The 57,671-nt window shown below is 56.3% G+C and carries 46 protein-coding genes, 2 pseudogenes and 1 riboswitch (2 of these 49 cut by a window edge); of the genes and pseudogenes, 21 read left to right on the top strand and 27 right to left on the bottom strand.

Translation table 11 applies throughout. The features are described from left to right. On the top strand, nucleotides 1-872 hold the 3' end of the coding sequence (locus tag G494_RS0105175; RefSeq protein ID WP_035245515.1) for a flagellinolysin. It extends 901 nt beyond the left edge of the window; 872 of the gene's 1,773 nt are visible here — the last part of the coding sequence; its start codon lies off the left edge, out of view; its stop codon occupies nucleotides 870-872. Between the two features lie 232 nt (nucleotides 873-1,104). Here G494_RS0105175 and G494_RS0105170 read toward each other — a convergent pair whose 3' ends face one another. The 8 genes from G494_RS0105170 to G494_RS22000 all read right to left on the bottom strand — a co-directional run bounded on the left by G494_RS0105170 (nucleotide 1,105) and on the right by G494_RS22000 (nucleotide 14,035). Further along, nucleotides 1,105-1,821, bottom strand: coding sequence for a CPBP family glutamic-type intramembrane protease (locus tag G494_RS0105170; protein ID WP_028583677.1), 717 nt, complete (start codon nucleotides 1,819-1,821; stop codon nucleotides 1,105-1,107). Between the two features lie 11 nt (nucleotides 1,822-1,832). Further along, a complete protein-coding gene (locus G494_RS0105165; protein WP_028583676.1) occupies nucleotides 1,833-3,875 on the bottom strand; it encodes a cysteine peptidase family C39 domain-containing protein in 2,043 nt (680 codons plus the stop codon). Continuing rightward, a complete protein-coding gene (locus tag G494_RS0105160; protein WP_084456432.1) occupies nucleotides 3,868-5,880 on the bottom strand; it encodes an ATP-binding cassette domain-containing protein in 2,013 nt (670 codons plus the stop codon). Before G494_RS0105160 ends, G494_RS0105165 begins: the two co-directional genes overlap by 8 nt. A gap of 12 nt (nucleotides 5,881-5,892) precedes the next feature. Then, nucleotides 5,893-6,738, bottom strand: coding sequence for a hypothetical protein (locus G494_RS0105155; protein WP_153305766.1), 846 nt, complete (start codon nucleotides 6,736-6,738; stop codon nucleotides 5,893-5,895). Next, nucleotides 6,735-8,507 (bottom strand): putative HlyD family type I secretion protein, encoded by a 1,773-nt coding sequence (locus G494_RS0105150; RefSeq protein ID WP_028583673.1) that lies wholly within the window; start codon nucleotides 8,505-8,507, stop codon nucleotides 6,735-6,737. Before G494_RS0105150 ends, G494_RS0105155 begins: the two co-directional genes overlap by 4 nt. Before the next feature lie 8 nt (nucleotides 8,508-8,515). Further along, nucleotides 8,516-10,066: a radical SAM/SPASM domain-containing protein gene (locus G494_RS0105145; RefSeq protein ID WP_084456430.1), complete on the bottom strand. Its 1,551-nt coding sequence runs from the start codon at nucleotides 10,064-10,066 to the stop codon at nucleotides 8,516-8,518. 8 nt (nucleotides 10,067-10,074) lie between these two features. Continuing rightward, nucleotides 10,075-11,196, bottom strand: a complete 1,122-nt coding sequence (locus G494_RS0105140; RefSeq protein ID WP_028583671.1) for a hypothetical protein — start codon at nucleotides 11,194-11,196, stop codon at nucleotides 10,075-10,077. A 1,120-nt stretch (nucleotides 11,197-12,316) separates the two neighbouring features. Then, nucleotides 12,317-14,035: a SulP family inorganic anion transporter gene (locus G494_RS22000; protein WP_051305403.1), complete on the bottom strand. Its 1,719-nt coding sequence runs from the start codon at nucleotides 14,033-14,035 to the stop codon at nucleotides 12,317-12,319. Nucleotides 14,036-14,383: 348 nt separating this feature from the next. Continuing rightward, nucleotides 14,384-14,485, top strand: a riboswitch (TPP riboswitch). Nucleotides 14,486-14,584: 99 nt separating this feature from the next. Here G494_RS22000 and G494_RS21995 point away from each other — a divergent pair. Both G494_RS21995 and G494_RS0105110 read left to right on the top strand, forming a co-directional pair. Beyond that, a complete protein-coding gene (locus G494_RS21995; RefSeq protein WP_051305402.1) occupies nucleotides 14,585-15,847 on the top strand; it encodes an NRAMP family divalent metal transporter in 1,263 nt (420 codons plus the stop codon). Between the two features lie 406 nt (nucleotides 15,848-16,253). Continuing rightward, complete coding sequence (locus tag G494_RS0105110; RefSeq protein ID WP_028583667.1) at nucleotides 16,254-16,520, top strand: hypothetical protein; 267 nt, start codon at nucleotides 16,254-16,256, stop codon at nucleotides 16,518-16,520. A gap of 177 nt (nucleotides 16,521-16,697) precedes the next feature. Here G494_RS0105110 and trpS read toward each other — a convergent pair whose 3' ends face one another. Next, on the bottom strand, nucleotides 16,698-17,744 hold the full coding sequence (gene trpS / locus G494_RS0105105) for a tryptophan--tRNA ligase (RefSeq protein WP_028583666.1): 1,047 nt from the start codon (nucleotides 17,742-17,744) through the stop codon (nucleotides 16,698-16,700). Nucleotides 17,745-18,347: 603 nt separating this feature from the next. Between trpS and G494_RS0105100 the strand changes: the two genes are divergently transcribed. Next, nucleotides 18,348-19,661, top strand: coding sequence for a hypothetical protein (locus G494_RS0105100; RefSeq protein ID WP_035245513.1), 1,314 nt, complete (start codon nucleotides 18,348-18,350; stop codon nucleotides 19,659-19,661). Between the two features lie 151 nt (nucleotides 19,662-19,812). On the opposite strand, the gene G494_RS21990 is transcribed toward G494_RS0105100, so the two are convergent. Further along, complete coding sequence (locus G494_RS21990) at nucleotides 19,813-20,349, bottom strand: LysR family transcriptional regulator substrate-binding protein (protein ID WP_051305401.1); 537 nt, start codon at nucleotides 20,347-20,349, stop codon at nucleotides 19,813-19,815. Between G494_RS21990 and G494_RS27880 the strand changes: the two are divergent. Further along, nucleotides 20,317-20,834, top strand: a pseudogene (locus tag G494_RS27880) (multiheme c-type cytochrome (seleno)protein ExtKL); the annotation flags it as partial. The gene G494_RS21990 and the pseudogene G494_RS27880 sit on opposite strands and share 33 nt — an antisense overlap. A gap of 160 nt (nucleotides 20,835-20,994) precedes the next feature. Here the strand turns inward: G494_RS27880 and G494_RS25155 are convergent. Then, the gene (locus tag G494_RS25155; protein WP_051305399.1) at nucleotides 20,995-23,838 is read right to left on the bottom strand and encodes a methyl-accepting chemotaxis protein; all 2,844 of its coding nucleotides are present in this window, start codon (nucleotides 23,836-23,838) and stop codon (nucleotides 20,995-20,997) included. An 813-nt stretch (nucleotides 23,839-24,651) separates the two neighbouring features. On the opposite strand from G494_RS25155, the pseudogene G494_RS27555 reads away from it, so the two are divergent. Beyond that, a pseudogene (locus G494_RS27555) lies at nucleotides 24,652-25,046 on the top strand (YfbK domain-containing protein); the annotation flags it as partial. Between the two features lie 101 nt (nucleotides 25,047-25,147). On the opposite strand, the gene G494_RS27550 reads toward G494_RS27555, so the two are convergent. The 10 genes from G494_RS27550 to G494_RS0105025 all read right to left on the bottom strand — a co-directional run bounded on the left by G494_RS27550 (nucleotide 25,148) and on the right by G494_RS0105025 (nucleotide 35,447). Beyond that, entirely contained in the window at nucleotides 25,148-25,846 is a 699-nt protein-coding gene (locus G494_RS27550; RefSeq protein ID WP_232362488.1) for a sensor histidine kinase, read from the bottom strand. 6 nt (nucleotides 25,847-25,852) lie between these two features. Continuing rightward, nucleotides 25,853-26,224, bottom strand: coding sequence for a response regulator (locus tag G494_RS0105065; RefSeq protein WP_028583661.1), 372 nt, complete (start codon nucleotides 26,222-26,224; stop codon nucleotides 25,853-25,855). Between the two features lies 1 nt (nucleotide 26,225). Beyond that, nucleotides 26,226-28,022 (bottom strand): sensor histidine kinase, encoded by a 1,797-nt coding sequence (locus G494_RS25145; RefSeq protein WP_084456422.1) that lies wholly within the window; start codon nucleotides 28,020-28,022, stop codon nucleotides 26,226-26,228. Further along, on the bottom strand, nucleotides 28,004-28,357 hold the full coding sequence (locus G494_RS0105055; protein ID WP_028583659.1) for a NifB/NifX family molybdenum-iron cluster-binding protein: 354 nt from the start codon (nucleotides 28,355-28,357) through the stop codon (nucleotides 28,004-28,006). The genes G494_RS25145 and G494_RS0105055 overlap by 19 nt, the downstream gene beginning before the upstream one ends. Before the next feature lie 4 nt (nucleotides 28,358-28,361). Next, entirely contained in the window at nucleotides 28,362-29,759 is a 1,398-nt protein-coding gene (locus G494_RS0105050) for a sigma-54 interaction domain-containing protein (RefSeq protein ID WP_028583658.1), read from the bottom strand. A 170-nt stretch (nucleotides 29,760-29,929) separates the two neighbouring features. Further along, a complete protein-coding gene (nhaD, locus tag G494_RS0105045) occupies nucleotides 29,930-31,384 on the bottom strand; it encodes a sodium:proton antiporter NhaD (RefSeq protein ID WP_232362487.1) in 1,455 nt (484 codons plus the stop codon). A 141-nt stretch (nucleotides 31,385-31,525) separates the two neighbouring features. Further along, complete coding sequence (locus G494_RS0105040) at nucleotides 31,526-33,052, bottom strand: SLC13 family permease (protein WP_051305398.1); 1,527 nt, start codon at nucleotides 33,050-33,052, stop codon at nucleotides 31,526-31,528. Continuing rightward, on the bottom strand, nucleotides 33,049-33,594 hold the full coding sequence (locus G494_RS0105035; protein ID WP_028583655.1) for a CBS domain-containing protein: 546 nt from the start codon (nucleotides 33,592-33,594) through the stop codon (nucleotides 33,049-33,051). The genes G494_RS0105040 and G494_RS0105035 overlap by 4 nt, the downstream gene beginning before the upstream one ends. Nucleotides 33,595-33,755: 161 nt before the next feature. Further along, nucleotides 33,756-34,196, bottom strand: a complete 441-nt coding sequence (locus G494_RS0105030) for a response regulator (RefSeq protein ID WP_028583654.1) — start codon at nucleotides 34,194-34,196, stop codon at nucleotides 33,756-33,758. A 33-nt stretch (nucleotides 34,197-34,229) separates the two neighbouring features. Then, complete coding sequence (locus G494_RS0105025) at nucleotides 34,230-35,447, bottom strand: response regulator (RefSeq protein WP_028583653.1); 1,218 nt, start codon at nucleotides 35,445-35,447, stop codon at nucleotides 34,230-34,232. Between the two features lie 809 nt (nucleotides 35,448-36,256). On the opposite strand from G494_RS0105025, the gene G494_RS26025 reads away from it, so the two are divergent. Then, entirely contained in the window at nucleotides 36,257-36,604 is a 348-nt protein-coding gene (locus G494_RS26025) for a GlpM family protein (protein WP_084456418.1), read from the top strand. 146 nt (nucleotides 36,605-36,750) lie between these two features. Continuing rightward, entirely contained in the window at nucleotides 36,751-37,071 is a 321-nt protein-coding gene (gene ppnP / locus G494_RS0105010; RefSeq protein WP_028583650.1) for a pyrimidine/purine nucleoside phosphorylase, read from the top strand. 188 nt (nucleotides 37,072-37,259) lie between these two features. Here ppnP and G494_RS21970 read toward each other — a convergent pair whose 3' ends face one another. After that, nucleotides 37,260-39,677 (bottom strand): sulfatase-like hydrolase/transferase, encoded by a 2,418-nt coding sequence (locus G494_RS21970; protein ID WP_035245509.1) that lies wholly within the window; start codon nucleotides 39,675-39,677, stop codon nucleotides 37,260-37,262. Between G494_RS21970 and G494_RS27130 the strand changes: the two genes are divergently transcribed. Next, the gene (locus G494_RS27130; RefSeq protein ID WP_161629937.1) at nucleotides 39,670-39,822 is read left to right on the top strand and encodes a hypothetical protein; all 153 of its coding nucleotides are present in this window, start codon (nucleotides 39,670-39,672) and stop codon (nucleotides 39,820-39,822) included. The genes G494_RS21970 and G494_RS27130 overlap by 8 nt on opposite strands. A gap of 308 nt (nucleotides 39,823-40,130) precedes the next feature. On the opposite strand, the gene G494_RS0105000 is transcribed toward G494_RS27130, so the two are convergent. Beyond that, nucleotides 40,131-41,075 carry a putative glycoside hydrolase gene (locus tag G494_RS0105000; RefSeq protein WP_161629936.1) on the bottom strand — a complete coding sequence of 315 codons (945 nt, stop codon included), beginning with the start codon at nucleotides 41,073-41,075 and terminating at the stop codon, nucleotides 40,131-40,133. Nucleotides 41,076-41,100: 25 nt separating this feature from the next. Between G494_RS0105000 and G494_RS27125 the strand changes: the two genes are divergently transcribed. From G494_RS27125 to G494_RS0104980, 5 genes are all read left to right on the top strand, one after another. Then, nucleotides 41,101-41,334, top strand: a complete 234-nt coding sequence (locus G494_RS27125) for a hypothetical protein (RefSeq protein ID WP_161629935.1) — start codon at nucleotides 41,101-41,103, stop codon at nucleotides 41,332-41,334. A gap of 184 nt (nucleotides 41,335-41,518) precedes the next feature. Next, nucleotides 41,519-42,214 (top strand): QcrA and Rieske domain-containing protein, encoded by a 696-nt coding sequence (locus G494_RS25140; protein WP_051305397.1) that lies wholly within the window; start codon nucleotides 41,519-41,521, stop codon nucleotides 42,212-42,214. Between the two features lie 56 nt (nucleotides 42,215-42,270). Then, a complete protein-coding gene (locus G494_RS25135; protein WP_051305396.1) occupies nucleotides 42,271-43,782 on the top strand; it encodes a cytochrome b in 1,512 nt (503 codons plus the stop codon). After that, nucleotides 43,779-44,570 (top strand): cytochrome c, encoded by a 792-nt coding sequence (locus tag G494_RS0104985; RefSeq protein WP_028583648.1) that lies wholly within the window; start codon nucleotides 43,779-43,781, stop codon nucleotides 44,568-44,570. The genes G494_RS25135 and G494_RS0104985 overlap by 4 nt, the downstream gene beginning before the upstream one ends. A 73-nt stretch (nucleotides 44,571-44,643) precedes the next feature. Next, nucleotides 44,644-45,780, top strand: a complete 1,137-nt coding sequence (locus G494_RS0104980; protein ID WP_028583647.1) for a c-type cytochrome — start codon at nucleotides 44,644-44,646, stop codon at nucleotides 45,778-45,780. A gap of 385 nt (nucleotides 45,781-46,165) precedes the next feature. Here G494_RS0104980 and G494_RS25130 read toward each other — a convergent pair whose 3' ends face one another. The 3 genes from G494_RS25130 to G494_RS21950 form a co-directional block, all read right to left on the bottom strand. Continuing rightward, nucleotides 46,166-47,677 (bottom strand): alkaline phosphatase PhoX, encoded by a 1,512-nt coding sequence (locus G494_RS25130; RefSeq protein ID WP_051305395.1) that lies wholly within the window; start codon nucleotides 47,675-47,677, stop codon nucleotides 46,166-46,168. Nucleotides 47,678-47,951: 274 nt separating this feature from the next. Then, complete coding sequence (locus G494_RS0104970; protein WP_028583646.1) at nucleotides 47,952-48,224, bottom strand: hypothetical protein; 273 nt, start codon at nucleotides 48,222-48,224, stop codon at nucleotides 47,952-47,954. Further along, a complete protein-coding gene (locus G494_RS21950; RefSeq protein ID WP_051305394.1) occupies nucleotides 48,214-48,576 on the bottom strand; it encodes a HesB/IscA family protein in 363 nt (120 codons plus the stop codon). Before G494_RS21950 ends, G494_RS0104970 begins: the two co-directional genes overlap by 11 nt. 626 nt (nucleotides 48,577-49,202) lie before the next feature. Between G494_RS21950 and trkA the strand changes: the two genes are divergently transcribed. Together trkA and G494_RS21945 are read left to right on the top strand one after the other, a co-directional pair. Beyond that, the gene (gene trkA, locus G494_RS0104960) at nucleotides 49,203-50,540 is read left to right on the top strand and encodes a Trk system potassium transporter TrkA (protein ID WP_028583645.1); all 1,338 of its coding nucleotides are present in this window, start codon (nucleotides 49,203-49,205) and stop codon (nucleotides 50,538-50,540) included. Continuing rightward, nucleotides 50,537-52,036: a TrkH family potassium uptake protein gene (locus G494_RS21945; protein WP_051305393.1), complete on the top strand. Its 1,500-nt coding sequence runs from the start codon at nucleotides 50,537-50,539 to the stop codon at nucleotides 52,034-52,036. Before trkA ends, G494_RS21945 begins: the two co-directional genes overlap by 4 nt. Nucleotides 52,037-52,336: 300 nt before the next feature. Here G494_RS21945 and G494_RS0104950 read toward each other — a convergent pair whose 3' ends face one another. Next, nucleotides 52,337-52,585, bottom strand: coding sequence for a hypothetical protein (locus G494_RS0104950; RefSeq protein ID WP_028583644.1), 249 nt, complete (start codon nucleotides 52,583-52,585; stop codon nucleotides 52,337-52,339). Nucleotides 52,586-53,071: 486 nt separating this feature from the next. Here G494_RS0104950 and G494_RS21940 point away from each other — a divergent pair, with 486 nt between their 5' ends. From G494_RS21940 to feoB, 5 genes are all read left to right on the top strand, one after another. Further along, on the top strand, nucleotides 53,072-54,001 hold the full coding sequence (locus G494_RS21940; protein WP_051305392.1) for a tetratricopeptide repeat protein: 930 nt from the start codon (nucleotides 53,072-53,074) through the stop codon (nucleotides 53,999-54,001). 74 nt (nucleotides 54,002-54,075) lie between these two features. Continuing rightward, nucleotides 54,076-54,597 carry a metal-dependent transcriptional regulator gene (locus tag G494_RS21935; RefSeq protein ID WP_084456413.1) on the top strand — a complete coding sequence of 174 codons (522 nt, stop codon included), beginning with the start codon at nucleotides 54,076-54,078 and terminating at the stop codon, nucleotides 54,595-54,597. 1,016 nt (nucleotides 54,598-55,613) lie between these two features. Beyond that, nucleotides 55,614-55,892 (top strand): FeoA family protein, encoded by a 279-nt coding sequence (locus tag G494_RS0104930; RefSeq protein ID WP_051305391.1) that lies wholly within the window; start codon nucleotides 55,614-55,616, stop codon nucleotides 55,890-55,892. Continuing rightward, nucleotides 55,889-56,128: a FeoA family protein gene (locus tag G494_RS0104925; protein WP_028583642.1), complete on the top strand. Its 240-nt coding sequence runs from the start codon at nucleotides 55,889-55,891 to the stop codon at nucleotides 56,126-56,128. The genes G494_RS0104930 and G494_RS0104925 overlap by 4 nt, the downstream gene beginning before the upstream one ends. After that, nucleotides 56,125-57,671, top strand: partial view of a Fe(2+) transporter permease subunit FeoB gene (gene feoB, locus G494_RS0104920; protein ID WP_028583641.1) — the 5' portion only. It continues 769 nt past the right edge of the window; 1,547 of the gene's 2,316 nt are visible here — the first part of the coding sequence; the start codon lies at nucleotides 56,125-56,127; its stop codon lies beyond the right edge, outside the window. Before G494_RS0104925 ends, feoB begins: the two co-directional genes overlap by 4 nt.

The following is a 57,671-nucleotide window of genomic DNA, read 5'->3' as shown; positions in this document are numbered from 1 at the left end:
TTGATACCCTCAATTCCGGCTGGAACGACGGCAGCGACCCGACCCTGTTAAACGAACAGTATGCCATGGGGTATACGGCCGTACGCTTCATGCATGATGAGATCAAGGCGGCAGGAGGCAGCGGCATCGACGAGTTGATGGGGCTGCTCAACGCCAACAAGGATGATAACAGTTATGGTCTGGATGCCGCCCTGGCAGACATTCAGACGGCCCACGGCTCATTTGGTTATGGTGATGAAACCGCATTCCTCGCCGGCTTCACTACCCAAAATGCAGGGGGGGCCGGTTTCGATTTCCTGAAGGCCATGTATACAGACGGTGACCTTGCAAACACCGATACCGGCGCCATTGGCGGACTCGATGCCGATGGCGGAGCCATCAAGACGGCAACAAGCGTGGTGCCCAACGGTGCTCCATACGATGAAGACCCTCTGGTGGGATTCAATACCATCTGGGAGGAGTTGAGCAGTTCCATCGCTGCGGCCGAAACCTATACTCTGCAGACAGGAGCCAACAGCGGTGATACCATGGAGCTTGAGATCTCCGGGATATCTTCCGCAGGCCTCGATATCAGCGACATCGATGTGCAGACCAATGCCTCCATGGCGATTACCAAGTTTGACCGCGCCATCTCCATGATCGATGAGACCCGCGGAAGCCTGGGCGCTCAAATGAACCGGCTCGAGTCTGCCATCTCCAACGCTTCAAACACGGTGGAAAACCTAAGCGCTGCCCGCTCTCGGATATTGGATGCCGATATTGCCATGGAAACAGCCTCTATGACCAAACAGAGCATCATGCAACAGGCTGCAATCTCGGTCTTGTCCCAGGCGACCGCTGCCCCTGAAATTGCCTTAAGGTTACTCTCCTGAGCAGCACTGCTCCAAAGTGCTTGCTCTCAAGCGGGCAGCAGCCATGAAAAGCGCCCTGTCTCTTAGCCCTTTTCCCAACTTTTCCTTTCTGCCCCCGGTTTTTCGGGGGTGGGCGGAATATGGCGGAATATGGCGGAATTGTACCCCTTCCTGCCTTTGTCCCTATTTCTTCTCCACCAGTTTACCTTTGAGTTAGAGCCGGGTTGCATCTCTTCAGTGCGGGGTGCCTGTTTCAGGCAGGGCGGCAGCAGGGAGTATCAGCTTTTTTCCTGGTTATCAGGCTGTAACTGAAGCCTGTCACTGAAATCAGTACAAAAATCAATATAGGGGAAATCAACCAAAATTGTAGGGAACCGAAGCGAAATATTGCCCCTGGCCAGAGCTGGCCCACTGCCAGGTCATAGAGGCCATGGATGATGATCAGTAACAGGATTGGACACCCGTAGTAGCGCATTACCCCAAACAGCAACCCAAGAGAAAAGAAGAACAGCAGCGGCAGGATGCCTTGATTGATATGGTAGATACTGAACAGTACGCTGCCGTATACAACAGCTCGCTCTGTTCTGTTTTGGTTGAGTCGAAAGGGAAGCCAGCGGAACAGTAACTCTTCCGGCAAGGCAATGAGGAGCATGAAATAGAGAAGTTTGCCCATCCACTGAAGCCAGTTGAGGGAAACCGTCAGCTGGCCGGCTGTAAGGCTGCAGTAAACAAGAACCAGAGCACAAAGTACCAGAAATGCGATAGCCGTATGAGTACAGAGCGGCAGCTTTGGGGAAACCGGCGGCTGAACCGGTTTTAAACGGGCGAGACAGCGATAGACTATTCCCAGGCCAACAAGTTGAACGAGAGATATTGCGTACAGTAACTGTGCCTGTAAGAGAGGCGCTTGCATCCGGGCCCAGTAAATTGAGGCAATCAAGATACAGATTGTAAAAAAAAGTTTACCCATTGAGGTGCCTGTTAACAAGAGAGTGGAATAGTTCTGTCGCAGAGTTCCTGGATTTCCGAGCGGTGACTGACCAGTATCAGGGTGCAGGCAGCTGCTCGCAGGCGCTCGATGATTCGCCTGGCCTGGGAGGATGATACGTGACTGAATGCTTCATCAATGAGGAGTATTTCGGGATTGAACCAAAAAGCCCTGGCAATACAGAGGCGTTCCAGTTCGCCCCTGCTGAGCGTTTCTTTTTCAAAATAGGGATTTTCCGGTTCGCGTAGATAATGCTGTAATCTTTGGTCCAACTCCACAATGGTCAGACATCCCTGCAAACGGGCTCTCTCTTTTTTGCTCTGTCCCTTCATTCCGAAGTGTTGAGCCATTGTCTCCTGTAGATAGTGGTCGTCGGCAAATACGTAACCAGGCCTGATAACCTCTTCGACAGGTCTTCCGAAGAGAAGAATTTCACCGGCAACAACCTTTTTTTGCCCGCTGATAATCTCAAGTAATGTTGTCTTGCCGACTCCGCTGTTACCGACAATACACACGCTTTCCTGTTTGCTTATCTCAAGGTTGACATCGCTAAACAGGGTTGGGGTCAGGTTGTCATGTCCGTACCCCATCCTGATTGCTTGGACGGCGAAATCGGAATCATGTTTATAGGGTGTTCTTTTTCTTGTATCTGCTGGTTCTTCAAGAAGGTCAGATAACTCTTCCATGGTTGTAACCATGTTGCTGGACGCAAAGAATAGCTGCGCGCTGCGGTAACACTCTTTTATCCGGGTTGTTACCGAGATGCTCATCAGCGAAAGAAAAATAAGCTCACCAAAGCTCAGGTGGTCGATGAGCAACAGGTACAATCCTGTGAAGGTGATCAGGCCGGGGTGAATCTTTTCCAGCGTTAAAAGGATCGGTTGCCAGCGAAAGAGGAGCTGTTGGTGTTCGAAATCCTGTTTAAGGTTTGCCATAAGAAGTGGGATTGCCGATTCAACAAGCCCTTGCTGCATGCCCATGGCGTACAGGCCAATAAACTGTCTGAGGCGTACGGTCATGAACTGGTCCATTTCTCCCTGTAGTCTGGATAGTTGAACGGCCTGTTCCTTCACTGATGAGGCGCTGTGCCATTGGCTCAAGGCAGCAAAGAGTCCCGGAAGGATTGTCAGGATGAAGAGAGGGGTGCTTTTCCAGAACAGCAGGCCCAGAGCGGGCAGGGCAATGAGAATATTGGTGACGACACCTACTGAGAGTGCTGTGAGGTTTTGCATGTAGAGGGTGAAGGCATTGATGCGATCGAATAATTCTTCCGGATAGAGCGATTGCAGGGACCTGCTCAGATGTGGCAGCAGGCGGGTCGTAACTGCAGCCCGAGTTGAGCTTTCGATTCCTAAAATGAGTCTGTAGCGCCTGTCCGACAGGCGAAGGCGGAGAACAAAAGCGGTTGTTGATGAGAGGAGGCAAAGTAATGGGAGCAGGAATCCGGCAGTCTTTATTTCGAATTCTACGGCAGAGTCAAAAAAACCGTAAATGCTCCCCCAAAAGATGCACTCAGCACTGAACAGCGAGCAGCTGGTGAGGAGTATCTCTTTGAAGTCTTTCCTCAGTTTTTGGCTCCTGAGCAGTTCCCAAAAGGAAACGGTGACCGGCGGCTTGTGTTGATCTGGCTGAGCCGCATTGTCTGTCTCCACCTCGATACTTATGCCTGTGTACGATCTGTCGAGGGTTTCGAGCGAAATCTTTCTCCTGCCAACAGCCGGGTCGTGAATAATGGCCCGCTGTCCTGAAAGTGACTCCAGCACCACGTAGTGATGCATGTCCCAGTGAATGATGACGGGCATGTTCAGGTTCGCCAGGGCGGAGATTCCCCTCTTGCTGACCTTGCAGTTGTAGCCCAGTTGCTGTGCGCCGCGCTGGATTTGAGCAATAGTTGCACCGTCACGGCTTACACTACAGAGCTGACGGAGTTCAAGGTTGGAGTGAAACGCGCCATGGTACTCAAGCAACATCCCAAGGCATACCGTGCCGCATTCGCTTGCGTGGAGCTGTAATCGTACCGGCAGGCGCTTAGTCATATGAATCCTCGCGGGCAGCCAGGGTGATGGTGTGATCAGCAAGGGCTTCCAGTGAGTTGCGATGACTGACGACAAAAATCAGAGGTGGAAACTCTCTGAGGGCAGTCAATATGGTTATCTCAAGCTGTTCCTGAACACCTGACATCGCTTCGTCCAGGATCAGGATTTCACATGGTTTCATGAGCACCTGTGCCAGTAAAATGCGCTGGAGTTCACCGGTGGAAAAAGTTTCTCTGATGTTGGCAACAGGGGTGTCCAGTCCAAGAGGTAGCCTGTCGACAAAGTCGGTTAACCTGACCAAGCTTAAAATATTTCTGAGCTCTCTGAGCTGATCTTGAGCTGGGCAAAGCAACATGAGGTTATCTTTGAGTGTTCCCGGAACCAGGCTTGCCTCCTGCCCGATATAGGAAAAAAGTCGAGCCCTTTCTCCTGGGTAGAGTTGAGCTGTGTTCCGGCCCATGATCATGATTTTCCCTGACTCGAGTTTCTCCAGGCCGAGCATGCAGCGGACAAGCATGCTCTTGCCTGAGCCGGATTCACCTCTGATTTGCACTATCCCCCGGTTAAGGCAAAGAAAGGAGGGTTCTGCCGGATCGGTCTCGGTAAGCCTGCATCCATATGGCAGCGAGATCTTGTCCAATACCACTTTGGGTGCAAGGTGGTTAAGGATGGTGTGCTCCCGGCCCTTATCAAAAGCCTGATCCGCAAACAAGGGGGTTGCTTCCTTCATTGCCTGATGCAGGTTTTTTCTCAGTACCACCAGATCATAGAATTGAGGAATGGTGCTGTGGAGGTTGGAGGCAAAAAATAAGATAAGGTAGACCGTTGTTACGGTGAGCGGCATCTGGGTGCGTGAAGGCGAAATCATAAAGGCAAGAAGGAGCAGGGTGACCGTGTAGACCGTATCCTTGCCAAAATGGTCAAGTGCATCATGAAACGCTTCCCTGGTGAGAACTTTGCAGGCGTCTGATGCCTTTTTGCTTAAGGTGGAATGCCATAGGGATAAGGCCTTGGCTGTCTGGTTGTAGTAGTTGAGTGTTTTGATATTTGTAACAATTTCAGAGAGAATCTGTTCTTCGTTTTTTGCCGTCACCTCATGTTTTTTTTCGTCTTTTCTGCGCAGGGTCATCTTTGCGGAGCTGCCGAGGACGCTGATGGCTATTATTGCGATGAACAGGCTTAGCGGAAGGCGGAAAAACATGATCACCATAATCGGGACCAGGGCCACGGAGGTTGCCAGTCTTGACACTATCTCTATTTCCATCTGTCCGATTTCACCTACGAGTTGTACCAGTTGGTTGACCTTGTTCTCTCCGAGTTCGATAAAGGCGGTGGGAGAGAGAGACCAGAGCAGGCCATGCTGGATAAGGCCCCGGCGTTCGAGGTAATACGAATGTACCCATTGGTTGAGCCGTTGGCTGAATACCTCAAAAACAGATAAGTAAAAGAGCAGTATCAGTACCAGCACAGACAGGGCTGCATAACTATGCAGGGAATGTTGCGGGATAACGGTCGACAGTACATAAAAAGTGGTGATGAAAAGGAGGCTTTGGATGGAGTTGGCGGCAACGCTGGCAACCAGAGCCTGGCGCGCTAGAATGGTGCATGGCTTAGAGAGGTAGTCCCTCACCTCGGCCGAAGACCACTCCCTGGTCCAGATAAATTTTTCAAAAAGGAGGTGACAGTCAAGGCACTTTTCCAGGTCATCTGGGGCAAGCTCAAGCAGAGTCGTGTCTGCCAGCCGCAAGGCATGGAACTTTTTTGAAGAAAACAGTGAAGGCTGGTTACGCAGCAGCAGTAAGCCGAAGCCTGGGTGCTCAGCCAACATCAGGGTGGCCTGACAGAGCATGTTTCCGTTCTTACATGGTTTTGCAGCCAGGAACAGGTGACTTCCGAAATATGTGAGCCATTCCCTTGAACTTTGGCAGTTGCCTTCGGGGATGTTCTCCAGCATTGACAGTTGAGAAAAAACCGGAGTGAGAAAGCGGATTAATTGGATTGTCATTGTTAGGGTGACTCAGAGATACATAGCATTAATTGCGGGCCAGAAGATCCAGTCCGTTAATGGGCACTTCAGATGGGCGTCTGCAGGGCGGAAGGTGGCTTTTCCGTCTCTTGAGTAATCCAGAAAGTGGTGTGCAGCTCCAAGGTGTTTGGCCAGCTGAGATGCAATGGTCACCGTGCGAATGGTAAACGGCGGGTGAGGTGCTTCTCTGGTGAGTTGCAATGTCTGGGTGGGTTCGGTGTTGAAGAGTGATGCCGGCATATCACCCATGTAGATGATGAGGCTCTGTGCTGTTACTTCTGATTTTAAGCTTCGAATCCAGTGCCGATTAAAAGGAACTCCCACGAATTCAACTTCGGATGTATATGCAAAGGACCTGCTTATTTGTTGGAGCCGGGGGTCCAGATCCGGCTGTAGGTGCAAGAGGATGACCTTGCTGACCGTGACCCCGTTTTTTGCCAGCATGGGGACCGTTAAGGCGAGATAGGAAAAAACCATATGATGATGAACAGACTCCAGGAGCAGCGGTTTATTCTGCTCCACGTCGCTGCTCTGATAGTGCAGCGTCTTTTCAGCGTCGCAAACGTAGCGATAGACCTGGCTGGGAGGCATTGAAGGCAGGAAAAAACGCTCAAAGGTGTAATCGATCAGGTTGACAATCGCCCTTTCATCTTCTTCCCGGCAGCTAGGGTCAAGAAAGCCCTGATTGGCCAAAGAGAATGGGGATACAGCAATTTCCGCTGTTGTGTTCATCAGTTGTTGGCGGAGCTGAACAGGGTGTTGCTCCCTGCTGAACAGCTTGAGGAGGTGTAGGTCCAGTCTGCTCGCTATGTCCTCTGTTTCCGCCGGCTTCATCATCTCGCTCCGGAGGTGGTGGTTGTCTTTTGGTTGAGACGGGCAAACAGTTTGCCTGTGAAGATGTCATGGATAAAGGGAACAATCAGGTTGAAAGGGCGTTCTTTTCCGACGATAAATTGGCTGCTGGTCTTGGTGGCAGCTTTGAGTTCGCGGCTTGGCTGTCCGCCGATCCATAGGTGATTTCCCGCATTATCTTGAAGCAGTCGGCTCAGAACCAGGTAGCCGTATTGACCTGATGAGACCGTCTCTGCCAGTTCGGAGCTGCCGATCAACGCTTCAATTTCCAGCCGTGTCACAGAGTATTCACCCACCTCCATGACTTCGCCGCTTACCTGGGCGCCGAGTAAACTCCGTTCGTAATCGGGTTTGATGAGAACCTTGGAGCCAACTTCAATTCTTCTTATCTGCCGGCTCTGCACTATTGCCATGTTGAGTAACTGACTCTGCTGCCAGTTGTCTCCCACGGTGATCAGGTCGGCAAAGACAGGGAAGTGGTCTTCATCGTACAGTGATCTCTCGGTCAACCTGAGCGGGGCAATATCGCCTTCAAAAACCAGGCTTCCCGGGCTTGCCCCTATGGTTACAGCGATCTCCGGTAGCCAGCTGTCGATAGCCTTAGCCAGTGTCTTCAGCTGACTTGCAGGGTGTTGGCCAGGGGCGAGTGCGAATGGTCGACTTTTCTCTTTATATCGTAAGCAAAGGGTGCCTTGGTGGATACGCGGAGACAGGAACAGCGTTTTTTTAGATGATTGCGTCTTCATTTCAAACAAGGCGATGGTTTCGCCGGTTTTTACGATATGTCCGATAGCGGGGCGGAAGCTGATCAACTTGCCGTCATAAGGGCTCAGGATATTTTGGTTGCGCCATAGCTTTTTTTCTGATTCTAAAAGCTTTTGACAGATTTCCAGCTTCTTGATCTCGAGCTTTACTTCTCGAGATCTGAAATCGTCTTTTGCCTCTTTTAAGGTGTTGTCGTTATCCAACCTTTTCAGGGTGTATTTCTCAATTTTTTCCTCTATCTCTCCAAGCTCTATATGCTTAGAGTTGTGATCGATATTCAGTTGGTTGAAATCTTTTGAGACCCTTGAGGTCTTGCCGAGTATCTCGTCGAATCGAGAGGTATGCTTTATGAGCGTGCTCTTGTCTATGACCCTTTTCTTCTGGAGTCCTTCCATGTTGCGCAGGTGTTCTGCATAGGTCTGTCTGATTTTTTCTATGGAGGACTTTTGTAGTTTTAAGGATCGTTCCTGTTGATTAAAGAAGGTTTCCAGGTTTAGTTTGAACTGACCCCGGATGGACACCAGAAACTCTATTGCCCTGCTTAGAGCTTCATCCTGTGCCTGATGGTACGCCACCGCACGCTGCAGGCGCTCGTTGCTCGCCTTTCTCTTGAGACTGATTTCCCTGTATTTCAGGGAATAGTGTTCCCGGGCTCTTGCGTAGGCATCCTCAAGCCCGGGTTCATGGATATGCGCGAGGACTTGTCCGGCTTTAACGGTGTTGCCGCCTGTGACCAGACGTGCTGTCACGATGCCGGAGCTTAGAGATTGTATATCTCGGACTCCTCCAAGCGGCAGCATTATGCCTGAAGCCACGATGGCTATATTGACCGTGCTGACAATGCTCCAGATTATCAGGCTCCCCATAAGCCCGCTGAGTGCGAGGCAAAATGGCCAAAATAAGGGCGCTGAACGTTCGGGCATGCTGATCAGAACCTGTTTTGGCTGAAGCAACTGACTGAGAAAGGACTTTCTGAACAATCGAGCCATCTGCTGGCCTATCGCCCTGAATCAGCAGTGACTTTTAAATGGAGTCTCCTGTGGCTTTCTGCCAAGGCCTGAGGGCTTAGCGCTGTCCCTGTCAACGATACCTGGGCTGTGTTTTCATCGGCTGCCCAGTCCTGGTCGGTAACATAACCCTTTTCCCGGGCACGCAGGAATATCAGCTCTGCCGCATTCCACTTCCATTCCGGGCAGGGAACGCTGCCTTGGCCGCCTTTTCCATAACAGACAAAACGTTGTGGGCACATTCCGCCGCATAGGGGCAGAACTGTGCACTCCCTGCATTCCGGAATGTCAAAAGGGGTCCAGTGTTTCCAGAGAGCGTGATTATCTGTCTTGCTCTCTCTTTCAGGAAGACTGCCAATGCGCATGACCGTGTCATGCATCGTCTCCCAGCATTTGTGGAGTTCACCGTTTGCTGCAACCACATAGCCGTTATCCTTGGCGGCAACACACATGCCCATGAAAGAGCCCGGAGCTTCAACAGGGCTGACCACTCCCAATGTACGGCCTCTCTTGTTAAAGGCGTTTATCCGGCGATAGAAATCCTGCTTATCCAGACGAACCCCAAAGGCACTGCCGCTTTCCGGGGTAGAGGCGTCAATCGGAGCAAAGTAGAGAGTAAAGTTGTTGAACTGGTGGAATTTCTTGGTTTCAATCTCCGTCAGCAGATGACCGCATTCATCCAGGTTTTCTTTGCCGACATTAACCCGCATGATGATGTTCATCTCGGTTTGCGTCAACACCTCGGCAATATTGCTCATTATCTGAGAGTATGTTCCCCTGCCGTTTTTTTTCGGGCGCATTGCATCGTGGACCGCTTGGGTCCCGTCAATGGTAATCTGAGCAGTGTTGCAGTAACGTTCCAGAAGCTGCCTTGCCGTTGCAGCGTCCAGGAAGTAGCCATTTGTCACTATCGTGGACGAGTAGTCAATGTGATGGTCCTGGCAGATATTGATCAGCTCATCGGCAAGTTCTTTGAGAAGCGGGGTTTTGAGCAGTGGCTCTCCCCCGTACCAGGTAATGCTGAGGTGCTTCAGGTCGTCAGCCTGGGCCTGAATGAGACCCTTGATGCCGTCAATCGTCTTGGAGGTCAGACTGATATGTTTTTTGTCCAAGCCCTGGAAGCAGTAACTGCAGGCAAAGTTACACTCCATGGTCGGTGCGATGGTCAGGGTGAGGCTTGTCTTGTCGTAGCGTAATGCATTGTAAATGCTCTGGACCATCTTTAACTCATCGACATCCGCAGATATGATGAAGCCTTCCGCTGCCATGATCTTTATCAGCGTAGGGTTGAATTCACGATATTGGAGGCTGCCTTTCTCCACACTTGAGATGAGCAGAGAACACTCCTTGCTGTCCAACAGAGCCGTGGCTCGTGTGAGGGCGTTAAACAGGAGGCCTCTTTTTTGGGTGATGGGAACAAAAAGATTATATTGCGAGAGGCGTAACCGTTCCTGGGGAACATCGATTTGGGCCCGCCGCAGACGTTGTTGGTGGGCAAGTGCCGCATTACGCAGCACCTGCCTTAATGTTTTATTTTCCATGGGGTAGGTTAGCAGGATGGCAGCAGCGGTATAATATTTATAGCGCAGGCACTTACAATGTCGCCAGGCAGGTTAACGCCGCAGGCACTGGCATTTGCAGGACAAAGGTCGCCGACATCAACGCCGCAACTGCCTGCTTTGGCGCCACAGACGCTGGCGGGCTTCACCTTGACGCCACAGGCGTTTGCCTTTGCGCCACAGGCGGAGCCGGCACTGATGCCTGCACCGGTAGCATCTGCATTGGCTCCACAGGCGGTTCCGGCTGAGAGCTTAGCGCCACAGGCATCTGCCTTGGCAGCGCAGGCCGTCGCAGCTGACAATTTTGCCCCGCAGGCTGCAGCCTTTGCCGCACAGGCGCTGCCTACGCTTGTGTTCACCCCGCAGGCGCCTGCGTTCGCTGCACAGGCACTTCCGACCGAACCTTTTGCCCCGCAGGCACCGGCGTTTGCCGCGCACGCACTGACTCCCCCCTCATTTTTGCTGCAGGCCCCGGCATTGGCTGCGCAGGCCGAGGGAAGGGAGATGTTTTCTCCGCAGGTGCCTGTGTTAGCGGCACAGGGACTGGTGCCGACGGAAGTCTTTGTGCCGCATGAGCTGGTTATGCCGGTATCCGAGCCACCGGCAGGCATGCCGTAGAAGATCAGTTCGCCGTCACTGATCGGGCGATCTTCAAATTCGTCGTCTGCCTCTAAAACCGTATCAGAAACTTCCAGCAGCAAGCCTCGGCAGAAGGCCAGAAAGATATCTGGGCTAATCTCAAAGTCAGCGACAGGGTCGCCGTTTGCCAGGTCTATCGGCAGCCCCTGCATGACAAGGACCCGCTCATTGACAGCAGCAACGGTGTATCCGCCGATTCCGCTAATAGCGATTCCGATATCACCAGAGACCTTAAGTGCGTTGAGGTTGTAGAAATGAGGGAGCATCTCCTCCATGATGAAGTCGAACATTGACTTGTCGTCACGGCCTATTTCCGCGTTTTGCCATCGCTCGGAGGCCAGCATTTCAGAGCTTAAGGTGAGGCCTTCGGCAAAAGAGAGAAAAGCTTTCGGATCAGAAATTTTCTCCGCTTCCAGATAGGCGATTTCGTCAGCTCGAAGCGTTAAAAGGTTTGTTGAATCGATCAGTTGCATTTTTGTCCTCAGTCGAAAAGGTTAACGGGATGCAGGCATGGCTGATTCTTGCCCTGCCAATGGGATGCGTTCTTTGTAATGATTTCCTGTCAGGTCATCCTGTTGGTTTGTAGGGCGGTCGAGATTCATTACATGTCAGCTGATCAGGGCGGGAAGGTGTAATACGATGTACTTGACAGTGACCCCTGGTCTTAACTGTATAAAATTATAAAGTTTTTTAATTGTCCTTAAGGTGAGGCAAGTATAGATGCTGTAGATTGCGTTGAGGTTAGTTTTTCGTTAACTTGTTGTTATGATAGGGTTCGTCCTTGCGGGGAAGGCTGGTCGCTTCGGATCATGCAGAGTGGTCCAGCCGTGCAAAAGCGCTCACTGGGTAACGCGCTGTGAGCAGAAAGAGCAGGGAGAAAGAGGAGTGTCCAATAATCCAGGGAATCTGATTCAGATTTCAAACTTAAGGGAGGGCTCAGAAGGTGCTGACAACCGGAATGTCCAGAACAGCCGGAATATCCAGAGCACGCGGGAGGTTCTTAACGCGCGGCCCGCATGGTCGGACAGTATCGGAAGGGCATGTCTCAGGATGTTATCCTGTTTGGCAGGAACGTTGCCGGAGGTGATAATCGGGGGGTGGCGCACATCCCCTGGCCCGACAAGGGGTGCTCAGTCGGGCAGGAATGGTGCCTTGTGATCGATTTTAGCCGCCCGAAGCTGATCCCGTCCGGCTAAAGGGTACTGTGAACAAGGAGATTTCTCGATCAAGATCAGCTAAGCGCAGCCTCTGGGGCATGAAGGGTATTTTGTCGCAGCCATCCAACGGATATCCCAATGGTAAAATTTCCAACTATAACCAAGGGATCGGTAGAAAAAGCAACTTTCATGGTAGCCTGAATCATATGGTCAGGAACCTGGTTTGGGCGGCGAAAGGGAGCGAGCTCTCTTACCCTGTCGATAAAGAACGGCTGATGAAATACCAGGGCTGGCCGTTCGATTTTGGCCCCAGCCCTGTCCCGCAGATGCATGAGGAGGGGCAGATTTTTGCAGAGCTCTTCCCTCTGGTCCGTAGGCTCCAGAGTTTCCCGGGCCCTTTCCCCCCCCTATGCCAGGATAGATGTCGCCTGCCGCTTCAATGTGCAGGGAGTTTGCTCAAGGTGTGAGCCTCATGACAGCTGCTGCTGTTCTCCGGAGGGTGTTGCCGGAGCACTGCCATGGCCTGCTCAAAATGGTCGAAGATGTTTTCTGCGCCGATCAGCTCTTCGGTTCCCATCTTTTTTAGAGAGGCGCGTACCGAAGCGTTGACTCCGGTGAACAGTACCTGCATGCCCTTGTCGCGAACATTCTTGATCACGCTCTCCAGCGACTCGATGGCGGTGGCGTCAATGCTGGGGACCCGGCGCATCCGCAGTACCAGCACGTCCGGGGTATCCCGGGTGAAGTGCATCACCTCCACAAAGCGGCGGGCCATGCCAAAGAAAAAGGGCCCGTCAATCTCGTAGCAGACCACCCTGGCGTCGCCGATCCGGGGGCGGGCAGCACTCTTGTCTTCATCGCCGGGGGAGACGAGTTGAACGCTGCTCAACTCACTCATCCGGCGCATGAACAGCATGGCCGCCAGCACGACCCCAACCTGTACGGCCACGGTTAAATCCACACAGACGGTGAGCAGAAAGGTGATCACCAGGACCAGTGAGTCGGACTTGGGGGCATGGAAGAGGCGGCAGAATCGCTGGAATTCGCTCATGTCCCAGGCCACTACCACCATCACGGCGGCCAGACTCGGCAAGGGGATGTGGGAGGCCAGGGGCGCACAGCAGACGATGAAGAGGGTCAGGGTGAGGGCATGGACCATGCCGGCCACAGGGGTGCGGCCACCGGCGCGGATGTTGGTCGCGGTCCGGGCGATGGCCCCGGTGGCTGGAATGCCGCCAAAGAGCACCGACCCTATGTTGGCGATGCCCTGGGCAATCAGCTCTGTGGAGGAGTCATGGCGCTCTCCGGTCATACCGTCGGCGACCACGGCGCTGAGCAGGGATTCGACCCCGGCCAGGACGGCGATGGTCAGGGCCTCGGGAAGGACATCGCCGACAATGGTCATGAAGTCTGCAGGCGGGTTGAAATGGGGAAGGTCTGCAGGGATGCCGCCGAACCTGGAGCCAACGGTTTCCACCTCCATTCCCAGGATCCAGGCCAGCAGGGAACCGCAGACAATGCCCACAATATGGGCCGGGACCCGGGGGACGTATTTGCGGACCATGATCATGGCAAGCAGGGTTACCAGGGCCGTGGTCAGTGCCGGGGAAGAGAAGGTCGGCAGGGCAAGGCCGCAGGCGACAACCCGGTCAAGGAAGGCGCTGGGCACCTGGTCCATGGAGAGGCCGAAGAAATCCTTGAGCTGGGAAGAGCAGATGAAGACCGCAATCCCGGCGGTGAAGCCGGTGGTGACCGGATAGGGGATGAACTGCAGCAGCTTGCCGAAGCGAAAGATGCCCATCAGGATCAGAAAAAAACCGGCCAGTAAGGTGGCCACCACCAGGCCTTCATAGCCGTGGCGGGCAATCACACTGGAGACGATCACCACAAAGGCCCCGGTGGGGCCGCCGATCTGAAAGCGGGAGCCACCCAGGGCCGAGATCAGGAATCCGGCCACAATGGCGGTGAAAATGCCACGATCAGGGGTGGTGCCCGAGGCGATGGCAAAGGCCATGGCCAGGGGAAGGGCGACGATCCCCACCGTGATGCCGGAACCGATATCGCGGAGTAGGCCCTGGCGGGTGTAGCCTTCACGCAGGGTGGTCAGCAGGGCAGGGGAAAAGGAGACGGCAGGGGGAAGAGGAAATCGTGACATTGGGGATAACTCCAAATTGAAAGATGATCTTTTCAACCGAGGAGCACAGGCTGCGGTCCGGCAAGGCAATATCCGGTCGGGCCAGGGTCTGGAGGCATGGTCGGTCAGGCGAGAAAAACGGAAGAGAGGGTACCACTCTTATTTTTTATTTCAATCGCTTTTTAGAGGTCGGCCAGGATTCTCTGAAAAAGGGCGAGATGGTCCTCTGGTTGGGGAGAGCAACCAACCGGGGCTGGTGGGCCGGCTGCTCCCAAGGTCGGGTCGGCCGAGAGTGGATGGCACACAGCGTGTTTGTGGCTAAGAGGAAAAAACAATTTGCTTTTTTTCTCATAACTCACTAGGAGTCGCTCATTCCGATTGGGGTGTTCTGCACGAGCTGCAGGGCTGAGATCATACCCATCGAACCTGATACAGTTCATACTGTCGCAGGGAATTCGGAGATCGCTTTTCCCGCCGGAATCTCTTCTCCTCCAGCTCACAAAGCCTTCCCCGCTCCCTTCGACCGTGCCGCCGGCGTGAACATCGCTGTGCATACAAAAGGAGATTGTCATGAAGACCGGAAAAGCCGTTACCCTTTCCCTCAAAGCTGAGCAAGAGGAGAGGGCGACGTTGGGGAAATACTGCCACCAGCTAAGAGAGATGGGGCCTGCCTGGATCATCAGCGCCGTGGCCTGCGGGCCGGCGACCCTGGCCAGTGTAGCCATAGCCGGTTCGACCTATGGCTACAAGATGCTCTGGGTTGTGCTCCTCAGCGCGGTATTCGGCAGCACTGCCCAGTATCTGGCTGCCCGGGTGGGTATCCTGGAGGGCAGGGGCATTATTCGGGCCACCGAAGAGCGGTTGGGAAAGTGCTGGGCATGGGTCCTGACCATGGACGCCCTCCTGGCCACCTGGCTGGCCGCCATGGTCCTGATGAACGCGCTCTCCGGGATCACCTCCCTGATCACCGGCCTGGATAGCCCCTACTGGGGCGTCGTCTACGGGATTGTGATCTCTCTCTTTCTGGTGCGTAAGGGGTACCGGAAATTTGAAACCCTCTGCAAGCTGCTGGTGACCTTTGTGGTGGCCTGTTTTGTGGGTACCCTCTTCATGGCAGACCTCTCTGCAGCGGCCATTGTCGGCGGGCTGATTCCCAATCTTCCCGGGGGCATGGACGCAGCCCTGATGATGGCCGCTATCATGGGCGGCGCCGTTCATATCACCATCATCGGCATGCATACCTATAACACCAACGCCCGGGGATGGGGGGCGGCAGACCTGCCGCTGGCCCGTTTCGACACCTTCTCCTCCATGGGGCTGGCCTTTGGGCTCTACAGCGTGGCCATCTTCCTGGTGGCGGCAGCCGTGCTCCATCCCAATGGGATCGCCGTCAAGCGGGCAACCGACGCGGCCCTGGCCCTTAAACCGCTGCTGGGAGACAGCGCCATGAAGATCTTCATGATCGGGCTGTGGAGCGCAACCCTCTCCACCCTCTCTCCCACCTTCATGGCCGGGGCTTATTTTCTCTCAGACAAGATGGGCTGGCAGCTGGATGTCCGGGACCGGCGCTTTGCAGGAGCGGTCTTTGCCGGCTGTCTGTTGAGCATGCTCGGGCCCTTTGTAAAGGGCAGCTTTTTTCTGCTCCTTCCCCTGATGCTGGCTCTGGGCCTGACCGGCACCCCCCTGATCCTCGGCATCATTCTCTACCTGCTCAACCGGTCGGGCGGCAGGTCGCGGAATTCAGCCCTGCTCAATCTGATGGGGGTGCTCACCCTGCTGGTGACCTCCTTTCTGGCGGTGCGCTTCCTGCTGAGCACATTCGGGATCAGCTGATGATGGACTCCGGGATTGAAGAGTAGCTCAACCGGCAGACCCTGCTTTCCGGTGAGCTCAACTCCGGCAAAACCACCCGGACCAGCTCGATCCTTGAGCTTTTTCTGCAGGCCGGCTACGCTGAGCAGATGGCGGTGCTCGATCTTTTTCCGGACCCGGCGCACAGCTTGGAGTCGGCCCGCGACAATGCCCGGAAGATCGAAGGTGTGTTTACCACGATCTGGCATTGAGTTACCCCCGGATCATCAAGGCCTTATCAAGGCCTACTACCCACCACCTTCGCAGATTCAGCGCTGAGCCAGCGGGGAAGACGGCTGACAGCGTCCTTGACTGAGTCCAGCCGGCAGCTGATTCTTTGCCCGAGGCGGGCAAAGAATCCTCATCCGTGCAATACGAGGAGAATACTATGTCTGATTACTTTGAGGCGATCTTGATCGGTGTGCTGATCGCTACGGTCTCGTTGATCTTCCCCTGGCTTCATAAAAAGTACACCTTCAAGCGGGACTCGGCCAGAATCATCACCTTTATCCGAGATTCCAAGTACGCCTTCCGCAGCACCCGGGCCATCATGGACGGTACCACGCTGAGCCAGGAGAGAGTTGAAGAACTCTGCCAAAAAAACGAGCAGATCATCCAGAACAAAAAGAATCCCCATACCTGGCGCGTTCTCTAGCGAAACGACTCCCTGCTCGTCTGGAGGGAGGATGCAACTCCCTTTATGGTTTATGATCTGCTCAACTCTAAGCAGGTTGGCTCTTGAACGCTTATCGTAAAGGTTCAAGGGGGCTGTGCCCCTTTTTCTGTTGCCCCGGTCCTGTTCCTCAAGCCGGGGCTGCTTTCCTGGTTTCCCTTAGGCAGGTTGAAAGAGATCAAGGCCAAAGGCCTGCTTCACCCTGTCGAGTACCTGATTTGCCTCCTGTCGGGATTTATCACTCCCGTTTTTTAATATTTCGATCAGCTGTGACTTGTCGCTAATAAAGCGTTCCCTCCGCTCCCTGACGGGTTTCAGGATCTCCTGGAGGCATTCTTCAAGTATCTTCTTGGTGGTGCCATCTGCCAAACCCCCCTCCTGATACTGTTGTTTGAGTTCCCTGACATGGCCTACGTCAGGGTGAAAGGCGTCCAGGTAGGTAAAGACCACGTTGCCCTCTACCCGGCCGGGGTCTTCAACTCTGAGATGATGGGGGTCCGTAAACATCGATTTTACGGCCCGGGAAATCTCCTTTTCACTTGAGCTCAGCAAGATACAGTTGCCCATGCTCTTCGACATCTTGCCTTTGCCGTCAGTGCTTGGCAGGCGCGGCGTCTTGCTGAGCAGCGGCTTGCATTCGAGTAAGATTTCATCCTGGGCAATGGTGTTTACTTTTCTGACAATCTCGTTGGTCTGTTCAATCATCGGTAACTGATCGTCGCCCACCGGGATCAAGGTGGCCCGGAAGGCGGTAATATCTGCAGCCTGGCTGATGGGGTAGGTTAAGAAGCCCGCTGGTATTGCCCTGCCGAATGATTTGCTGAGAATTTCATTCTTCACCGTGGGGTTTCTTTCCAACCTGGAAACAGAGACCAGGTTGGCGTAGTACATGGTCAGTTCCGCCAGGGCAGGGATCGCAGATTGGAGACAGATGGTCGTCTTGGAGGGATCTATGCCCACCGCCAGATAATCTGCGACCACATTCAAGATGTTCGACGATACCTTATGGGGCTGATGTCCGTTGTCGGTAAGGCCTTGCAGGTCCGCAACCAGGATGGTCTGGCGGTGTTGATGCTGTAATGCCACCCTCTGTTGTAATGAACCGATAAAATGGCCCAGGTGCAACTGTCCTGTTGCTCTATCGCCGGTTAAGATTTTTTCTTGCTGAAGATCAGGCTTGGTTTTGAGGGCTGAGTGCTGGTGCATGGTATGACTCCGTGGTTGGCCATCGGAGGCATATGTACGATATTCATAAGCAGTCTTCCGACGGCTTTTGAATAGATGTGCATCAACGCCGCTCTATGAGATAGAGCGCCGCCATGAAAGGAGAAGTGTCTGTAAGATGAAATGATTTTTCATGGCTCGAGGGTATCAACCCGGATCAGATAAATCAAGGAAATTTTCCATACGCACCGAGCCGGCTACTGCCCACCATTGGCTTCGTCCGGAGCAGAAGAGGGTGGAACTCAAGGAGAGGCCCCACCTGCCAGGATCAGGCACCCCTTTATTTGGAGGATAGGCTCGGCAGGATAACGGCCCGTGTCGATCGGGGCTCATTTGACACCCCTTGATTTTCCGTATAAAATTAAGGCTCACCTTTGCTGCATCCCCATGGTAAACTGGCGTGCAGAATCTATTGAGAGCTGGAGAGGAGAGCGGCGGAGATGAAATAACTGGCCCCGTGGACCCTGGCCTGGACCCTGCACAGAGATGATCAAGAAAGCCCGATATACAATACGGTTAGTGTTCTATCCGGAGAACAGCTGAGAACCTTTCATCAACCATGAGTACAACAAGGATCTGTCATCTATGGAACAAGTCACGAAAAAAGATAATATCTTCAGGGTGTTGGATCAGTGCGGGCCATTCGCGACAGAAGAGGTGTCGCCCCGGTTGAGTCATTTTTCCCCCTATAGTCGTCTCCTCACCCGCAGGCTCAGGGGCTCCCGGATGACCACTCGATACCGGATCGTTCGTGATCAAATATTTGAATTTCTCAATGTGAATTCCTTTGGCGACATCCAGCATCTTATCCAGGATAAAGAAAGCCGGTCGGCGACCAGCCAACGGGCCTATGAACTGCTTGGCAAGATGTTCGCCCTTGAAGGCACACCGCAGGAGTTCGCGGCCATTATTGCCAACTACTCCAGGACTGCTGACAGCGTGATCCGCTATATGCAACAATCCGTGCTTGCCCCATATGCATCATATTTCGAGATGAACAGCAAGGTTGACACGATCAACAATCCGGTGGAGCTTCTGCTTATTCCCTTTGATGACAGGTACCATAAGAAGGCACGCTTCGAAGCTAAACGCAAGCTGGTGCTGATGAGCCTGACCGCTGCCATTGAACAGCGGGAAAGGGAAACCGAAATAGAACAAAAATTTGGCCGCTTCCTCGACTTTCTCAACGCCTATGTGTGGAGCCAGGAGGCCAAGATAGGAGAAAGAGAACCCTCCTTTTTGTTAAGCCGCCATTCAGCCGAGGATTTTTCCTGCAGCGAGGTTGCCGTCTTCCCCTGGGAGCAGGCAGCTGCTCTGCCTGCGGAGCCCCGTACCAAAAGAACCCTGGTCAACCGCCTCTGGTTTTATTGGGATAAGAACAAAATCCCCATCTACGTCATGGTGCGTAAGAAAGAGCCTGTTGCCAAGATATTAAAGCTCCTGAGAAAGGGCGAGGAGAATCCAGACATCGCGGTTGCCGACGAGCTAGGCTTGATGGGCGTCCTGGACAGCATCAGAGAGGTACGAGTTTTTCAGAGATATCTGGTTGAAAGCGCAACCCGGGCAGGCTCTTTCCTGACCCTGGAAGATGTCTCCGATACCCTGGAAAATGGTACCCTTGTCGAGGGGAACACCGGGAGCTGCACTAAAACGCCGATGCTGAAATTTTTCGCCCGGATGGGAGGCATGCGGGTTGAATTTATCATCCATACCAACAAGAGCTTCCTCAATTACACCTATCAACGCGATGTTGCCCACAACGAGTATGAAGTCCGGCGGCTCTTTGATAGCGGGGTCATTAATCTGCTCTTTCCACAGGACATCTATCTCATCGATGCCGCAACCATAAGAGACGATCTGCTGCGCAGGTTCCGGAGGCAGATCGAAGAGGTCGAATAATCGATGCCATCCAGCGGAGTGGCCCCTTGGAGATGATGTAAGATGGGTAGCCTGTTCCTGGAGGTGAAGGGCTAGAGGAAGCGGCGCAGCACGCGTCGCTGTCTGGCTGAAGCCGGTTGAACTGGTCTGCCCTGCGCCTCCTCCTGCCGGTTCAGGCGAAGCAGGCCTTGACCTCCCGGATAAAGGCCTCCATGGAGGGCGACAGCCACTTGTTCTTGTGCAGGATCATCAGGATGGCGGTTTCCATCTGTTTGTCATCGATCTCGAAGCTGGCAAGGCGCCCCTGCCGCAGCGCTTCCTCTACAGCCATCTCCGGGAGGAAGCTTATCCCGACACCCTGTTCCACGCAGGCCTTGATGGTTTCAATGCTGTTGAGCTCCAGGATGGCGGCAGGGGCCACCTTCAACTCTGCCAGATCCCGTACAAAGGTGGACTGATAGCGGCAGTCATACTTGGGCAGGAGCAGGGTCTGCTGCTCCATATCCTTCAGCCGGACCATCTTCCCTGTGCTCAGCTTCGAATCAGGCGAACAGATAAAGAGCAGCTTGACAAAACCAAGGACCTCGCTCTTCAGGTCAGCCTCGTGGATGGCATCGAGGAGCAGAAAGGCCACATCCGTGATCCCGGATCGCAACTCCTGCTTGAGCGAGTTGACGGCAGTGAGACCTGCCAGGAGTGCCACATGCATAGGTCCGGCCTGGGGCATGACATCCAGTCCTACCGCGATGAGACCATGGTTGCGATGGCGCTGGACGTCAAGGTAGAGGGCCGCTCCCTGTTCTGGCGGAAAAACAGGGAACAGGGGGTGCTGCCCATCGGGATCATCGATGTCGAGATCTACAACAAGAGTGGTCATGGCATCCCCGACGGCTGACCTACCCCGGACGTCTCGGCCTAGGCAAGGAGATGGGCAGGGGGCCCTATGAAAAGAGCGGCCTGCTCAGGGAGACGAGCATCCCTCCCCTGGCACGTGTCCATAAGACCCTTGAGATTACCTACCCCTTTGAAGAGCTGAAGAAGGGGACCGGGCTGCGGAGGGAACTGGTGGAGGATGAACTCACCGTCTCCGTGGTCCTCTGGTACCTCCCCTTTGGAGAGTTTGACGGCAATGAGACCGTATTCTTTGAACAGGAAAAGGTGCTGGATCTGAAGACCGAGTGGATCTGGCGCTAGGCCGAGCCCGAGCGAAGGGTGGGCTGGCCAGCCCGGCCTGCAGCCTGAGGCAGGATCCTGCGTTTTTACTGCCGTTCCAGGGGCTGAAAAAAAGGAAGCCTGCAATCCTCAAGCATGAGGGTTGCAGGCTTGTTCGGCTCGTTCTCAGCTAATGTGTTGTTCAGACCTTAAATCTTTTCACCATTTCATTGAGACTCTCCGCAAGCTGTGATAGTTCTGTCGCGCTTTCACGTACCTGGGAGCTGCTGATGCTCATCTCCTGTGAAGAGTTATTCACCATGGAGATTTCCTTGGTCACATCATCCGCAACCGTAGAGCTTTGCGCAACATTCTCATTCACCTCGGCAATCCCCTGGGAGGCCTGGGAGATATTGTCTGATATCTCTCTGGTCGCTGCTGTCTGTTCTTCAACGGCTGAGGCAATGGTGGCTATGACTTCATTGACCTCGATGATGACAGCGCTTATCTCCTCAATCTCCTTAACCGTTGTGCCGGTGGACGCCTGAATGTCTTCAATCTGGGTGCGGATGGAGAGGGTGGACTCAGAGGTCTGTTGTGCCAGGTCCTTTATCTCGTTGGCTACCACGGCAAAGCCTTTACCCGCCTCTCCGGCTCGAGCGGCCTCGATGGTGGCGTTGAGTGCAAGGAGGTTGGTCTGTTCGGAAATCTCGGTAATAGCCTCTGTCACCTTGCTGATCTCCTGGGCCGCGGCCCCGAGGTGTGCCATTTTTTGAGAGGCCTTCTCAGACTGGCTTACCGCTTTGGTTGATACTGAATGGGCTGTTTCGGCATTCCTGGCAATCTCTTCGATGGTTGCCGACATTTCCTCTGAGGCAGCGCTGACCATGTTGGTGTTGGTCGAGGACTCTTCCATTGCGGCAGAGACACTGCTCAGGTTGGCGGACATCTCCTCCACGGCCGTGGCAACCATGCTGGCGTTGCCGGAGGTGGTATCTGCCGACGAAGAAAGCTGTTCAGAGATGGCAGACAGCTCTGTGGAAGACGAGGACAAGGTACCGACCCCACCTGTTATGTCTGTTATCATTCCCTGCAACTTTTCGATGAACTGATTGAACCTGAGCGAAAGCTGGCCGATCTCATCACCGCTGTTGACCGAAAGTCGAACCGTGAGGTCACCTTCGCCCTGGGCAAGTTCGGTGAGGTTGTCGACGACGTGTTGTACCGGCCTTACGATCATCTTGGATAAGAAGAGGGCAACCAGGATAATGATCCCAACACCTGTAGCGCCGATAATGTTGGACGCCTTTTTCAGGGTCGTGATGGCTGAAAAGACCTCTGACTCATCAATTTCAGCAATGATGGCCCAGTTGATGTCGTCAACGCTTAAGGGGGCATAGGCGCTTAATACCGGGTTGCCGTTATAATCCTCTATGATCTGGGTGTCAGTGGCTCCTGTCAATGCCGCCTGTGATGCAAGGGTGTTGACTGCGCCCAGGCCGGGATTGGCAAAAGAGGCTGTGACTGTGTGGTTTTTCGGGTCAAGGTAGCTGTCTGATCGCATGAGTTTATCCGCACCGACCAGGTAGGTTTCCCCACTCTTGCCCATGCCGGTGCGTTGTTTCATGATGGCATTGATGGATTCCAGGGAAAGCTGCATGGCAACGATCATCTTGACTTCACCCTGAGCCAAGATCGGTTGGGCGATAAAGGCTGCAGGCTGATCGTTGCTGGGTGCATAGGGGGCGAAATCAGCGATGCCGTAAGCCTTTGTTGCAAGAACTTTTCGGGTGAGTTTGCCCAGGCCGGAATCTGCGTAGGCACCGTTGATCATGTTGGTTCCGTAATCAGGCTCTCTGGCCACCGAGTAGAAGACCTCGCCGTCAGGGTCGATCAGGAAGAGGTCGTCGTAGCCATATTTTTTGATATACTTGCTGAAATAATCGTCCTCTGCGCTGTTTATCTTGTTTTTTATCGCCTCTTCGAGCTGTATCTTTGAAATGCAGGCCCAGGTCACGTCGTCGATCCGAAGTGGATTGTAGGCAACTATATTCAACTGGCCGGTGCTGTCGCTGAAGAAATTTATGCCCCTCTTTCCCGATAAGGCCGCCTCTATATACGGGGTAGACATCTCGTAGCCGACAACATAGGCGCCGTTTCCCATGGTTTGCATGTCGCTTCTAAAGGAGGTTTTACCCTCATGCTTTCCAACGAGATAGGTTTCTCCTGTTTCACCCATGCCTTTGCGTTGCTGGACAATTTGATTGCTCTTGTCAATCGGTACCTGGAAGGCGAGTACCCCTAGTAAGCTGCCCTGATCATCATGGATCTGGGTCATCATGAAGGCTGCCTGTTTGCCGTTGGAAATGGCATAGGGTTCAAAGTCGGCCATGATAACCTCAGCAGGCGCCGCCTTAAGGGTCTTGAAAAAAGCCTTGCCCAGACCAGCGTCTTTCAGCGCACTGTTTGGGATACTCATGCCTAAATCAGCTTCCCGGGCCACGCTGTAGACCACTGTGCCGTCGGCCGGGATCAGGAAGATATCATACCAGCCATACTCCTTCATGATGAGCTGCATGCGCGGGTCGTATTCCCGGGCAAGTCGCATATACTCGGGAGTCAGGGCCTTGCCGGACATTTGGTATGATTTATCAAAGGCCTGAAGGGCGCCCCTGATAAAGGGCTCATCCTTGAGCACCCTCAACTGCCTCTTGAGTAAAGAGAAGTATTCCTCCACCTGATTTGTTTTCAGTTCTTGAATGCTTGCCAGTTTTTCTTCTGCAGCCGCTGTCAAGGCCTGGACGGTTTCCAGTAACACCGCCATATCACCTTGGCGTTCATCAAAAAAACGTTCCAGCTGGGATTTTTTTATCTCCCGAACCATCTCCATTTGATTGAAGGATAAGGTCGAGAGCGCTTCACTTGATTTCTGGAGAGTGATGATGCTTATGGTCACAAAGGGAATGACGCCGACCGCCAGGAAGGCAAATAGTAATTTCTTTCCCAGAGAGATATTTTTAAGAAAACCACTACTCTTTTGTTTCATCTGAGCCCTCCTGTTTGGTTAGATATTAAGTCTTACTGATGTATAGTGAAGGTTACGTTTATATGCGCTTAAAAAGCAAGCTTATTTTTAGCTGGTCGGCAGGGTCTGATCAGGTTCAAATCTCCAACGGGCATGACCAGCATGCCGGTTTAGCTCCTTGCATCGTGTATCTCCGTCTACTGATGTTTTCTTAAGGAAGAGCTGTAGCGAAGATCGATCTTCTGGGCGGCACCCCTGTAATGGAAAATCATATCAAGGAGCAGCAGTTTTATTTGTCCGCAGATCGTACCTGTTGGCATAAATGGTGGCCGAATCCTATGCCGGCTCAGAGCGGGTGGTACTGCCGCCCACCAGTGGGGATCAGCAGGAAAAGATCTTAGAGGCCATCGACCAGCGTTCCTCCGGGAGGCTCCAGCCATGCCACCCAGGGAATCCGCACCGCCTGTCAGCTGGCCAGCCAGGTATACCTGTCCCAGGGCAACAACCGGGTCATCCTGGCCTCGGACGGTGACTTTAATGTGGGGGGCCCCAGCAGGGGTGAGCTGAAACGGCTGACTGGAGAGCAGCATCAGGGCGGCATCTAACTGACACTGCTTGGCTTTGGCATGGGCAACTACCACGACGATACCATGGAGATTCTGGCAGACAGTGTGAGCGGTCAGGATAAATGATGGAAAAGGAGTGAATAATGTGCGAGATATTTGAGAGAACGGCAACTACGTCTATATTGACTCCCCATTGGAGCTCCAGAAGGTCCTGGTCAAGGAGATCCGCGGCACCCTCTTTACCCTGGCCTCTGATGTCAAGATCCAGGTGGAATTCACCCCCACCCTGGTCGACGCCTACCGATGATCGGTTCCGAGAACCGGGCCTTGGCCACCGAGGATTTCACCGATGACAGCAAGGCTGCCGGTGAGCTCGGGATCAGTTACAGGGTGACCGCCCTCTACGAACTGATCCCGGCTGGGCACGGGGCTGTGCCCCAGCTGGACAGACTCAAGTATCAGCAGCCCCAGTCCTCGGCTGCGGGCAAGGGTCAGGAGCTGTTCACCGTGCGGCTTCGCTATAAGGAGCCGGGCAGCAGCTGTTTGTTGGAGCTCAGCCAGAGCCTCGCGCTTCAGGAGCGGGAGCTGGCAGAGACCTCGGACGCCTTCGGCTTTGCCGCGGCAGTGGCTGGTTGGGGGATGATCCTCAAGGAATCGGAGTGCCTGGGTGAGTTTGACTGGCAGCAGTGCCTTGAGCTGGTGCGCGTCGCCAGGGGGGCTGAGGACGGCTCTACAGCTGAGGGAACCGGCCAGGCTGAGCGGACTCAGCCGGCCGCCTCTTTCGGGGTCAGGGAGGGAAGGCTAAGGGTCAGGCTGACTCCTGCCCCAGCTCCCTGCTTCGGTCTGAGCGAGGCGCCTAAGAGATCAAGGGCCGCAGAGAGCGCCCCTGATGACGGCTTCCCCTCTCCAGTGGCCAGAGAGACACCCGGGACCAGAAAGGAGAGGACAGCCAGTTTGTTCTGCTGGCTGGTTTTCAGCTCGATCCTGCCCCCTGCCTGGGCATGCTCAAGGCAGAACATGTACAGCCTGTAGACCAGGTGCTGGAGGAGTGCCGGGTTGTTGTACAGCGGCAGCAGCCCCTGGTCGGGGACCAGGGTGAACTCGACCCGTTTCAACCTGCTGAAGCGTTCAAGAAAGACACACTCCTCGGCCAGCAGTTCGTTGAGGTTGAAGGAGGCGTAGACGGTATCTGTGCGATGGGCAAAGCCGCTGAGGTGATGGAGCATCTCAGCGGCGATGGCAACCCGGCGCTCAACAGAGTTCACAGCCTTGGTCAGGCGGGCCACGGTGACCTCCTCTCCGTGGATACCCTGGAACTCGAGGATATCGGCGATCAGGCCGTTGGATTCCCGGATGATGCTGAGATGGTTCTTCATCTCGTGGGAAAAGCCGGCCATGATCCGGCCAAAGGATTCCAGCTGCATGGTGCGGAGTGTCTCTTCTCTCTCTGGTTCATTGGTCATGGCCAATTATCCCCTCTGCTCTGCTGCCTGGGTGATCTTTTTCATCAGCTCGCCCAGGTCCACCGGCTTGATGATATAGTCAAAGGCGCCCTGTTCCATCGCCTTGATCCCTGAGGCTGACGAGCCGTGGCCGGTGAGCATGATAACCTCCACCCTGGGCGCCTGGGTCTTGATCTCTGTCAGGATATCCAGGCCGTTCACGTCCGGCATCTTCAGATCCAGGATGACTACCTCCGGCTGCTCCGCCACCGCCTGGACCAGCCCTTCACTGCCGCTGTGGACATCAGAGGCATCCAGGCCGCGCAACCGCAGCCGCTGGCAGAGGGTTGAGGCAAACTCCACTTCATCGTCGATGATCAGTATCTTGGTCTTACTCATGCTATTGCTCTTGGTCATGTTGTACCGGGAGGATGATTTCAAAGCTGGTCCCCTGACCAACCTCGGACTGGACGTTGATTCTGCCGCCAAGCTTTTCAACTATGCCGTAGGTGATGGAAAGCCCCAGTCCGGTACCCTTGCCGGTTTCTTTGGTGGTGAAAAAGGGGTCGAAAATGTGTCGTATGGTCTCTTCGCTCATCCCCTCGCCCGTATCCCTGATGGTTACTCTGATATGCTGTTCATCCTGCTCCAAACTCCCCAGGGTAATGGTGCCGTTACTGCCTATGGCATCAACGGCATTGTTGATAATGTTTAAGAATACCTGCTGCAACTGGCCACGGTCACTGAAAATTTTTTTGATGTCAGGGTCTAGGTCGAAAACCATCCTGATCTGGTTGTAGGTGGCCTCCCTGGCCAGGAAGGCGACCACCTCTTCCAGGACATTGTTGATGTCGATCTGTTCGACGCTGACATCGGTATGGCGGGCAAAGCCGAGCAGCCGATGGGTGATGGTCTTGCAGCGGACCACACTGTCCTGGATGCCATCCAGTGCCTGCAGCATCGGTTCCTTGTACTCAAAGGGCCCGCTCATTTCAAAGTAATCATGCACCAGGCCTGTCTTTTGGTTGATGATCGAGAGCGGATTGTTGATTTCGTGGGCAACCCCGGCAGCCAGCCGGCCGATCGAGGCGAGCTTGTTGGCATTTTCCGCCTCGGCCAGGAAATGCTCCCGCTTGACGTCGCACTCTCGGATGTAGGCGGTGATGCCCTTGGAAAGCCGCAGGGTTACCAACACGGCGCCGACCATGCAGGAAGAGATAATAGAGAACAGCCGCAGCTGGAAGAAGAACCAGGCCTCCCTGTGCATATAGGACTCCTTGATCATCACCAGGTTCCAGGGGGTGTTGTCCAGGGGCATGGTCGCCAGCAGGACCCTGGCGCCGGATTCGGTGCTGCCCACAGTGATCCTGGTCTTGCCCTGGAGCAGTTGGTCGTCCTCTGCCATCATCTTGGCAAGATCATAACCGCTGGAAAGGGGCTCTCCCAGCGGGCTGCGCTTGCCCTGCTGACCATACTTTCTGGGCAGGGTCTGGGCTATGCCGCTGGCATCCTCCAGGTAGACGTCATCGACCAGGGGGGTGGAGATGGTATCGATGTAGCGCTGCAGGGTCCTGCCGTCGATGGTCACTCGCAGGACCCAGGTGCCTGGCCGATCGTTATGCTGGCGGCTGATGGCGATTACGAAGTGGGGAACCTGCCGGTTGCCGGAGAAGACCGTGGAGATATAGAGCCCCCGCTGCAGCACCTCCCGGTACCAGGTTTGGTCGGTGTAGTCTCGGCGTTCCAGGGTGTAGGGGCCGATGTAGGCCTGCTGTTTTCCCTGTGAATTGATCACCTCGATATCGGCAAAATCAGGGTATTCGTTCCGGAGGCGGACAAAGAGCGCTTCCAGTTTTTCTGGCTCGATCAGCTCCCGGTAGCGGTCGGCATGGCCGACAAACTTGATGATGGACTGCAGCTTGGAACTGAATCGCTCCATGGTGCTTTTTGCCTGTTCGATGTTGAGCACCAGCTGGGTCAACTCATTGGTCTGGAGCAGCCGTTTGTACTGGTAGTGGGAGAGAATGGAGATGCTGAACAGGGGGATCAGCACCAGGACCAGCAGGAGCACAAAGAGGCTCCTGGCAAACTCCTGGTAGTTCTTTTCGATCACCACGCCCCCCTCGATGTTGTCTCGAAAGAGCGGCAATATTTTGACTAACCAGCTGAACTGTCTTTTCATTCTGTTATGCCGCATGAAGTTGTTCCTGGTAAGATCGTTCCTGCTTGCAAGGCGCCCTCTGCCACCAGCTGGATCACGGTTGGGTAGGGACCGATCACGGAATCTATGACCTTGATTTTTTTCCAGGTGAGAAACCGGTAATGCTGCTCCTCAATGCCGCCGCAGACCACGATGCCGACATTTTCCTTGAGGGCCAGGTCGCAGAGTTGTTCTGCGGAAAACTCCGAGAGAATGATTGACCTGGGCTCTTCAAGCAGTTTTCGGTTATAGCAGCTGACGACCATCACCTCCCCGGTAAGGTCGAACCTGGGCGAGACAAAGTTGCCTCTGATCGTAACTAAAATCTTCATTTCACTATGTTTTATTTAAACCGTATTTCTTGATCTTCCGCCAAAGAGTGGTTCTGCCCCAGCCCAGGAGCCGGGCTGCCTCTTTTTTGCTGCCGCCGCTTCGTCGAAGGGCATTGAGGATCTCGCTTCGCTCCATCTCCTCCCAGGCTGACAGGGGCGGCATGGGGGCGGATTCCCGCAAGCTGCTCCCTGGCTGGGCAAACCCCTCTGCGCCCGGCTCCTGCCGAAGCGGCTCAACGGGCTTGAACATGTAGCGGGGCAGGTCGTCGAGCTGAATCTGTTCGCCGTGGCAGAGGTTGACCCCATATTCGACAATGTTGCGTAGCTCCCGCACGTTGCCGGGGTAGGGATAGTCGAGCAGCACCCGGAGCGCCTCAGGGGAGATCTCCTTGATATTTCTGCCCAGGGCCCTGCTGAATTGACGGATAAAGTGCTCAAGCAAGAGGCGCACATCTCCCTCCCGCTCCCTCAGCGGCGGGATGTGCAGGTGGAGCACATTGAGCCGATAGTAGAGGTCTTCCCGGAAGCGGCCCCTCTGCACCTCCTGGCGCAGCGAGCGGTGGGTGGCGGCAATGACCCGGACATCGACCTTGACCTTCTGACTGCTGCCAATCGGAAAAAACTCCCGGTCATCGAGCACTGAGAGCAGTTTCACCTGGAGCGGCAGGGAGAGGTCGCCTATCTCGGTGAGAAAGAGGGTGCCCTTGTCTGCCAGGCGGAACTTGCCGGCACTGTCGCGCAGCGCCCCGGTGAAGGCGCCCTTGACATGGCCGAACAACTCGGACTCCAGCAGGGCCTCAGGCAGGGCGCCGCAGTTGACCTTGATAAAGGGCCTGCGCACACGCTGGGAGGAGTGGTGGAGCTGTTCTGCGATCTTGTCCTTGCCGGTCCCGGTCTCGCCGGTTATCAGCACCGAAGCATCGGTGCGCGCCAGGACGGCCATCATCTCGAAGATCGCCTCCATCTGGCGGCTGTGGCCGATGATCTCGGCCCGGCCCTCACTGCTCAGGCCCTCCTGCTTGGCTGCCTGGAGTACGGACATGTCTTCGAGCACCACCATTACCCCGGTGGGCTGCTCATCCTTCTCGATGCGGGTGATGGTGCAGTGGACCGGGATCCTGAGACGGGCCCGGTTGATGATATTTCCCTCCCGTGAATTCGAACCACCCTCGGCCAGAACCTGGCGGCAGATCAGGTCATTGGAGCTGAGGCTGGTGCGCAGGATATAGTCTGCATAGATCCCCACAGCCTCAGCAGCCGTGAACCCGGTCATGGCCTCAAGGATCCTGTTCATCGCCACAATGCAGAGCTGATTGTCCAGCAAGGCTATCCCGTGGGGGATGGCGTTGAGCAGGTCGACCACATCCGGGAGCGACTGGGGGAGGGGCTGTTCTGATTTCATCTGGTCATTATTGATTGAAGGATTTTACCTAACCTGTAATACATCTTTGCTACTTTGCCATCGGGATCGCTCCCTTTGCCCACCAGTCTGCTGCACGGGTTTTCCCGTGCAGCAGGCTGGGGCAGGGTGTCTCCAGGGGAAGGTGGTCTGCAGACACCTCGGTTGGGGGGCTAGAGGATAACGCCGTCAAAAAATTTGCCGTTGATCAGGAAGTGAACCCAGATACTGGCTCCATAGCCCAGGGCAATGGCAGGCAGCCAGCGAAGATGGCTGAAAAAGGTGTACATCCCCTTGGACTGACCCATCAGGGCGACCCCTGCTGCCGAGCCGATGGAGAGCATGCTGCCGCCAACCCCGGCGGTCAGGGTGACCAGCAGCCAGTGGCCCAAGGACATATCCGGCTTCATGGTCAGTACCGCAAACATCACCGGAATATTATCCAGGATCGCCGAGAGGACGCCGACCATGATGTTGGCCGGGGTGGGACCCCAATCTACGTACATGACCTGGGAGACGATCCCCAGGTAACCGATGAAGCCCAGGCCGCCGACACAGAGCACCACCCCATAGAAGAACATCAGGGTATCCCACTCGGCGCGGGCGATGTTGCGAAAGACGTCAAAGGCAACCGTATCACCGATCCGCTCCTCGGCCTTCTCGGGGTCATACTCTGGTGAACCCTCCGAGTTCTTGTGGGTCTTCTTGAGATAGAAGCCAAAGAACTTCAGGTAGGCAAGCCCGGTCATCATGCCCATCATGGGAGGCAGGTGGAGAAAGTTGTGGAAGCAGACCGCAGTAACAATGGTCAGCAGAAAGAGCAGCATGACCGTCACCGCCCCCCGCTTGAGCCGGACGTCAGCCACGCAGGCCGCGGGTTGCATCTTGGGGACCGCCATACTCATCAGTACTGCTGGCACCAGCCAGTTGACCACCGAGGGGAGGAACAGGTTAAAGAAGGTGGAGAAACCGACCAGCCCCTTCTGCCAGACCATCAGGGTGGTGATGTCGCCAAAGGGCGAGAAGGCACCGCCGGCATTGGCGGCGATGACGATATTGATACAGGCCAGGCCAATGAATTTGACGTTGTCGCGGCCAATGGCCATCACCACCGCACACATCAGCATGGCTGTGGTAAGGTTGTCGGCGATGGGGGAGAGGAAGAAGGCTATGACCCCGGTGATCCAGAACAGTTTGCGCAGGGAAAAGCCGGCACAGACCAGCCGGCTGCGCAGGGTTTCAAAGACCTGGCGTTCATCCATGGCGTTGATATAGGTCATGGCCACCAGCAGGAAGAGAAACAACTCGGCATACTCGAGGATGTTATGGCGGACCGCCACCTCGGCGGCATGGGTAAAGCCGTTGGCCGCATAAATGAGGGCGATCAAGCCCCAGATGATGCCTGCTGCCAGCAAGACCGGCTTTGATTTGCGCATGTGGGTGTACTCTTCGGCAATGACCAGGCCGTAGGCGACCACAAAGAGCAGCAGACAGCTGATCCCGACCCAGCTGGTGGTCAGGTCGAGTTTGCCTGCACTGGCGGCAAAGGCCGTCTGGGCGCTGAGCAGGGTGAGCAGGCCGATCAGCCAGGGGAGTTTCTTGCCGGGGGCGGTTATACTGTTGGTCACGATGAATCCTCCATGGTCGGGATGTTCATAGGTTGTTTTCCGGTTTTGGGTATCGGATTTGGCCACTGGCAGGAGAGTACCGGCCAGTGGTTCAAGTCCTGTTGTCGGCAACCAGGGTAATGGTTGCCGGAGTCGTTGAGGTTACATTATCTTGGGCACATAGATCTCCATGCCCATCAGAGGCCAGATGACCGAGACCGCCAGCCAGGTGACCAGCATCAGCAGGATGGAGGCCGGAATACCGTAGAGGAAGAACTCGCCGGTGGTGAACTGCTTGGAGCTGTAGGCAATGGCATTGGGCGCCGCCCCCACCAGGAGTAGAAAAGGCATGCCAGCCACCACCAGGGAGGAAAAGAGTATCACCTCGCCGGCTACTCCGAGGTAGGGGGCAATCACCAGGGCCACGGGCAGGGAGATGGCGATTGCCGCCACATTCATGATGAAGTTGGTCATCATCATCACAAAGAAGGCCATGCCCAGGATAAAGACGATGGGCGGAGCGTTCTGGAACATGACCAGCCAGTTGACAGCCAGCCACTTGGCAGCCCCGGTTTCCCAGAGACAGAAGCCTATGGACATGGCCCCGGCAAAGAGGAGGATGATGTTCCAGGGGATCTCCTCCAAATCGTCAACATCAAGGATGTTGAACAGGAAGAAGGAGATGGTCGAGCAGAGTAACACCCCGGTCTTATGCAGGCCGGCCAGGGCGGGGATGAAATTTTTCAGGGCAATGACCAGAATGGTGATGGCGACGATGGCGGCAGTGACCAGCTCCTTTCTGCTCCAGCCGCCCAACTCGGCATACATTATCTTGGATTTTTCCTTGAGCCCGGGAATGGTCGCCTGTTCCGGTTTGAAGGCGACCAGGCAAAAGCCCCAGAGCAGAAAGGTCATCAGCCAGCCGATGGGGAACATGTAGGCGGTGAGCTCAAAGAAGCTGACCTCAACGTCCATGATGTCTTTGTAGAAGCCGAGCGCGACCGCCCCCCTGGCCGCGCCGAGCAGGGTGACGATGCTGCCTGCACCGGCGACAAAAGCCATGCCGATGAACAACCCCTTGCCGAACCTGGTCTTCTGCTCTCCTTCGGCGTAGAGGGCATGGATCGCCATCAGCATGGGGAACATGGTTGCGGCCACGGCGGTGTGTGCCATCAGGTGGGTCAGGGCTGCGGTCATCAGAAAACAACCCAGCATGATCATGCTGGTGCGCTCGCCGACGATGGAGAGCATCTTGTAGGCGATCCGTTTGGTCAGGCCGGTTTTGGTAAACACCATGCCGATGACGATGGAGCCGAAGATGAACAGGACCGAGGGGTCCATGAAATCCTTGAAGGCAACCTTGGGGTCACGGATCATGAACAGGGCCTGGAGGGCACCGATGGTCAGGCTGGTGATGCCGATGGGCACGACCTCGAAAACCCACCAGGTCGCGGCCAGGAGGAAGATGGCCAGGGCTCCCTTGGCCTGCTTGCTCAATTCGAAGTGTTGGCCCATGGGGTCTATTGCATCGGGCCAGGGGGGACAGTAGTAGACCAGGGTAAAGAGGCCGATGCCCAGGAGCATGAAGAGAAGTCGCTTCCAGTCTAGGCTGCTGCCGGCCTTGGGGAGGCTTGCGGTTTTACTTGCCGCCTCCGGGAGGCCGGCTGCTATGGTTTCTGAGCTGTTCATGCGTTACCTCCCCCAGGAATTTGGCAATAGCTGGTGCACAGGGTCAGGAAGATTTCCTCAAGACGCAGGATCCCTGCGATGGTGCCGTTCTCGGTCACAGGTACCTCCATCTCGCCGCGACTATGGAGCATGGCCATGGCGGTAAGCAGATGGGTCTCTGCCGGAATGGTAAAATCGATGGCCCGGGCAAAGGACTTGATCGGCTGCATCCTGCTCTTGCCGCATTCCGCAAAGATTGCCTCTTCGTGGAGCAGGGCCAGGTCGGGATACTCTCCCTTCTTGCCGTCGAACAGTCCCGCCTGCAGGGGGGTGAACAGAGGAGGAGCAAAGGCCCGCAGGATATCCATCAGGGTCAAACGGCCCACCAGCTGGTTGCTGTTGTTGACGACAAAGAGGATGGCGTAGTGCAGCCGTTCCTTCTGTCCGGCCCGAAATTCCAGGAAGGAATAGATCGCCTCGTCCAGGGTCTGATTTTCGTTAAGGTGGGGGTACTGGTCAAGCGGGATGAGCAGCTCCCTCACCGTGGGTTGTGTATGCTTCATGTTATCCTCCTCAGATCCGGTCAATTCAGGGTAGAGAACCCTCCCCCTCGGTCCTGCCAAGAGAGTGGACGCACCATTCCTGTCTGGGCCCTTTACGGGGTGTCCACATCCTGATTACAGGCTGTTAGCAGGGAAGGCTTTCTACCGGGACAGGTAGATTGCTACCAACTTTTGCTCTTGAGAATATGTTTTACTTCGTCTGCAGACTGCTTGGCCATGGCCTGCATGCGTCGCTCCTTGGCCGCGCGGATCACCTCCATGAGCTGGCTGAGATTCACTGGTTTTTCCAGATAATCGACAGCCCCGTGCTTCATCGCCTCGATACCGCTGTGGACGGTGGCATGGCCGGTCAACATGATCACCTCCAGGTCAGGCCGTTTTTCCTTCAGCTTGATCAGGGTCTCGATCCCGTCTATCCCGGGCATGGCCAGGTCGACCACAGCCACATCGATATTCTGATCATCTATCCTGGCAACGGCCTCCTCGCCGCAGGTTACAGAAACTACCTGTAATCCTCGGGTCTCGAGCCGTTGGCTCATGAGGGAGATAAACTCCTCTTCATCATCGACTAAAAGTACCTTGGTCGCGAATTGGCTATCCATGGTCTCTCCTCTTGGTTGAGCTGTTGTTCAGCTTCAGTCGCTGGCCACCTTGGCCTGGGCCTTTTTCCTGTATGCCTCGTCAATGATCGCCATCAGTTGGCTGATGTCCACCGGTTTCTGCAGGTAGGCATAGGCCCCCTGTTCCAGGCACTGCTGCTTATCTTCCTCGGTGCCGTGGCCGGTGAGGATAATCACCTCCACCTCAGGCTTCGCCTCTTTGGTCTTCTTGAGGACTTCTCCCCCCTGCATGCCCGGCATTTTCAAGTCCAGCACCATCACGTCTGGGGTGTCGCGGGAGAGGAGGTCCATGGCCTGTTCGCCGTCAAACACCGGGAAGGAGCCGTAACTGCGGGTATTGAGCCGGTCGGACAGGGTGCGGACAAACTCCTGTTCATCGTCGACCAGGAGAACCTTGGGGGGCAGGGAAAACTCCTGATCCCGGTAGACCGAGACCCGGTAATCCTTGCCAGCAGCCACCTTGACGCCCCTCACTCCGGGGACATTTCCGGCAATGGCGGTCAAGGATTCGGCCAGACGTGAAAAGTTATGGACACTCTTGTTGACCAACAGGGTGATGTTGTCCTCGCTACACTGTACCTCATTGGTATAGCCCCTATCCAGCAAGGATTTTTCAACGGCAGCAGCCAGAGCCATGTCCGTGACGGCCTGTTTGGTCTGTTCGGTGATCAGGACCGGCGGCCTCCGGTAGTTTTCCAGGATCAGCTGGACCACCTCTGGGGCGCCCTTGTTGCCCAGGGGGAAGAAGATGTCGTAGAGGCCGGGGTCATTGGTGGTCTTTTTCAGCAGGAAGGAGAGCCAGTCACCGACCATGGCGTCCTTCTTTTTAATCAGTTTCTCGGCATTTTTCTCTGAGAGTCCCTCCTCAACGGCTCGGTGGATCCGGCTGCTTTTTTCATCGATCACCCCCACCTTGAGCACCTGAGCAGCGCTTGAGGGGATCAGATGGGTGAGCAGGCCGGAGAAGATCCGCCTGTCACCGCTGAGATACTGGGCCATGACCAGCTTCAGGCAGGCGGCTACGCTTTCCCGCTCCAGGGTGAAACGGTTGAACACCGAGCTCGGGCCGTAGAGGCAGCGCTCGACCTTGTCCCTGTCCAGGGAGAATTGGCTGACGGCTTCATTGATCAGGTCCTCATCCTCAATTACTTCAAACCCCGTGGCCTCTGCCAGCTGGGTTCGGATCTCCTCTTCCAGGGTAAATGCACTGTTGAATAGGGCAATGGCAGACATCGTTATCTCCAAATGATGGTTGTGGAGCTGCCTTTTAGGGCAGCGTTCCATTATTTTTATTGATGATCAAATACAAAGCACTTGATGTGCCTGTTTTGTTTTTTATTTTTATTTGCTGTTATCTTAAGGTTGTAGCGAGGTTTTTCCTTCCATGGGGCGATTGGCGATGGAACATGCGTGGAACGTTTGCGGAACATTGTTCCAAAACGTTCCGCAGGGTGGAACGCTGGCGGAGTGAGGCGGAGAGGGGGGCAGGCAGGCCAGGGCAGGGGGAAAGGACGACCGGCAAGCTCAGGCTCTGGGGTGGTCGTCTTAGCTGGTCCAGCGCCTTGGTCATCAACTGGACAGCATGAAACCAATCTACAGGCCACCTTGAAAGATTACTTTTCCTTCCAATCTCGGCGTTGCACTCAAAGTTTTATCCTCGGATTATCCAACATATACCTGCGGGAAAATTTATCGCGCGCCTTGACCTTGATCGAAAAATCTAATTTTTCAAGGTAGCCTACAGTAATAAATCCAGGTGGCTCCACGTCATCTCTTGGAATTCGCGGGCGTTACATACCTTAGCATAGCTCGGACACGGAAATTTTGTGCCCCTGTCAGCCTGCACGGTTAGGCGCAATTCATGAGGCTGCTTTTCGGTGTCCGGGGCTTGTCCAGTAATCTTCAGGGGATCCTCTCGGTCAAGGCCCAATTGAATGATTTTGTTACCGTTCACGGCTGTCCTTCTCGACGTTTGGTGTGGATTTGGTTATTAAGGTGGGCTCAAAGATCAGATCCAGATCCAACATCGAGGAGTCGGGAAGATGTTGTCTTTGTTTGTAAAATGCGCCCTTGGAGCAGTTGCTTTCCTGGGGATAGCCCTGCTTTCCAAGAGCAGGAGCTTCTTCGTTGCAGGCCTGGTCCCCCTGTTTCCCACCTTTGCCCTCATTGGCCACTATATCGTTGGAAGCGAGCGAACCGTAGCCGATCTGAGGGTCACCGCGCTCTTTGGCCTCTATTCCCTGCTCCCCTATGCAGCCTGTCTCTTTGCGGTCCATTACTTCAGCGCCAGATTGCGCCTGATACCTACCCTGGTGGTCTCGACGTTGAGTTGGTTCTGCCTTGTCTTACTGTTATTGGTGAGCTGGCTACGACTGCATCCCACTGCATAGGCGGCCCTGGTGGAGCAACTCGAAAATCGGCTGTACCGTCCCGTCATCCTGCCTGTCCGCCCCGGGCCGCATTGCTTTGGGTCGGCGGACTGAATAGATGTCATAATGTCTTGTTACAACAATGAAAATATATAAAGGAGAGGTCCATGTCAGAGTTCAGCGGAGTCACCATTGTTAAAGAAGCGAGTATATATTTTGAGGGTAAGGTCACCAGCAGAACGGTTCTCTTTGCCGATGGTTCCCGTAAAACCCTGGGCGTCATGCTTCCCGGGGAGTATGAATTCAGCACTGCTGAGAAAGAAAGGATTGAAATACTCTCAGGTGATCTTGAGGTCTTGCTGCCCGGTGCAGAGGGATGGCAAGCCATCAAGGCCGGAGCATCCTTTGCAGTACCTGCCGACTCCAGCTTCAAGCTCCAGGTCAGGGAGGTGACTGACTACTGCTGCTCGTATCTGCAGGCAGAGTAAAGCCCGGGGAAGGGGGGCGGCAACGGTCCCATGACCCCGAGCCTTGGCTGGACCGTTTAGGCCAGCCATTTTTCTCAGTGCCGTTTATCTGTGAGCGGGAATGGTGGAAAGAAAGACAGGTGGCTTAACCGTAACTCCACTCTCCTGTAGCAGGATCACCTGGCGGGAGTTTTGAATTACACGCTCTTTTAGGGGGAGGGAAGGGCATATATCCTGCACGAGGAGAGGGTGAAGGTGCCCGTCTTCTCGCCGATATCAAACCTGAAGCGCTCTCCATAGGAGCCTCTGGGGAGGAAGAATTGGACCCGGTTCTTTCCCTGTTTCAGTAAGCCGCTACTCGCGTTCAGTTCAGAATAGGAGTCACCGTTTAACTCGTAGTAGAGTTTGGCAACATCGTCCTGGGGGGCGGTGATCTCCATCACCACCAGGTGTGGCGTCTTCCTGGAGAGGGGCAGCTCAAGATACATCCGGGCGTCGCCGGCCAAGACCTTGAGCTGGTTGTTGCCGATTGCCTCCATCTGACTCATCTCCTTGAAGGCAGCTGCGCCGGTGGTCTCAAAGATGGGCTGCCGGGAGAGTTGCTGCCTGCTGAGTTGTTGCCTGCTGGAGAGGGGAGGAGAGGCAAGCGAGACCATGGTCTGATCGGCAAAGCCTATCCTCCAGCGGGCCCCACTGGTCAGCTCTTCGAGAATGACCCCCTTCCAGCGAGATGCCACCCCCAGGGAAACTCCTGTGGTGTAGCGCGCCTTGCCGTTCTTTTCCATGATAATCCCCTTGTAGGGGAGAAAGAGTTTCGGGGTATGCTCTCCCACCGGGTAGAGCACGAAAATAGGCGGATTGGAGCGGCTGCCGCCCCCTCTGTCGGTGAGATAGAGTAAGAGCGAGCTGAAGATCGGGCCATCCAGTTTTGCAAAGGTGAGATCGAGCTGATCATCCTGAAAATGGTGGAGGCTGTCCCGGTCGAACTGCTCAAGCGGCGGTGCTTTGATCCTGGAAAATTTCTTGAGTGATTCGTCGTTACTGTAGCGCTCTGCCTCAAGCTCCTGGTCCAGGATGGCTGCTCTTGTCATCGGGACAGAGAAGTCGTCACCGGCGTAAAAGCGGGCATTGCTCGTAACCCCGGCAAGGGAGAGTACTGTGGGGGCGATATCCATCAGGTGGGTTTCCTGTTTCTGCTGAAAGGGGGCTACTCCGGCTCCCATGATCACGCTGTATATTTTCCGGCTGTCCGGCATGATCGCAGGGGTGAGGTTGTGTTGGACATGGTCGGCATGGAGGACGATCAGGAGCTCTTCATACCTGGGCAGCTGGGCAATGTGCTGAAGAAAGTCCCCGACCAGGCTATCGGTGCAGCGGGCGGCCTGGACCATGGCGTCGTCCTGGAACGGACCGCTGTAGGGGGGGGGTTGTTTACAGATCTCTGAGATGCCCTGGGGAAAGCCGTGCATATCCAGGGTGAAGAGGGTGAGCATGAAGGGTTTCTGCCCTTGGATCAGTTGCCGGTAGAGGCTCAGTGCCTCGGCAAAGAGGGTCTCATCGGAGAAGCCAAAGCCGCTGACCGTGGCAGGATCATACTTTTTTTCCAGAATATGGCTGGCGATAAAGGACTCGTAGCCGTGGTCCGGAGAGTAGAGCCAGCTGAAGGGGCCGGCCATATCCGGCCCGGCCCCCCGAAGAAAGAGGTTCCTATAGCCTGCACGGTGGAGCACATAGCCCAGGCCTGCCTCCTGTTCCGCTGCCTCCGGGTTGATGAAGTAGTAGCGGCCGAATTCGGTGACAAAATGGCCCATGTAGCTGTTGGCCTGGTTCGGGGTCTGCACCATCTTGGCTGCTGAGAGGCCTTGCTTTTTATAGCCGGCAAGGTGGGGGGCGAGCCCTGGGAATCGCTTGTTATCCGTATAGATATCGCCAAAGGATTCCAGGACGATGTGGAGGATGTTTTTTCCCGGTTTTGCCCTGATCTGCCCACGGCCGGGTATGCTTCTCAGGTAGCGGGCCTGGGCGGCTTCGCCGGTCATCTCGGTGAAGGCGGCGTAGGAACGGGCCATCTCAGCGATGGAGGCGTAGCGCAGGTTGGCCCAGAGTCCGGCAGCCACGATCAGCAGGGCAGTGGTCAGCAGAACCACCTTGGGAGCTGATTTCCAGGGGAGCGCCATCTCCTGCACTGTCAGGAAAACCCCTGCCCCTATAAGCAGCGGCAGCATCAGGCCCAGGCTGGCCAGCAGGGGGGCGGTCTGTAAGGAGAGGAGGAGCCCGTGCTGATCGGCAAAGAGCCAGAATTCGTTGTGAAAGGTGTCGCCCTTGACCAGGTAATTGCCGATCTCACAGTAGGATGAAAAGGTGTAGAGCAGGGTGAGGCTGCTCAGGAGGAGCGCTGCCAACCTGCCGGCTCCCAGCAGCCAGGCCAGGGCCACCAGGGTGGAGCTGTAGAGCACCGCGCTGATCAGGCGCTGTTGGAGCAGGTCGCCATCGAATACCAGCAGGTAGGGGCAGCAGAGGGCAAGGGCCAGGGCCAGCGCCAGACAGAGGGGGTGGCGGAGCAGGGAACAGGATTGGCCGATGCGCCTGATGATAGACCAGGCAGTGAAGGAGGTGACAGTGCTCAAGATACAGCTCCTTGGCAGAAAGGTTCTTGGGACCGGGCTGAGTGCAGTCCTGGGCAAAGGTACTCCATGGGAGATACAAGAGAGCATGCTCTCTGTCAATGTTCTTGCAATTATTCAGGAAAAAACAAGGGGCGGTTCAGGGTGAAACTCTGTTTAGGGGGCAAGCCTTCTCTTGCCTGCTCTCGAGAAGTGGGCGAATTGCGCGGTGTCAACCTCTGGCAATCAAGCCGATACGGTGGCTTTAAAGCGGCCAGGCAGCGCTGGGGGGAGCACCTTGTTTATCGCGCTTATCGCGCGCCTGGGCCTTGATCGAAAATCAATTCTTTCATGGCACCCCCCCCCCGCCCTTGAGGAAGTAGAACAGGAGGAAGCAGAACGGCGCGGACGCTAAACTTGATTTCAGGCCACCGCCATGAAATTGGGGGGAGTTCTTTAAGCTCTCTTTTTAACGACCTATTCCGCCAGATCCTGCATCTTCTTCATTGCCTGGGCTAATCGACGTTGGTCACCAGAGGGGTTCCAGGAAACAAAGCCCGGCATATGGTGTTTCTGAACAGCTAAAATTTGTTGCCTTATATCTTCCGCAGAGTAGGAAAAGCCTTGAATCATTGGGATAATGGTGCAGTCGGTCTCTATTTTCGAAAGGGCTGCCTGATAGCCCTGGCCAATGATCTCAAATGGATGCCTGTTGGGATTGGAAAAACCCAATGAGCCTGCAAAGAAATGGGATGGATAGAGCATGGGATAGATACTATCCGTATGGAATTGAAGGGATTCGATTCTTTGGCCTACATTGGAGCGATGATGGTCCCAGGCGGAATAGCCAAAAATCTGAATGCCAAGTTTTATCTTGGTACCTTTCAGAACAGCTTTCACAGATTGAACAATAGCATCTATGGTGTCACTGCGTCCCTTTTCCGAGCCAAACCCGGGAAGATCCGGGAACCGTACATAATCAAGAACGATCTCATCAAAACCCAAGCTTGCTTCCTGATCCAGAAGCTCCAGGTTGTAATCCACCACTGCCTGATTGACCATATCGACCCAGTGTTGCTTTCTTCCCCTGGTCAATCGATATTCCGGTACATTCCTGTACAAGATGCTGTCCACAAAGAGAACATGACGCGCAATCAGTCGAAAGTTATATTTTTTTGCTGCTTGCAGCAGGTAATCCATATCCAGGAAACGGATTTGTCCTTCTCTGGTTGTAACCTGGGCCCCAATTCGTTTTGCCAGAGCAGATGCAGGACGATAAAAAAGTTCGCCATGGGCATTTTTCAGATCAATCATTAGGGTGTTAAGATGATTCTGCACCAGGAATGCCCGTAGCGTATCGATACGAGATTTGTTCACGCCCTTCCAGCCGGGCACATAAATACCTCTCAGGGGGATCTCCAACACGTTTGCCCGGCAAATTTCGGGCATGGGAAAAGATAACAACAGCGCACCCGCAAAAAAACAGCCTGACAACCATAATGCCTCTCTTCGAGTTGTCTTTCTCATTTCGTTGTTGCCAAAGGTTGTGATGGTTGTGATTGATGATTCTTGGTTTTTTCAGCTAAGGGTTTGGATTCCGGGTAATTCCGATCCCGATGGTGTCGTCGGCTTGCTCTTTGCTGCTCTTTTTGAAAGAGGAGAGGTGTCGATTCAAGGTTGAGCTCACTGTTTCTCCTGGATCTTGTTCACTCTAAGTACTGCAAGCCTTAAACTCAACAGCGGCTCCCTGCGTCCTTTACCCCCTATTCGCAGCTTTCCCCTCCCCTTTCCGAAGGCAGAGAAGCCTTAAGCTTTCCTGACCCAAACCTAACCAGGTCCTAACCCGGGTCGGGTCAATAGAAGGGATGAAGAGCTCACAACCAAGAGCGGCTGCAGACGGAGCTCCGCTGCAGCGCGTTCTGCGCAACCAACGGCACAACCAACATCAACGGCGACAGCAATGCGAGCAGGCGGCGGCTCCCCTCTCCAGGCGGGGGCTGCTCCTCTCGGGCGTCTTGCTCGGGGTCGGGCTGATTGTCTGTCGCCTGGGGGCCATGCTGCGTGCTCTGCTCAGCCCTCCTGTGCACAAGAACACCTTTGGCGGCCTGGTGGATGCCGGGACCCTGGAGGGCAGCGCTTCCCCTGGCGCGGCACCCCGGGCTTTTCCCCAGGGGCGCTTCTGGCTGCTCCACAATGAAGAGGGCCTCTCTGCCCTGCACAGCTCCTGCACCCACCTGGAGTGTCTCTTTAGCTGGGATCAGGAGCAGCAGCTCTTTGTCTGCCCCTGTCACGGTTCCCGCTTCACCAGGAGCGGAGAGGTGCTCAATGGTCCGGCACGGCGCAACCTGGATCAGTTCCCTGTCCGGCTGTTGGCCGAGGAGGGCCGGCTCCTCCGGGAGACCCCGGAGGCAGGGGCAGGATCCCTGCAGCCCCTGCCGGTAGCAGATCTGCTCCGGCAGTCGCCGGCCGGACAGTCCGGGGAGGATGCCGGAGCAGGCCCGCTGATCCGCATCCAGGTGGATACCGCCAGGAAGCGAGCCGGCAGCCTGATCTCCTCCTGAACCAGGCCCTCGATCACGCCAACGACCATGCTCCCTACCAGATCAGCTGCCACGCCATGAGCGCTTCCACTCTCCATCATCGCCAGGACCAGGCCCGACCCTGCAGGTCTGCTGCCCGCTCCCGCTCGGCAAGGGGGTTTCTGGCGCATCTCCGTCCGAGCCACTACCAGCGGCAGGATGTTGCCTTTGGCCAGACCCTAGGCCTCGGTTTTGCGGCGGTATTCTTCCTGGTGGTGGAGACGGTCAGCGGGTTGCTGTTGATGTGTTATTACCTGCCCAGCAGCGAGGCCGCCTATGGCTCTGTGGTCCGGCTGATGACCGAGATCCCATTCGGCTGGCTGCTGCGGGATCTCCACCGCCTGGGGGGCGAATCTCTGGTGGCAGTGGTGGTCCTCCATATGTTCTGGGTCCTGATCAAGGGCGGCTACAGGGGCAGCGGGCGGGCGCCCTGGTTTTCCGGGCTGGGGCTGCTGGCGGCCACCCTGGTTCTGGCCTTCAGCGGTTACCTCCTGCCCTGGGATCAACTGGCCTACTGGGCCATTACCATTGGCACCGCCCTGCTGGGCTCCCTGCCCCTGATCGGCCAGCAGCTGGCCACCCTGCTCCGGGGTGGGGCCGAGCTCGGTCAGGATGGCCTGCTCCGTTTTTACCTGCTCCATGTGCTGCTGGTTCCGATCATGGGGCTGGGCTTTCTGGGCAGCCACTATTATCGGCTCAGACGGCGGCCGCCGGTTCGTCCCCTTGGCGAGTCGGAGCGCCCCAGCCGGAGCCGTTCCGGGAAAGTTCCCCTCTTTCCCACCCTCTTCCTGCAAGAGCTCACCCTCTCCTGGCTGCTGCTGAGCCTGTTGATTGGAGCAGCGCTCTGGGGCTATGATGCCCCCCTGGAGAGTCATGCCAACCCCAACCACACCCCGGCTACCACCAGCGCGCCCTGGTTCTTCCTCTGGCTGCAGGGGGCCTTGAAGCTGGGTGACAGCCTGCTGCCGGGTGTTGCCCTTCTCCTCCTGCTGACCCTGCTCCTGTGTGTCCTCCCCCTGGTGGATCGAAGCGTCAGGGTACCCGGAGAGAAGCGGCCTGGCGCCCTCTGTCTTGCCGGTTTGCTGATCACCGGTCTGCTCTACCTGAGCCAGTTTGGCCTGCCGGGCCACGGTGGGCCGCAGACCGGGCCGGTGGCCAACCTGCTGCGGCGTTTTGCCCCGGAAGAGCGGCAGAGCGTGTTTCATCGTCTGGGCTACGGGCAGCTGCCCCCGGGGATCTATCGCACCCGGGATCCGCTTGACCCAGGCCTGCCCGCGGAGTTCCTGGCGTTCCTGACCGAGTTCTCCGCTGCTGTACAGCAGCTTGGCTCGGCAGCTGGCTGGAACCAGGTGACGGCAGGAGAGGGGGGGAGCGCCCGGGGAAGCGTGATCGTTGAACCCTGGCAGGATCAGCTCAAACGGATAACCCTGCGTGTTAGTTGGAACAAGGCAGGGCAGGGGCCCCTGAAGAGTGAAACGATGCGTCTCTTCGTGCACCGGCGGCAGAGTCAAGAGCCGGCTGTCGATCACCACGATCCCGGGCCGTCATGACCAGGTTTCTGCTGGAGGTCCTCCTCGGCACCACCCTCCTGCTGGCCGCGCTGCTGCTCTATCTCGGCCCCGGCGAGTCCGTCCGCCTGGAACAGGCCGCTGCCGGCTACCGGGGCAGAGCGATTGAAACCGGTGCCGAGCTCTACCATCTCCACTGCAGGCTGTGCCACGGCATCCGCGGGGAGGGGGTCGGCCAGTTGGGGCCTCCCTTGAGCGATCGCCATTTTTTCCTCAAGCGGCTCTCCGAGGTCGGCTGGCAGTTCACCCTCAGCCGATATGTCGCCTCGACCATCGAGTATGGGCGGATGATGGGCACCAGGCCCATCTATGCCGGCAACGGCAGCAGCGCGGTGATGCCTCCCTGGCACCAGCGTCTGGGTGGGGTCCTGCGCGGTGATGAGGTCGCGGCTCTGACCGCCTTTGTGCTCAACTGGCAGGCCACGGCCAGCGGAAAGGTGACCCTGCCGCCATTGGAAATCCCCCCAGAGCAGAGCCCCCAACCGGAACTGATCGCCCGCGGCAGCAGGGTCTTTCAAGAACAGTGCAGCGGCTGTCATCGCTATCAGGCGATGGGTTCGCACTCCACTGGCCCTGATCTCACTGAGATCAGCGGCCTGGCTGGGAGCCGGAAGGCGGGGATGGAGCCCCTGGCCTATATCCGGGAATCGATCCTGGTCCCGGACAGCTTTCTGCTGGAAGGATATCGTCCGGGCCGACAATACTCCTGCGGCAGCACCACCCTAACCAGGCGTGAACTGGATGCGGTGAGCGCCTTTCTGCTGCAATGATGATCCCCGCCAGCCTCCCTGGTCCCGGAGCAGCTGTGCACCACCCGGGCGGGCTGACGGCCGGAGGTGGGCGGTGAAACGATTCTCCCCCTGGTTGCTGCCCCTGGCCGCTGCGCTCCTCTTTGGTGGGCCGTCAGCTCCTCCAGCCTCTGCGGCAGCCGCTGCAACGGGGTATCAGGGCGTACTCCGTGAGCCGGTGGTACTGGGCGCCTGGCTCTACAGGAGCAGCTGCGTCCGCTGTCATCCCGACTATGAACAGGAGCGTTTGGCTGCAGAATATGACACAGAGCAGGAGTTGAGGCAGGCCATTGGCGGGGACGGCTGCAAGATCGCCTGGTCGCGAACCAGGAGAGGCCCCTTTGGGGGCAGGGAGCTCACCGCCCTGGCCCGCTACATGCTCCGGTGGGAGGCAGAGGACCGGGAACCTGCCCTGCCTGAGCTGCCGCCGCTGCTGGTTGTGGAGGAGCAGCGGCGAAGCCGCAGGCCTGCTCCCAAAAAGGCCAGGGCCATCAAGCTTGCAGACCAGGCCCTGCTTTCCCCTCCATTGCAGAGTGTGGTCGACAACAATCCGGTTGCCCTGGGCGGCTGGCTCTATACGCGCAACTGTTACCGCTGCCACCTGGCCTATGCACAGGCGCGCATGGGCAGAGGGGTGGCCGCGGAAACCGTACAGCGCTTGATCACCGAGGGCAAGACCTCCACCCAGATGCAGGCCTTTAGCAGGATCCTGGGCGGCCCCCTGAAGAACAGGGAGATCAAGGCGGTGGTCGCCTACATCACCAGCTGGGAGAAGGCGGATGAACCCCTGGCCATTGCCGCTGAGTTGATGATCCCGCCGGCCCTTGATCCCGATGACTTCAAACCCCTGCGCCTTCCTCGTTTTCCCGTCATAGGCGGAGACGTCCGGGCAGGAGCGGCCCTTTTTCAGGCCCACTGCAGCCGCTGCCATGGGGACTGGGGCCAGGGCGCTCTCGGCCCCTCTCTCCGGGAGCGGCAATGGCTGGTGCGCACCGACCTCTTTATCAAGTCGACGGTCAAGGCAGGTGTGCCCGGATCCCTGATGCCGGCCTGGGACCGGGGAGCAGGGGGACGATTTGCTCCAAAGGAGATCGCCGAGCTGGTCAGCTTTGTGCTCGAGCTGGCAGGTGAAGGGCAGCCGAGTTTGGCCAGGGCCGGGGAGTCGGCCATCGGATCCGAAGGAGGAAAGTAGGCAGCGTTCACCGGAGGGGCAGGGGCGAACGGCTCCACCCCAGCTTCAGGCTAGCTTGGAACATGAGATTTTTTGATCAAGCTCAAAACGCACGACACCTTATGTCACAGGCATCTGGTTGATATTTCGAGGATACAGCTGTCTAATCAGGTACCCTGCTCAGCCGGAAGTATCCCTCTCTGCAGACTGTTCACTGATTCTCTTTTTCCTCTTCTAGCGTCCTGCCGGATTGAGCGTCCAGGTTCGGGGTCGAGGCAGGGGAGAGCGTGTCAAACCGGCCAGGGCTGGTCTGCTGGAGCTTGAACCGTTAACCGTTAGGCAAGGCAGGAGGGAAGAACCAGACCCGGGGGAGCCCCGGGCCTGGCAGCGGGTAAACCAGAGCAGTTTACCTCTCGAGGGGAACGGAGCGGATCGCGTCGTAGATGTCGCCGCTGTTGCTGCGGCCGAGCTCGATCCATTTAAGGGCAAAGCTGTCATCGGCTTGCTGGCTGACCTTTGCCGCGTAGAGGGTACCGGCGCTCAGGTCTCCGGCCTTGTCGGCAACAAACTTGGCCAGCACCACCCCGGTGCCGTCGTCGCCGCTGTAGACGGTTTTGCCGTCATTCATCACGGCGCTCATCTCATAACTGAGTCGACCCATGGCATAATGTTTGACCACGGTGGTCATCGGCGAATCTCCCTTGGGATCGGGGATCAGTTCAAGGGGGTAGCCGTAGTCATAGGGATTGGCCTGCGCGCCCAGGTAGTCGCTCATGGCAGCGACGTTTTTCTGCCAGCCCGATTTTGCCGCCACCGGCTCATACTCTTCCGAGCTCAGCCCGGTGTTCCAGGGGGTGACGCTGGCGTTACAGTTGTTCCAGGTACCCTGGACCCCTGCAAAGCTCAGGTTTTCGCCGTCAAGGATCTCCCAGCTCTTGCCGTTACGCTTCATGTAGACCTTGGCAATGGCCCCGGGGCGGCATTCGTAGTTGGTAAAGAGATAGGCCTCATCCCCTGAGGCGGAGATGGGCACAAACATGTTGCCGTCGGGGTGGTTGCAGATCTCTTTGAGGCTGCCGTCAAGGCGATTGACCTGGCCGAAGCGACCTCCGGCGACCTCGTTGGGAATCCCTTCGCCCACCCGCTCAAGGACCTGGTAGCTGCCGCTGGCAAGCTGGAGATCAAAGACCTGGTCTCCGCTGGGAACCGCCACGGCCTTGAAGGCCTCGCCTGCCTTGAAACCGTTGACAATACCCACTGTGCCGCGGTTATAGGGGAACCTGGACATGGCGGAAGGATGCTGGACGTTAAACAGCACATCGTCGCTGTTGGTGACGATGATGCCGGTGATCTCCGCGCCGGTGGGTACCGTGGCAAAGCGTTCGAGCTTCCTGCCGTTCCAGCGCCAGAGGGCATTGTTGGTATGGTTCTTGGTATCTTCAGAGATCCAGAGGTTGCCGTGTCGATCTGCAAACAGGCCATCCGGGTTGGCAATGTTGTTGACAGCGCAGCGGTCCCTGAAGCCGGAGCTGACCTTGGAGCCGACGCTCTTGTCGTAGGGGCCGCCCACAACCGCCGGCTTGAGGCTGCTGATGTTGTAGTTGTCGTCGAGCTGGGCCTCGTAGACGATCCCGCACTTATTGGCAGCAAGGGTGATATCACCCTTATCATCACTCATGGTCTTGTCGATGGAACTCATGGCGATGTAGATCTTGTTGTTCTTCTTGTCGTAGGCCACACCCTCCATCTTGCGAAACTCCGCAGAGGCGCCCATTTTTTTGGCGTAGGCCCTGGTTTCCAGAAAGGCTGCCATGGGGTCGTTCAGAGAAAGCAGCCGGTTATCTGCGGCAGCAGCAGAGGCGGCCAGGATACAACAGCTACCAGTGGCCAGGGCCAGCACGGACAATGTCTTGCGCATTATACTCTCCTTTGAGTAACAGTTTTCTTGGCTGAAAGTCAGTGGCTACAATCAATACCCTGCTCGTTTTAGGGCTCTGTTATCAGGGGATAAGGGAAACATAAGGGAAAGACTAGGAAACCGTTCGGGAGACAGGGGGGCTCGTGGCTGGACCCGGAGGAACGATGGACCCTGGACAGAAGGCGATGGGGGATGGGCGATTGAGAGCGTAAGAGCAATGGCCGTGATCGTGGCCCTGGCCATCGCTTTTCGCTCTGCCGAGCTTTACTGCACTCTACTGGGCTTTACTGCCGGCGGGGTGAGGAGGTCGAGCCTGCCTTGCTGCAGCTCTGAAGGGAGAGGAGCTTTTCAGCCTTTGGATGAGCACAAAGGCCAGGGCTGCCAGTTCGTTTCTCGACAGCCCGGCCTCCAACTCCTTAAGACTGGCCTGGATTTTAGGGGAGGAGTTGGGATCTTCTTCGGCAAGACGCCAGGCCTCTGCCATCTGCTGTTCGTTGATGCAGTGGACCGACTTGCCGCCCAGCAAGGGAATCGGATTACGAGCCATGGCATTCACCTCCAGTCTGCAGGGTCGGGAATCCTGCCAGAGCAAAACTTGCGCCGCATCCGCAGGAGGAGTCATTACTGCTGTTGTTGAACCTGAAACCTGCAGAGATCAGGTCGTCTGAGTAGTCGATGGAGAGTCCTTCGAGGAATTGGAGGCTCTCTTGGTTGGAGATGATCCGGATCCCATGTTCACACTGCACGACCTTTTCGTCATCAGCTTTCCGGTCATCGATTTCCGCATCATAGGTCATGCCAGCACAGCCGCCGCTCTTGACGCGTATTCGCAGGAAGTTATCGTTGCCGGCTCCGTGTTGCCTCAGCATGTTGCGTGCTTTTTCAGTGATCGTAATCATGGCCTGTCGTTCTCCTGCTGCCTGGCGGCACACATCCCATGGCTGCCGGTGGCGTATGTGGTCGCCCTCTGTTGTTACGCTGGTCCTGGTTGCTGTTTTTTAAAGAGTATCGGAAGATTGCTCCGATCCTGTTGCTTTGGCGGATCAGGAACGTGTCTTCTGCGCGAGCGCGTTAAGCCTGTATGGATAATCAGCCACGCCTGACCCTGGGCAATAGCTGGGCAATACCTATTCAATACAATAGTCCTGTTTCTGAAAAGGGGAAGGGGATCCCCTGGGAAGAGCGGTCTCCCTCTGGCGGTTTGCCCGGGAGCTGGGGTGGGAGGAGCAGTGCGTCCAGATTCGGGTTGTCTTTAGCGGATCGGCGTATTAAGGGTAGCTTGCAAAATGAGGATGTTCGAGCAAGATCAAGACCTGCGAAAAATGGTATCGCAGGCATATAACGGGTATTCCGGGGATAAAATTTTGAGTGCAAGGCCGAGATTGGAAGAAAAAGCAGTTGTTCAAGGTGGCCTTAAGGGTACCTTGTGGGTACCTTGAAAAATTAGATTTTTCGATCAAGGTCAAGGCGTGCGATAAATTTTACCGTAGGCATAGTGCAGCTGCCAATCGCCAATGGGACGGGCATGAATATACTGATTTTCGGAGCCACGGATGCGGGCTACATGGTGGCCAGCCACCTCTGTCAGGAGCATAACGTCACGGTGGTGGACCGGGTGGAGCGGATACCCGAGGCCTTTAACCTCCTGGATCTGCAATTTATCCAGGGCAGTGCCGTGGATATCGAGACCCTGGAGCAGGCGGCCACGGAAAAGGCGGACCTGATCATCTCCTGCTCGGAGAACGATGAGGCCAACATCGTCGCCTGCTGGACCGTGAAAAAGATCTCCCAGGGAGAGACCATCTGTTTTGTCAGCAGCGAGGGCTTGTTCAAGAGCCTCAACGCCGAGATCGCCGGCAACAACAAGGAGATCTATGGTATCGATACCCTGATCTGGCCCGAGCAGCTGGCAACCATGGATATCTTTCGGGTGATCATGGTGCCAGAGGCCATCGATGTGGAGTACTTTGCCGGGGGCAAGGTCAAGCTCTTTGAATACCGGATCAAGGAGGCGGGCAGCATCTGCGGCAGGCGTGTTCAGGAGTGCGGCTTTCCCGAGAACGTGCTGATGGTCTGCGTCAACCGTGACCATGAGCTGCTCATCCCGGACGGCTCCATGGTGATCGAGGCCGGTGACCGGGTCACCTTCATGGGCACGGCCCAGGGGATCGATACCCTGGCGGCCCGGATCTTCAAGGACAAGCTGCCGGTCAAGAATGTGGCCATCATCGGCGGCGGCAACGTCGGCTATATGCTGGCCAAAGAGCTGGAGCAGACCGATATCCGGGTCAAGCTGATCGAGCTGGAGAGCGACCGCTGCAGCGATATTGCCGAGAAGCTGCCCAGGACCCTGATCCTCAACGGTGACGGTACCGACATCAGCCTGCTGGAGGAGGAGGCCTTTGGCCGGGCCAATGTCACGGTCTGCGTGACCAACAATGACGAGAAAAACCTGCTCTGTTCGCTCCTGGCCAAGCAGCTGGGCTCGGAAAAGGTGATCGCCCGGGTGAGTAACCGCAAGAACTTCGAGCTCTTTGAGCGGGTGGGCATCGATGTGGTGGTCTCACCCATGGAGTCGGCCTTCAAGGTCCTGCTCGACCGGCTGCAGAGCGAAGACGTGGACCTGCTGGGCCTGGTTGAGGGCGGCAAGGGCGAGATTCTCCGCCTCACCCTGCCCCAGGAGTTCAGCCCGACCCCCATCAGTGAGCTGGCCTTTCCGGTCAAGGCGGTGATCGCGGTGATCAAGCGGGGCAGCAGGGTGGTGGTGCCCCACGGCTCCAGCCGGATCAGGGGCGGTGATCGTCTGATCATCTTCACCATGGCCGAAGATGCCGCAACCATCAAGAAACTGCTGATCCCATGAACCTGCCCCTGATTGCCAGTGCGGTGGGGCTGATCCTCTCCTTCTTTGGCATCATCCTGCTCACGCCCATGGCCGTGGCCCTGATCGAGCAGGATTACTTTTCCCTGCTCCCCTTTGGGCTGGCTGGTTGCTCTGCGGTGGCCTGCGGCCTCCTGCTCCAGTATTACGGCCGGGCTGCCCGTCGCTTTGAACAGCTCAGGAAGAAGGAGGGACTCTTCATCGTCACCCTTACCTGGGTCTTGGTGGCCCTCTTTGGGGCGCTGCCCTACCTCTTTTACGGCCTCCATCCCCTGGATGCCTACTTTGAGTCGGTCTCCGGGGTGACCACCACCGGGGCCACCATCCTCCGGGATTTTTCGGCCTATCCCGGGTCCTTCTTCTTCTGGCGAAGCCTGAGTCAGTGGCTGGGCGGCATGGGGATCATCGTGCTCTTTGTGGCCATCCTGCCCCAGTTTGCCGTGGCCGGCCGCCAGATCTTCTTTGCCGAGGCGCCCGGGCCCACGGAAGAGAAGATCACCCCCAGGATCACCCATACTGCCAAGGCCCTCTGGTTGGTCTATGTGGCCCTGACCCTGGTGGAGATCGCTTGCCTCATCCTGGCCGGGATGGCGCCCTTTGATGCGGTCTGCAACGGCCTGGCCACCATGGCTGCCGGCGGTTTTTCCCCCCACCCGCTCTCCATCATGGGCTATGAGAACAGCACCGTGGTCTGGATCATCACCCTGTTCATGTTCCTGGCCGGCAGCAACTTTGCCCTCCAGTACCAGCTGATGGTCAAACTCAAGGGCAGGGCCCTCTGGTCCAGTGGGGAGTTTCGCCTCTACCTGAAGATCATCCTCGGCCTCTCCGCCGTGCTGGCCCTGATGCTCTGGCAGGGCAACAGCCGGCTGGTGGCCGGCATCCGCGACAGCCTCTTTCAGATCATCTCCCTGGTGACCACCACCGGCTTTTCCTCGGCAGACTTTGCCCTCTGGGCCGTGCCGGCCAAGGTGATCCTCTTTTCCACCATGCTGATCGGCGGCTGCGCCGGGTCTGCCGGCGGCGGGATCAAGGTGGTCCGGATCGGTTTCCTCTTTCGTTTCTTGAAACGGGAGATCGTCCAGATCATCCACCCCAAGGCCATCCTGCCCCTCAGGATCGAAGGCCGGGCCGTTAACGAGGAGACCCAGCGCCAGATGCTCGGCTTTCTGCTCTGCTATCTGGCCCTGATGATCATCTCGGCCCTGCTGGTGACCATCATCGAACAGGACGCCCAGGTCGGCCTGGTGGGCACGGCCGCCACCATCGGCAACATCGGCCCCGGCTTTGGCGCCATCGGTCCCATGGGCAGTTTCGCTGACTTGGCCTGGCTGACCAAGCTGATCTTCATCGCCAACATGATCGGCGGTCGGCTGGAGCTGATTCCCCTCCTGGTCCTGCTCCATCCCGACTTCTGGCAGTGGGAAAATGGAGTGCGTCGTCAGGCAGGGGAGAACAACAGCTTCTGGAAGGAGTGAGCCTGGTGCGGGATCGTGATAGCCGTAGGCGCAGCTTGCGGCAGAACTGTTCGACCTTTTCCGCCATCAGGTGGCAGCGGCAGAGGTTCTTTCCCGGCAGGATTGCGACCTTCTCCAGAGCCAGCTTTTTGCCGCAGCGCTGACAGGGGACGGTGAGCCTTGCCGCTGGTACAGTCCGCTCTTGTTTAAGCGGAGGAGGGGCCGTGCTTGCCAATGGCGCCGGCAGCCAGGCTGGGGTGCGGGGAAGGTGAGGGGCCCGCATATATGAATGGGGTCCCTGCCGGTCACCGGGATATGGTTTCATCGGGTACTGCTCCTCTCCAGCTGGTTGGCCGGGTTGCTCTCTCTGGGCGCTGGAGTGCAGAGGGCTGCTGTTGCCATGCCCCCTGTTCGGGAGATGGCGCCGCAGCAAGAGGCAGCGCCGTCTGTGGCGGTGCTGAGGATGAAGATCATGATGATCAGCAGGGAAACCGCCATGGTCAGCCCGGCGAACCAGGGGGACCTGCGTGATCGTTGCTGCTCCTGGAGCCGTTCAGAGTCGAGTTGCATGGTTTGTTCTTCCTTGTTTGTACCTATGGTTAAGCCGGCTAAGCTTCTGCTTGAGTTCTCGGCCCTCATCGTGCCGATCACGCATGGCGTTCTGGTGCTCCCTGACGGCTTCTCTTTCGGTCTGAGTACCAGGGAAATGTCAAAGAAATGTGGATAAACAGGGGAAAAATGATGGCTTGTGCCCTGTTTGGGATCAGGAACCAGACCACGGGCAGGGTTTTTGGGCAGAGGACGCGCCGGAGCAGATCAGCCGGCGAGCGGCCAGGATTCGGAGTCCGGCATGGTCGCCTCCGCAGCCTGGCGCAGCGGCGGAGAATAAAAACCGCTTGTGGTGATTTTTCTGTTGCTTTTTCTGGTCGAAAATCTCCGGCCATGGTGGTAAGGATGGCCCCGTAAACAGAGCTGGCGAAGATGAGCAGCCGTGATTGCAGCTATCCCTCGCCTCGTTCCAGTCCCCAGCCAACCATGTTGAACAGGTTTCCTCCCATGACGATCAGAAGCATAGTCTCCTCGACCGCCGTTACCCTGGCTTTTCTTGCTGCCATCAGTCTTGCTGCCCCTGCCTGGGCGGCTGCCCCGCTCCCCAGCCAGGGGAGCTCTGTGGAACCTTCTGAACCAGAAGCAGCCGAGATCGTGCAGGAGCCGGAATTGAGCAAACCCCTGTTCAAACCCTTTATCGAGCGCTACATCTTAGATGAGTTGAGGCAATTGCGGATTACCCAACACCAGTTGAAGGTGGAACTGACCGAACGGGTGGTCGAGGCCCAACTCCAGGTTGCCGACCGGGCCATCCGCTACACCGCCGACACCACCAACAATATCTTCTACATCATCACCGCAGCTGCCACCATCCTGGTGCTCCTGGGCTGGAAGTCGGTGCGGGACATGCGGGCCAATATCGAGGATATCACCACCCAGAAGATGGCCCTGCTGGTGGAGGAGTATGAGGAGCGGCTCAGCCAGATCGAGAGCAAGATGCGGCGGCGTTCGAATCAGATCCTGGCGAACCAGGAGGAGATCGCCATCACCAACAACATCCACTCTCTCTGGATGCGGGCCGGTCTGGAAAAGAGTGAACAGGAAAAGATCAACATCTATGACCAGATCCTGGAGTTGCGTCCCGATGACGTCGAGGTCTTGACCTACAAGGCCGACGCCCTGCTGGAAATCGGCGAAAAGAAGTGGGCCCTCTCCCTGGCGGACCAGGCCATTGAAAAGGATAAGGAGTACTCCTTTGCCTACTGGCAGCGGGCCTGTGCCAAGGCCGAGATCGGTCAGATCGAGGATGCCATCGATGATATCGAGATCGCGGTCCGTTTAGCCGATGCCCTCCAGGAGGAGATCGCCGAGGAGAAATCCTTTGTCAATCTCCAGGGAAACCAGCGTTTCAGCCGACTGCTCAAGGCCAACAGCTGACGAACTGTCGCTTGAAGAGGACAGATGTTATTTTTTGGTGGACCTTGACGCGCTTTTTGAATAGGAAATAGGGTATGACAATTAAAAATACGCTCACCGCCAGCCAGGAAGATTACCTGGAGGCGATCTATCAGATTTCCGCCAAGAAGATGGCTGCCCGGGCCAAGGATATTGCCGAGTACCTCGATGTCCGTGCCTCCTCGGTCACCGGCGCTCTGCGTAACTTGGCCAAGCTGAACCTGGTCAACTACGCCCCCTATGACCTGATTACCCTCACCGATGAGGGCAGGGAGATGGCCGAGGATATTGTCCACCGCCATCGGGCCCTGGAGAAGTTTTTTGTCGAGGTCCTGGGGGTTGCCGGCAAGGAGGCCGATGAGGCCGCCTGCCGGATGGAACACTCTGTGCCCAAGGTCATTGTCGAGCGACTGGTCAAGTATGCCGAATATGTGGCCACCTGTCCCAGGGGCGGGATCACCTGGGACTCCGGTTTCGGCTACTACTGCAAACAGGGCTGCAGCCAAAAGAGCTGCACGCGCCACAGCAGCGAGGCCGAGCCTACAGCTTCAGGTCAGGAGGATGACCAGGGGCGATAAACTTCAGCCTCTCAGGGAGTAAGCTTTGAGCTACCTTGAAAAGTTGCTTTTTTCCCCAACCTCTGCCCTATGGTGAAGGTCTTATCCCCGGGATATCGAGGTAATGCATATGGTAAAATTTTCGGGTCTATTCGAATTTCCTGAAAGGGTTTAACAGGTATCCCCCAGAGAACAGGGGTGGGACCTACGTCACCACCTGTTCAAAGATCCCCAATCTCTTGAACCTTGTATTTTAAATTGGAATGTATTGACCCTCATCATGAAGGTCATTGCGGGTGATGTCCTGGCTGATTTTGATAGAATTCATTATGGATATATCAAGTCATTCTTTTAGCTGTCATGGCCGCGCAGGCGGCATCCAGGTTTTTACAGTAAAGGTTCATGTTTTCTGTACCCAGACACGCCTTACCAGGTCGCTGTTCACACCGGTGTAGAGCGCCCCATCCCTTTTGCTCGTCAAGATCTAGCCGCAAGGGTGCTTTTCATGATTCCTCCTGAACTGGATTCCCGCCTGCGCGGGAATGACAGCTAAGAGATGCATCGTTGGGAGGGGAGAGCCCTCCGCTGCCGATGGGTCGGGAGATCCCCCCTGTGTCTGGATAGACCAACTTCCTCCCATGCCTTATTCTTGATCGAAACCTCTGATCTTTCAAACTCTCTTTGAGAGCGGTTCCTTTCCGCCTCTTGTCCCTCTCCCTTCCAGACCGCTGAGCGCTTTGTTCAGGACTTGAGCACTGGACGCTGGCCTTGCTCCATCCCCTGAGAACCCCTTATCCTTCCTTCTCTTCAAGGTCCGGCGATCTCCGGGTCCCGCTGTCTTGCCCATGGTTTTGCGGTAGCTTGAGCGGAGAGTTAATTCGAGCTCACAGTGTTAGGTATAGCTAAAAAAAGATATTGACTCCGAACCGAGACTGGGGTAGAAGGCGCTTGTTAGGTAGTCCTAAGAATGGCCGGGCGGTGGAACCGATGGTTCCGCTACCAGGCTTTTGCAGAGAGCGTATACAAGAGAGGTTTCGATGGCTCGGATGATAGCAAAGAGAAGAGAACAGGGGGCAGGACCGGCAGCCTTTCCGCTGGCCCTGGCAGGTGAAGGGGAACAGGTCCGGATTGTCCTGATCCACGGAGGACGGATGGTTCAGCAGAAGATGCTCAACATGGGGCTGCACCTGGATGATGTCATCCAGGTGGTCCACCGTCAGGGGCAGGGGGCGGTGCTGATCGCCAAGGCCGGTCACAGCTATGCCTTTGGCGGCGGGATGTCCCATAAGATTAAGGTCGAGAGGGTTGAGAGATGAAGCATGCACTGACCCGGATGGCAGTGGGTACGAGAGGCAGGGTGGCGGGCTTTGCCCGGGGAGCCAAGAGCTATCGTCACAAGCTCCTGGCCATGGGGCTGATCAGGGACACAGAGTTCAGCGTCAAACGGATCGCCCCCCTGGGTGACCCTGTGGAGATCGAGGTGCGCGGTTTCAGCCTGAGTCTGCGTAAGGCGGAAGCCGACGCCCTGCTGGTGGAGGAGGTGAGCCGATGAAGAAGGTGACCATTGGCGTGGTGGGCAATCCCAACTGCGGTAAGACCACCCTGTTCAACGCACTGACCGGGGCCAGACAGCGGGTGGGCAACTGGCCGGGGGTAACGGTGGATCGGAAGACCGGCGTCTATGAGCACGCCGGCCGGCAGATCGAGGTGGTGGATACCCCGGGGATCTACTCCCTGTCCGCGTCATCGCTGGACGAGGAGGTGACCCGTGATTTTGTCCTCTCCGGGGATGCCCAACTGATCGTCAATATTGTCGATGCCTCCAACATCGAGCGGAACCTCTACCTGACCAGCCAGCTGATGGAGATGCGGGTGCCCCTGCTCATCGTGCTCAACATGATGGATGTGGCCAAGGAGAACGGCCTGGTGCTTGAACTGGAGCAGTTGGCCGCCGGCTTGGGTTGTCCGGTGATCCCCTTGGTGGCCACCAAGGGGCAGGGGATGGGGCAGCTCAAGGATGCCCTTGAGCGGGCAATGCCTGCAGGGCGACTGCCGGCAGAGCGGGAGCTCTATCCCGCTGAGGTGGCGGCTGCCGTTGACGAGCTGGTGCCCCTGGTGAGGGAGCGCGCCGCCATCAGGAAGATCGATTGCCACTGGTTAAGCGCTCGTCTGCTGGAGGATGAGGAGCAGGTGGCCGAGCTGGTGGGCCGTGGAGCCCTGGAGCGGGCTGCCATCCTGCGTGAGTCCCTGGAGGAGCGCAGCGATGAAGAGCTGGACATCACCATTGCCTCGGCCCACTATGGCTGGATCAACCAGCTGACGAGCAGGGCGGTACGTACCAAGGGGCGGATCCGGCAGACCACCTCCCAGAAGATCGATCAGCTCCTGCTCAACCGCTACCTGGGTATTCCCCTGTTTCTGGCGGCCATGTACCTGATGTTCATGTTTACCATCAACCTTGGTGGGGCCTTTATTGACTTCTTTGATCTCGCGGCAGGAGCCATCTTTGTCGACGGCCTGGGAACCCTGCTGCAGTCGGTCCATGCCCCGACCTGGCTGGTGACCCTGCTGGCCGGTGGTATCGGCGGTGGTATCCAGACCATGGCCACCTTTATCCCTCCCATCGGCTTCATGTTCCTCTTCCTCTCCTTTCTGGAAGATTCCGGCTATATGGCCAGGGCCGCCTTTGTGATGGACCGGTTCATGCGTCTGATCGGCCTGCCCGGGAAATCCTTTATCCCCATGCTGGTGGGCTTTGGCTGTAATGTTCCGGCCATCATGGCCACCCGGACCCTGGAAAACCAGCGGGACCGGACCCTGACCATCATGATGAACCCCTTTATCTCCTGCGGGGCCAGGTTGCCGGTCTATGCGCTCTTTGCGGCGGCCTTTTTTCCCAGCGGCGGCCAGAACCTGGTTTTTCTCCTCTATTTGATCGGTATCGGGGCAGCGGTCTTTACCGGCCTGATCCTTAAGAATACCCTGCTCAAGGGTGAGATTACCCCCTTTGTGATGGAGCTGCCGCCCTACCACCTGCCCTCGCCGGGCAATGTCCTGCTCAGCACCATGGACCGGCTGAAGAGTTTTATCTTCAA

It is taken from the genome of Desulfogranum mediterraneum DSM 13871, from assembly GCF_000429965.1.
Lineage (GTDB): Bacteria > Desulfobacterota > Desulfobulbia > Desulfobulbales > Desulfobulbaceae > Desulfogranum > Desulfogranum mediterraneum.
The sequence above is the reverse complement of the archived record's forward strand: the minus strand, read 5'-3'. Positions and strand labels throughout refer to the sequence as shown.

Bases quoted from the DNA above. Each gene is read 5' to 3' on its own strand.
- G494_RS0105035 (WP_028583655.1), bottom strand. From the start codon at position 33,594: ATGAAGCATACACAACCCACGGTGAGGGAGCTGCTCATCCCGCTTGAC.
- G494_RS0105110 (WP_028583667.1), top strand. From the start codon at position 16,254: ATGTCTGATTACTTTGAGGCGATCTTGATCGGTGTGCTGATCGCTACG.
- trpS (WP_028583666.1), bottom strand. From the start codon at position 17,744: ATGCACCAGCACTCAGCCCTCAAAACCAAGCCTGATCTTCAGCAAGAA.
- G494_RS25130 (WP_051305395.1), bottom strand. From the start codon at position 47,677: ATGCGCAAGACATTGTCCGTGCTGGCCCTGGCCACTGGTAGCTGTTGT.
- G494_RS21990 (WP_051305401.1), bottom strand. From the start codon at position 20,349: ATGCATGTGGCACTCCTGGCAGGTCTCACTGCCGTCAACTCGCTCAAG.
- G494_RS0105040 (WP_051305398.1), bottom strand. From the start codon at position 33,052: ATGAACAGCTCAGAAACCATAGCAGCCGGCCTCCCGGAGGCGGCAAGT.
- G494_RS25145 (WP_084456422.1), bottom strand. From the start codon at position 28,022: ATGCGGCATAACAGAATGAAAAGACAGTTCAGCTGGTTAGTCAAAATA.
- G494_RS25140 (WP_051305397.1), top strand. From the start codon at position 41,519: ATGAAGAGCTCACAACCAAGAGCGGCTGCAGACGGAGCTCCGCTGCAG.
- G494_RS0105155 (WP_153305766.1), bottom strand. From the start codon at position 6,738: ATGATGAAGCCGGCGGAAACAGAGGACATAGCGAGCAGACTGGACCTA.
- G494_RS21995 (WP_051305402.1), top strand. From the start codon at position 14,585: ATGAAGACCGGAAAAGCCGTTACCCTTTCCCTCAAAGCTGAGCAAGAG.
- G494_RS0104985 (WP_028583648.1), top strand. From the start codon at position 43,779: ATGACCAGGTTTCTGCTGGAGGTCCTCCTCGGCACCACCCTCCTGCTG.
- G494_RS0105160 (WP_084456432.1), bottom strand. From the start codon at position 5,880: ATGACAATCCAATTAATCCGCTTTCTCACTCCGGTTTTTTCTCAACTG.
- ppnP (WP_028583650.1), top strand. From the start codon at position 36,751: ATGTCAGAGTTCAGCGGAGTCACCATTGTTAAAGAAGCGAGTATATAT.
- G494_RS21950 (WP_051305394.1), bottom strand. From the start codon at position 48,576: ATGATTACGATCACTGAAAAAGCACGCAACATGCTGAGGCAACACGGA.
- G494_RS0105030 (WP_028583654.1), bottom strand. From the start codon at position 34,196: ATGGATAGCCAATTCGCGACCAAGGTACTTTTAGTCGATGATGAAGAG.
- G494_RS25155 (WP_051305399.1), bottom strand. From the start codon at position 23,838: ATGAAACAAAAGAGTAGTGGTTTTCTTAAAAATATCTCTCTGGGAAAG.
- G494_RS0104930 (WP_051305391.1), top strand. From the start codon at position 55,614: ATGGCTCGGATGATAGCAAAGAGAAGAGAACAGGGGGCAGGACCGGCA.
- G494_RS0105025 (WP_028583653.1), bottom strand. From the start codon at position 35,447: ATGTCTGCCATTGCCCTATTCAACAGTGCATTTACCCTGGAAGAGGAG.
- G494_RS0105055 (WP_028583659.1), bottom strand. From the start codon at position 28,357: ATGAAGATTTTAGTTACGATCAGAGGCAACTTTGTCTCGCCCAGGTTC.
- G494_RS22000 (WP_051305403.1), bottom strand. From the start codon at position 14,035: ATGTCACGATTTCCTCTTCCCCCTGCCGTCTCCTTTTCCCCTGCCCTG.
- trkA (WP_028583645.1), top strand. From the start codon at position 49,203: ATGAATATACTGATTTTCGGAGCCACGGATGCGGGCTACATGGTGGCC.
- G494_RS0105145 (WP_084456430.1), bottom strand. From the start codon at position 10,066: ATGGAAAATAAAACATTAAGGCAGGTGCTGCGTAATGCGGCACTTGCC.
- G494_RS0105100 (WP_035245513.1), top strand. From the start codon at position 18,348: ATGGAACAAGTCACGAAAAAAGATAATATCTTCAGGGTGTTGGATCAG.
- G494_RS0105050 (WP_028583658.1), bottom strand. From the start codon at position 29,759: ATGAAATCAGAACAGCCCCTCCCCCAGTCGCTCCCGGATGTGGTCGAC.
- G494_RS25135 (WP_051305396.1), top strand. From the start codon at position 42,271: ATGAGCGCTTCCACTCTCCATCATCGCCAGGACCAGGCCCGACCCTGC.
- G494_RS27550 (WP_232362488.1), bottom strand. From the start codon at position 25,846: ATGACCAATGAACCAGAGAGAGAAGAGACACTCCGCACCATGCAGCTG.
- G494_RS0105150 (WP_028583673.1), bottom strand. From the start codon at position 8,507: ATGGCTCGATTGTTCAGAAAGTCCTTTCTCAGTCAGTTGCTTCAGCCA.
- G494_RS21940 (WP_051305392.1), top strand. From the start codon at position 53,072: ATGACGATCAGAAGCATAGTCTCCTCGACCGCCGTTACCCTGGCTTTT.
- G494_RS26025 (WP_084456418.1), top strand. From the start codon at position 36,257: ATGTTGTCTTTGTTTGTAAAATGCGCCCTTGGAGCAGTTGCTTTCCTG.
- G494_RS0104925 (WP_028583642.1), top strand. From the start codon at position 55,889: ATGAAGCATGCACTGACCCGGATGGCAGTGGGTACGAGAGGCAGGGTG.
- G494_RS0105065 (WP_028583661.1), bottom strand. From the start codon at position 26,224: ATGAGTAAGACCAAGATACTGATCATCGACGATGAAGTGGAGTTTGCC.
- G494_RS0105165 (WP_028583676.1), bottom strand. From the start codon at position 3,875: ATGACTAAGCGCCTGCCGGTACGATTACAGCTCCACGCAAGCGAATGC.
- G494_RS21935 (WP_084456413.1), top strand. From the start codon at position 54,076: ATGACAATTAAAAATACGCTCACCGCCAGCCAGGAAGATTACCTGGAG.
- G494_RS21945 (WP_051305393.1), top strand. From the start codon at position 50,537: ATGAACCTGCCCCTGATTGCCAGTGCGGTGGGGCTGATCCTCTCCTTC.
- G494_RS0105140 (WP_028583671.1), bottom strand. From the start codon at position 11,196: ATGCAACTGATCGATTCAACAAACCTTTTAACGCTTCGAGCTGACGAA.
- G494_RS0104950 (WP_028583644.1), bottom strand. From the start codon at position 52,585: ATGCAACTCGACTCTGAACGGCTCCAGGAGCAGCAACGATCACGCAGG.
- G494_RS27125 (WP_161629935.1), top strand. From the start codon at position 41,101: ATGGGAAAAGATAACAACAGCGCACCCGCAAAAAAACAGCCTGACAAC.
- G494_RS0104970 (WP_028583646.1), bottom strand. From the start codon at position 48,224: ATGGCTCGTAATCCGATTCCCTTGCTGGGCGGCAAGTCGGTCCACTGC.
- G494_RS0105170 (WP_028583677.1), bottom strand. From the start codon at position 1,821: ATGGGTAAACTTTTTTTTACAATCTGTATCTTGATTGCCTCAATTTAC.